Origin of the sequence: Ferrimicrobium sp. (genome assembly GCF_027319265.1) — a bacterium.
GTDB lineage: Bacteria > Actinomycetota > Acidimicrobiia > Acidimicrobiales > Acidimicrobiaceae > Ferrimicrobium.
This window is the reverse complement of record NZ_DAHVNP010000070.1, coordinates 115,344-172,593: the sequence shown is the minus strand read 5'-3', so window position 1 is coordinate 172,593 and position 57,250 is coordinate 115,344. Positions and strand designations below refer to the sequence as shown.

General features: G+C 57.8%; 52 protein-coding genes and 1 pseudogene (1 of these 53 running past the window's edge). 21 read left to right on the top strand and 32 right to left on the bottom strand.

All coding sequences use genetic code 11. The features are described 5' to 3' along the window. Positions 1–139: 139 nt before the first annotated feature. Positions 140–868 (bottom strand): annotated as a pseudogene (locus tag M7439_RS11010) (IS4 family transposase); the annotation flags it as partial. A gap of 233 nt (positions 869–1,101) precedes the next feature. On the opposite strand from M7439_RS11010, the gene M7439_RS11005 reads away from it, so the two are divergent. Both M7439_RS11005 and M7439_RS11000 read left to right on the top strand, forming a co-directional pair. Further along, positions 1,102–1,485 (top strand): hypothetical protein, encoded by a 384-nt coding sequence (locus M7439_RS11005; protein ID WP_298349263.1) that lies wholly within the window; start codon positions 1,102–1,104, stop codon positions 1,483–1,485. After that, positions 1,478–2,026 (top strand): DUF6036 family nucleotidyltransferase, encoded by a 549-nt coding sequence (locus M7439_RS11000; protein ID WP_298342894.1) that lies wholly within the window; start codon positions 1,478–1,480, stop codon positions 2,024–2,026. The genes M7439_RS11005 and M7439_RS11000 overlap by 8 nt, the downstream gene beginning before the upstream one ends. Positions 2,027–2,108: 82 nt before the next feature. On the opposite strand, the gene M7439_RS10995 is transcribed toward M7439_RS11000, so the two are convergent. From M7439_RS10995 to M7439_RS10975, 5 genes are all read right to left on the bottom strand, one after another. After that, on the bottom strand, positions 2,109–3,359 hold the full coding sequence (locus M7439_RS10995; RefSeq protein ID WP_298342890.1) for an FAD-binding oxidoreductase: 1,251 nt from the start codon (positions 3,357–3,359) through the stop codon (positions 2,109–2,111). A 111-nt stretch (positions 3,360–3,470) separates the two neighbouring features. Continuing rightward, positions 3,471–4,991, bottom strand: a complete 1,521-nt coding sequence (locus tag M7439_RS10990; RefSeq protein ID WP_298342887.1) for an APC family permease — start codon at positions 4,989–4,991, stop codon at positions 3,471–3,473. Between the two features lie 197 nt (positions 4,992–5,188). Then, entirely contained in the window at positions 5,189–7,636 is a 2,448-nt protein-coding gene (locus tag M7439_RS10985; RefSeq protein WP_298342884.1) for an FAD-dependent oxidoreductase, read from the bottom strand. A gap of 21 nt (positions 7,637–7,657) precedes the next feature. Beyond that, positions 7,658–8,332 (bottom strand): HAD family phosphatase, encoded by a 675-nt coding sequence (locus tag M7439_RS10980; protein ID WP_308464499.1) that lies wholly within the window; start codon positions 8,330–8,332, stop codon positions 7,658–7,660. 107 nt (positions 8,333–8,439) lie between these two features. Beyond that, on the bottom strand, positions 8,440–9,375 hold the full coding sequence (locus M7439_RS10975; RefSeq protein ID WP_298342879.1) for a choline/ethanolamine kinase family protein: 936 nt from the start codon (positions 9,373–9,375) through the stop codon (positions 8,440–8,442). 32 nt (positions 9,376–9,407) lie between these two features. Here M7439_RS10975 and M7439_RS10970 point away from each other — a divergent pair, with 32 nt between their 5' ends. Next, positions 9,408–10,175 (top strand): GntR family transcriptional regulator, encoded by a 768-nt coding sequence (locus M7439_RS10970; protein ID WP_308464498.1) that lies wholly within the window; start codon positions 9,408–9,410, stop codon positions 10,173–10,175. 31 nt (positions 10,176–10,206) lie between these two features. Here the strand turns inward: M7439_RS10970 and M7439_RS10965 are convergent, their stop codons facing one another. From M7439_RS10965 to M7439_RS10945, 5 genes are all read right to left on the bottom strand, one after another. Continuing rightward, positions 10,207–10,971, bottom strand: a complete 765-nt coding sequence (locus M7439_RS10965) for a 3-oxoacyl-ACP reductase (protein WP_298338690.1) — start codon at positions 10,969–10,971, stop codon at positions 10,207–10,209. Between the two features lie 7 nt (positions 10,972–10,978). Further along, positions 10,979–12,352, bottom strand: coding sequence for an aldehyde dehydrogenase (locus tag M7439_RS10960; protein WP_298342873.1), 1,374 nt, complete (start codon positions 12,350–12,352; stop codon positions 10,979–10,981). Beyond that, on the bottom strand, positions 12,349–13,701 hold the full coding sequence (locus tag M7439_RS10955; RefSeq protein ID WP_298342870.1) for a glutamine synthetase family protein: 1,353 nt from the start codon (positions 13,699–13,701) through the stop codon (positions 12,349–12,351). The genes M7439_RS10960 and M7439_RS10955 overlap by 4 nt, the downstream gene beginning before the upstream one ends. 753 nt (positions 13,702–14,454) lie before the next feature. Further along, positions 14,455–15,402 carry a CHAD domain-containing protein gene (locus M7439_RS10950; protein ID WP_298349260.1) on the bottom strand — a complete coding sequence of 316 codons (948 nt, stop codon included), beginning with the start codon at positions 15,400–15,402 and terminating at the stop codon, positions 14,455–14,457. A 1,266-nt stretch (positions 15,403–16,668) separates the two neighbouring features. Further along, positions 16,669–16,839 (bottom strand): hypothetical protein, encoded by a 171-nt coding sequence (locus tag M7439_RS10945; protein WP_298342865.1) that lies wholly within the window; start codon positions 16,837–16,839, stop codon positions 16,669–16,671. On the opposite strand from M7439_RS10945, the gene M7439_RS10940 reads away from it, so the two are divergent. Beyond that, the gene (locus tag M7439_RS10940; protein ID WP_298342862.1) at positions 16,838–17,437 is read left to right on the top strand and encodes a GNAT family N-acetyltransferase; all 600 of its coding nucleotides are present in this window, start codon (positions 16,838–16,840) and stop codon (positions 17,435–17,437) included. The two genes, M7439_RS10945 and M7439_RS10940, sit on opposite strands and share 2 nt — an antisense overlap. Before the next feature lie 110 nt (positions 17,438–17,547). Here M7439_RS10940 and M7439_RS10935 read toward each other — a convergent pair whose 3' ends face one another. The 4 genes from M7439_RS10935 to M7439_RS10920 form a co-directional block, all read right to left on the bottom strand. After that, complete coding sequence (locus tag M7439_RS10935) at positions 17,548–18,480, bottom strand: succinylglutamate desuccinylase/aspartoacylase family protein (RefSeq protein WP_298342859.1); 933 nt, start codon at positions 18,478–18,480, stop codon at positions 17,548–17,550. Between the two features lie 3 nt (positions 18,481–18,483). Continuing rightward, positions 18,484–19,311: a M55 family metallopeptidase gene (locus tag M7439_RS10930; protein ID WP_298342855.1), complete on the bottom strand. Its 828-nt coding sequence runs from the start codon at positions 19,309–19,311 to the stop codon at positions 18,484–18,486. A 133-nt stretch (positions 19,312–19,444) separates the two neighbouring features. Further along, a complete protein-coding gene (locus M7439_RS10925; RefSeq protein ID WP_298342853.1) occupies positions 19,445–20,350 on the bottom strand; it encodes an isoaspartyl peptidase/L-asparaginase in 906 nt (301 codons plus the stop codon). 101 nt (positions 20,351–20,451) lie between these two features. Next, positions 20,452–22,296: an ABC transporter substrate-binding protein gene (locus M7439_RS10920; RefSeq protein ID WP_298342850.1), complete on the bottom strand. Its 1,845-nt coding sequence runs from the start codon at positions 22,294–22,296 to the stop codon at positions 20,452–20,454. Between the two features lie 313 nt (positions 22,297–22,609). Here M7439_RS10920 and M7439_RS10915 point away from each other — a divergent pair, with 313 nt between their 5' ends. After that, positions 22,610–24,727 carry an amidase family protein gene (locus M7439_RS10915; RefSeq protein ID WP_298342847.1) on the top strand — a complete coding sequence of 706 codons (2,118 nt, stop codon included), beginning with the start codon at positions 22,610–22,612 and terminating at the stop codon, positions 24,725–24,727. A 112-nt stretch (positions 24,728–24,839) separates the two neighbouring features. Here the strand turns inward: M7439_RS10915 and M7439_RS10910 are convergent, their stop codons facing one another. From M7439_RS10910 to M7439_RS10875, 8 genes are all read right to left on the bottom strand, one after another. After that, a complete protein-coding gene (locus M7439_RS10910) occupies positions 24,840–26,564 on the bottom strand; it encodes a DUF885 family protein (protein WP_298342844.1) in 1,725 nt (574 codons plus the stop codon). Positions 26,565–26,817: 253 nt separating this feature from the next. Continuing rightward, entirely contained in the window at positions 26,818–27,516 is a 699-nt protein-coding gene (locus M7439_RS10905; protein WP_298342841.1) for an SDR family NAD(P)-dependent oxidoreductase, read from the bottom strand. Positions 27,517–27,796: 280 nt separating this feature from the next. After that, positions 27,797–28,429 carry a response regulator transcription factor gene (locus M7439_RS10900; protein WP_298342837.1) on the bottom strand — a complete coding sequence of 211 codons (633 nt, stop codon included), beginning with the start codon at positions 28,427–28,429 and terminating at the stop codon, positions 27,797–27,799. Then, positions 28,426–29,601, bottom strand: a complete 1,176-nt coding sequence (locus tag M7439_RS10895) for a sensor histidine kinase (protein WP_298342834.1) — start codon at positions 29,599–29,601, stop codon at positions 28,426–28,428. Before M7439_RS10895 ends, M7439_RS10900 begins: the two co-directional genes overlap by 4 nt. Before the next feature lie 215 nt (positions 29,602–29,816). Continuing rightward, on the bottom strand, positions 29,817–30,755 hold the full coding sequence (locus M7439_RS10890) for an alpha/beta hydrolase (RefSeq protein WP_308464497.1): 939 nt from the start codon (positions 30,753–30,755) through the stop codon (positions 29,817–29,819). A gap of 362 nt (positions 30,756–31,117) precedes the next feature. After that, positions 31,118–31,945, bottom strand: coding sequence for a heavy metal-binding domain-containing protein (locus tag M7439_RS10885; protein ID WP_298338766.1), 828 nt, complete (start codon positions 31,943–31,945; stop codon positions 31,118–31,120). Between the two features lie 4 nt (positions 31,946–31,949). Further along, the gene (locus tag M7439_RS10880) at positions 31,950–32,858 is read right to left on the bottom strand and encodes a heavy metal-binding domain-containing protein (RefSeq protein ID WP_298342826.1); all 909 of its coding nucleotides are present in this window, start codon (positions 32,856–32,858) and stop codon (positions 31,950–31,952) included. Between the two features lie 89 nt (positions 32,859–32,947). Then, on the bottom strand, positions 32,948–33,451 hold the full coding sequence (locus M7439_RS10875) for a GNAT family N-acetyltransferase (RefSeq protein ID WP_298342822.1): 504 nt from the start codon (positions 33,449–33,451) through the stop codon (positions 32,948–32,950). Positions 33,452–33,752: 301 nt separating this feature from the next. Here M7439_RS10875 and M7439_RS10870 point away from each other — a divergent pair, with 301 nt between their 5' ends. Continuing rightward, a complete protein-coding gene (locus M7439_RS10870) occupies positions 33,753–35,093 on the top strand; it encodes a glycosyltransferase 87 family protein (RefSeq protein WP_298342819.1) in 1,341 nt (446 codons plus the stop codon). On the opposite strand, the gene M7439_RS10865 is transcribed toward M7439_RS10870, so the two are convergent. Beyond that, positions 35,075–35,890, bottom strand: a complete 816-nt coding sequence (locus M7439_RS10865) for a tyrosine-protein phosphatase (RefSeq protein ID WP_298342816.1) — start codon at positions 35,888–35,890, stop codon at positions 35,075–35,077. The genes M7439_RS10870 and M7439_RS10865 overlap by 19 nt on opposite strands. Positions 35,891–36,418: 528 nt before the next feature. Between M7439_RS10865 and M7439_RS10860 the strand changes: the two genes are divergently transcribed. Then, positions 36,419–36,943: a methylated-DNA--[protein]-cysteine S-methyltransferase gene (locus M7439_RS10860; protein WP_298342814.1), complete on the top strand. Its 525-nt coding sequence runs from the start codon at positions 36,419–36,421 to the stop codon at positions 36,941–36,943. A 129-nt stretch (positions 36,944–37,072) separates the two neighbouring features. Here the strand turns inward: M7439_RS10860 and M7439_RS10855 are convergent, their stop codons facing one another. Next, positions 37,073–37,993: a DUF5666 domain-containing protein gene (locus M7439_RS10855; protein ID WP_298342811.1), complete on the bottom strand. Its 921-nt coding sequence runs from the start codon at positions 37,991–37,993 to the stop codon at positions 37,073–37,075. A 257-nt stretch (positions 37,994–38,250) separates the two neighbouring features. Here M7439_RS10855 and M7439_RS10850 point away from each other — a divergent pair, with 257 nt between their 5' ends. After that, complete coding sequence (locus M7439_RS10850) at positions 38,251–38,949, top strand: response regulator transcription factor (RefSeq protein WP_298342809.1); 699 nt, start codon at positions 38,251–38,253, stop codon at positions 38,947–38,949. After that, a complete protein-coding gene (locus M7439_RS10845; protein WP_298342805.1) occupies positions 38,946–40,307 on the top strand; it encodes a sensor histidine kinase KdpD in 1,362 nt (453 codons plus the stop codon). The genes M7439_RS10850 and M7439_RS10845 overlap by 4 nt, the downstream gene beginning before the upstream one ends. A 59-nt stretch (positions 40,308–40,366) precedes the next feature. Here M7439_RS10845 and merA read toward each other — a convergent pair whose 3' ends face one another. Continuing rightward, positions 40,367–41,800 carry a mercury(II) reductase gene (gene merA, locus M7439_RS10840; protein WP_298342802.1) on the bottom strand — a complete coding sequence of 478 codons (1,434 nt, stop codon included), beginning with the start codon at positions 41,798–41,800 and terminating at the stop codon, positions 40,367–40,369. A 112-nt stretch (positions 41,801–41,912) separates the two neighbouring features. Between merA and M7439_RS10835 the strand changes: the two genes are divergently transcribed. From M7439_RS10835 to M7439_RS10805, 7 genes are all read left to right on the top strand, one after another. Next, positions 41,913–42,416: a heavy metal-responsive transcriptional regulator gene (locus M7439_RS10835; protein WP_298342799.1), complete on the top strand. Its 504-nt coding sequence runs from the start codon at positions 41,913–41,915 to the stop codon at positions 42,414–42,416. 183 nt (positions 42,417–42,599) lie between these two features. Then, positions 42,600–42,980, top strand: coding sequence for a BlaI/MecI/CopY family transcriptional regulator (locus M7439_RS10830; protein ID WP_298342795.1), 381 nt, complete (start codon positions 42,600–42,602; stop codon positions 42,978–42,980). Next, complete coding sequence (locus M7439_RS10825) at positions 42,977–43,993, top strand: M56 family metallopeptidase (RefSeq protein ID WP_298342792.1); 1,017 nt, start codon at positions 42,977–42,979, stop codon at positions 43,991–43,993. Before M7439_RS10830 ends, M7439_RS10825 begins: the two co-directional genes overlap by 4 nt. A gap of 80 nt (positions 43,994–44,073) precedes the next feature. Beyond that, complete coding sequence (locus M7439_RS10820) at positions 44,074–44,358, top strand: hypothetical protein (protein ID WP_298342787.1); 285 nt, start codon at positions 44,074–44,076, stop codon at positions 44,356–44,358. After that, positions 44,355–44,927, top strand: coding sequence for a hypothetical protein (locus tag M7439_RS10815; protein WP_298342784.1), 573 nt, complete (start codon positions 44,355–44,357; stop codon positions 44,925–44,927). Before M7439_RS10820 ends, M7439_RS10815 begins: the two co-directional genes overlap by 4 nt. A 2-nt stretch (positions 44,928–44,929) precedes the next feature. Continuing rightward, on the top strand, positions 44,930–45,586 hold the full coding sequence (locus M7439_RS10810; RefSeq protein ID WP_298342782.1) for a hypothetical protein: 657 nt from the start codon (positions 44,930–44,932) through the stop codon (positions 45,584–45,586). A 7-nt stretch (positions 45,587–45,593) separates the two neighbouring features. Next, the gene (locus M7439_RS10805) at positions 45,594–46,241 is read left to right on the top strand and encodes a peroxiredoxin (protein WP_298342779.1); all 648 of its coding nucleotides are present in this window, start codon (positions 45,594–45,596) and stop codon (positions 46,239–46,241) included. Between the two features lie 149 nt (positions 46,242–46,390). On the opposite strand, the gene M7439_RS10800 is transcribed toward M7439_RS10805, so the two are convergent. The 3 genes from M7439_RS10800 to M7439_RS10790 form a co-directional block, all read right to left on the bottom strand. After that, positions 46,391–47,383: a class D sortase gene (locus tag M7439_RS10800; RefSeq protein WP_298342776.1), complete on the bottom strand. Its 993-nt coding sequence runs from the start codon at positions 47,381–47,383 to the stop codon at positions 46,391–46,393. A gap of 169 nt (positions 47,384–47,552) precedes the next feature. Then, complete coding sequence (locus tag M7439_RS10795; RefSeq protein WP_308464496.1) at positions 47,553–48,497, bottom strand: ice-binding family protein; 945 nt, start codon at positions 48,495–48,497, stop codon at positions 47,553–47,555. Between the two features lie 398 nt (positions 48,498–48,895). Beyond that, on the bottom strand, positions 48,896–49,141 hold the full coding sequence (locus tag M7439_RS10790; protein WP_298349255.1) for a hypothetical protein: 246 nt from the start codon (positions 49,139–49,141) through the stop codon (positions 48,896–48,898). A gap of 103 nt (positions 49,142–49,244) precedes the next feature. Here M7439_RS10790 and M7439_RS10785 point away from each other — a divergent pair, with 103 nt between their 5' ends. Together M7439_RS10785 and M7439_RS10780 are read left to right on the top strand one after the other, a co-directional pair. Then, complete coding sequence (locus M7439_RS10785) at positions 49,245–49,700, top strand: DinB family protein (protein ID WP_298342770.1); 456 nt, start codon at positions 49,245–49,247, stop codon at positions 49,698–49,700. A gap of 291 nt (positions 49,701–49,991) precedes the next feature. Continuing rightward, entirely contained in the window at positions 49,992–50,378 is a 387-nt protein-coding gene (locus M7439_RS10780; protein ID WP_298342767.1) for a hypothetical protein, read from the top strand. A 105-nt stretch (positions 50,379–50,483) separates the two neighbouring features. On the opposite strand, the gene M7439_RS10775 is transcribed toward M7439_RS10780, so the two are convergent. Both M7439_RS10775 and M7439_RS10770 read right to left on the bottom strand, forming a co-directional pair. Beyond that, complete coding sequence (locus M7439_RS10775; protein ID WP_308464495.1) at positions 50,484–51,320, bottom strand: GNAT family N-acetyltransferase; 837 nt, start codon at positions 51,318–51,320, stop codon at positions 50,484–50,486. Between the two features lie 105 nt (positions 51,321–51,425). Continuing rightward, positions 51,426–53,936 (bottom strand): SEC-C metal-binding domain-containing protein, encoded by a 2,511-nt coding sequence (locus M7439_RS10770; RefSeq protein ID WP_298342762.1) that lies wholly within the window; start codon positions 53,934–53,936, stop codon positions 51,426–51,428. A gap of 365 nt (positions 53,937–54,301) precedes the next feature. Here M7439_RS10770 and M7439_RS10765 point away from each other — a divergent pair, with 365 nt between their 5' ends. Continuing rightward, entirely contained in the window at positions 54,302–54,517 is a 216-nt protein-coding gene (locus M7439_RS10765; RefSeq protein WP_298342759.1) for a hypothetical protein, read from the top strand. Between the two features lie 128 nt (positions 54,518–54,645). On the opposite strand, the gene M7439_RS10760 is transcribed toward M7439_RS10765, so the two are convergent. Then, positions 54,646–56,082, bottom strand: a complete 1,437-nt coding sequence (locus M7439_RS10760) for an amidase (protein WP_298342756.1) — start codon at positions 56,080–56,082, stop codon at positions 54,646–54,648. A gap of 429 nt (positions 56,083–56,511) precedes the next feature. Here M7439_RS10760 and M7439_RS10755 point away from each other — a divergent pair, with 429 nt between their 5' ends. Beyond that, positions 56,512–57,129 carry a PadR family transcriptional regulator gene (locus tag M7439_RS10755; protein WP_298342753.1) on the top strand — a complete coding sequence of 206 codons (618 nt, stop codon included), beginning with the start codon at positions 56,512–56,514 and terminating at the stop codon, positions 57,127–57,129. A gap of 26 nt (positions 57,130–57,155) precedes the next feature. Then, positions 57,156–57,250, top strand: the start of a protein-coding gene (locus tag M7439_RS10750) for an inositol-3-phosphate synthase (RefSeq protein WP_298342749.1). The gene runs 979 nt beyond the window's last position; 95 of the gene's 1,074 nt are visible here — the first part of the coding sequence; its start codon is at positions 57,156–57,158; the stop codon falls past the right edge of the window.

Here is a 57,250-nt window from a genome sequence, read left to right as displayed (position 1 = left end):
CAAACGTGCCCATCAGCGCAATCCTGCTCACCTACAAGTTCATCCACGCGACACAATCGTCATCACTGGTCCCTCACGCACTTCACCACAGAGGCGCCATGCCGCTGGCAGTGGGCTCGGACCTTAACTAAGTGGTATTGGATTTAACCCGAAAGAGCAGATCCGCACCGGTACTTGCTGCCTGTTCCCATAGGTTAAACCCATAGAAGCCCCGATCAGCTAACACTAACATCCCTGGGCGAAGACGGCTGACGAGCTCTCGCGCGAATGCAACCTCAGAGCTGGTGCAGGGGCCGACCTCGGCATCGACGATCGCATGGGTTCCACACTCTGCTAGTCCAACAAGACGTGCCTGAGGGAAGGCAGAGCGATCTCCTCGACTCGAGGGAGGGCGACCAAAGTGGGCCTCGTTAGCCACAGTGTCGGCAACGTCTAAACAGGTGCCATCAATCGCCATCACGCGCCTATTGGCAAACCAGGATCCTGGGGTATCTTGGGTAGCGAAAGGGCGTACAACCCGGCGAAAGAGATTATGCACTGGTTCTGCACCCAACCGGAGTCGAGCCTGGAAGAGTGCAGACTTTGACGGGGGCTTTAACGACTCAGTCCATCCCTTGGACCATGACAGGCCATCGGAGAGCTGAGAGAAGACATCCTCATAGGAACCCTCTGAGTACATCGCCATACATATGGCAAAGTAGACCATCACCCGGGCAGGAAGAACCCGGTTGCGGATCTCCCTCCGGCCAGCATCATCGATCGCTTCATCAATCACATCTGGAGGGAACACCCTCGTAAGCAGACCAATTGAAACGAGATCGGATAATCGACGATCAGTTGCGGGCTTTACCCAACCAGAACGTGGCATATACACACATTACCACAGAGAAACCCTTAACTGAACGGTATTGAGGCTTAGAGTGCTCAATTGCGAGAGGTTGATTTAGGCTTCGGGCGGTGTGTTGTCTCAATCCCAGTAGCTGTCATGGCGATCTCGACGTTGTAGTTTGGGCAACTGGGTGGACAGCTCGGCGTTTCCATCGCGCAACTCGCTGCAAGTTGCATCCCAGATGGAACTCATTGTTTGGTAGATTGTAGATCATGACGATCGATGACCTCGCAACAGCTATCGCCATTGCGTTGGAACGATATGGCTGGCCCGAAGCGGTTCGGGGTGTCAAGGAGTTCTGCATCGAGTTTGAAGCAGCTGATGATGAGTACAGAAAGCAGATGATCGCCCCTGAACCGCGCAGCACGGGTAATAAGGCTTTTGACGCGATGCTGGCAGGTTTAGCCGAACATCTTGCTTTCCACCCTGAGTTACGTATTCCCACATGGGCGCTGGACCCAACGCGATCAGTAGAGGACGAGTGGTGGTTTGCCACCGACTCTCACGGCTTGCGCCCGCTGTGTTTCATGGATACGCCAGCGGCATTTGCAAGCCGGGGAGTGTTTCTTCCCCGATCGGCGCTAGCGCATGTATGAAAAAATATATTTCGATCCAGAGGAAGTTTTAGAACTTCTTCACGAACTATCTGACGGACTTCAAGCACGTGGCACTAAGGCCGAACTATTCCTCGTTGGCGATTCTGCAATGAGTTTGTGTTATTCACCACGGCGTCTAACCCGTGACCTCGATGCTATTTTCGAACCAAAAACAGTCGTCTACGAGGTGGCGATGGATATCGCCATAGCCAGAGGTATTCCAGAGTCATGGTTGAATGATGGTGTGAAAGGATTCCTGCGGGGCAATGATCAAGATGCTAGAGTGCTGTTTGAAACTGAATGGTTAACCGTTCGTGTTGCATCGCCTAGGTACATGTTTCTCCTGAAGGCGTTCGCCAGCAGGCTGGGAGCGGACGAGGATGACTTAAAGGTTCTATGGCCACTTACCGGATTTAAGGACGTTCCGGAGGCTCTCGAAGCACTTGAGAAGGCGTACCCCCATGTAGAGCTACCGCCACGTGCAAAGTTCCTACTACAGGAGTTATTCAGTCCTCCAAATCCTCGCTTCCCAGCACCATGATTGGTTTCCTGTCACTAGCGCACTGAAAGTGCACTTCGTTCTAGTTTCGTAGAGCACAGTGTTATAAGGGGCGCTTTGTGGTTCAAAGCCCGATCGTAGCACCACCCTGTGCAGCCGCAGCGACGGCATAGTAATTCTCGTAGACCCGCTGCGCTTGGAGTTGTGCCTCATCCGGATCGATCGGCCCCTCCATGAAGCGTCCGGGCGACAGAGAGATCACATACGGGGAAGGATCTTCGCTCAGACTCTCCAGCACAAGATCAGCGATACCTGCTGAACCAGACACCCCATGCGCATTACACCCCGCAGCCATCACATAACCGTGCAGCCCTGGAACCCGACCGATCACAAAACGTCCATCTGGCGTGAAGGCAGGAAAGCCACCGACCGTACTGCGTACGCCGGCCTCGCTCACCCCAGCAAACAGAGTCGTGAGTGAGCTAGCGAATTCACCCATCACCTCCCAATCCGCCTCGGGGTTCATCCGAGATCCCTCGTCTACCTCCTTGGGGTTCATACTCAAAGCCTGGGCCTCCCAGCCGCCACAGAGAAGCCCATCGAGTTCCGGACGAACATAGATCCGCTCATCAGGAACCCTGAGAACCGGGACGCCAGAACCATAGCCTGTGGTCGAGCCGGTGATGAAGTACTCATGTCGTACCGGAACGATCGGCAACTCGAGACCGACCATACGCGCCACCCAACCCGCCCATGGGCCTGCCGCGTTGATGACCAGCTCAGTCGCGAACTCGCCATCCGGAGTGATGACTGAGCACACCGCTCCGTCACGCACGCCAAAACCCATGACCTCACAGTTGGTCACGAACCGGACACCGAGTTGGCGTGCACCCGCCACATAGCTCATCGCCAATGAATTCGGTTGCAGATAGCCATCCGTTGGACACCACAGCGCGGCCAACACCGCCTCGGGTTTGGCCAAGGGTATCATCTCCGAGACCTCGTCAACGCTCAGTCGCTGGACCTCCAACCCTGCGATGGCAGCCACCCGAGCCATCTGATCGAACTCTACGACCCTCTCAGGTGTCAGAGCGAGTCGTAGGCTGCCACTCTGCACCCAGTCCGGGGTCACTCCAGTCTTCTCCTCAAGACTCTGGAACATCGCCACCGACGCCATGGCGATCTTGGTGCGCTCAACGCTCGTTCTCACCTGCCCCACCAGCCCGGCGGCTCGACTCGAGGTCTCACCGCAGATCTGCGAACGCTCCAACACCTGGATGTCCCGGTATCCCGCCTGAGCAAGGACGTAAGCGACGGCGCACCCGATGATCCCACCACCGACAATAGTGAGGGCGCTATCCCTGGCCGGTTCCAACTCCTATTCCCCTTCTCCAAGAGATTCGACCGAGGAGGAAGTGATAGCCACACCCGCCGTCATCAACACATCCGCCGTCATCAACACACCCGCCGTCATCAACACACCCGCCTAGTCAACCATCTCGCTGCTCGATTCGGCACGGTGATCGGCGACGATTCCATGGGCCTCGTACTTACGCTTCTGCACGGTCTGATAGTAGAGATAACCCAGGACCACGACGACACCGATGACGATGACTCCACCCCATGCATCGACACCAGGGCCGTAGATGGCGGTACGGGGCCAGATCAGGTTGATGCTCATCAGCACTCCATAGAAGAACGCTACCCCATTGACGACCGGGCCCCACTTACCCATCGAGAAAAGACCGTCCTTGTCCTTCTGGTTCATTCCGCGCTTGCCCCGTTTGAACAACAGCGAGCCGGTAACCATGAAGTAGGCGACGTAGACGAAGATAATAGCGACGCTCGTCACGATCGTAAAGATCTGTGGCTTGCCGATATTGACTATCAGAATCAGTGCTGCCACCACACCGGAAATAATGGAGGGCACGATTGGCGAGTTCACCTTCTTCGAGACCCTCGAGAGTACGTTGCCAAAGGGGAGATTGTTGTCTCTGGCCATCGAGAAGGTGAGACGAATGGTGGCCGTTTGGATAGCGAGGGTACAGACAAAGATCGCCACCGCCACGTCTGCCAGCATGATCTTGCCAAGGGTGGCGCCGAGAGCGGCCTCGATGATGTAGGGGAGGCCACCGATACCCAACTTGGCTGGGTTCAGCGTTGGAGAAGCCATGATTGCGAACAGAAGGAGAAGCGCTCCGCCAAGCCCCGAGGCGGCCAGGGCCGTCAGAATCGCCTTTGGACCCTTGCGACGGGGATCCTTTGTCTCCTCGGCTAACGTGCAGGCGGTATCAAAGCCATACATGACATAGGCCGGCATGATTACCGCAAGCAGGAGGGCGACACTGCCTCCAAAGATTGAGTAGCCAGGGATGCCGGGGCCAGTCCCTTCTGCATGCAAGACGACGGCTGGGCCTCTCTGAAAGTGGAAAGCCAGAAGCACCACAAAGACCGCTACACCAACCAGCTCGGCGACGACGCCAATGTTGTTGACGATCGACATGATCTGGACACCGGACATATTCAACAGCGTGGTGATCACCAGGACGACAACCCCAAGAAACACGGCGTTCTGGGTCGTGTTCTTGAAGACCTCGAAGCCTGACCAGATCGATGGGAGGACGATCTGCTCGGCGATCGCCACCGCAGCGACCGTCACTACGTCGCCAACGAGCATCACCCAACCGGTCATCCAGGAGGCGATCGCCCCGTTGAGCTGCTTTGACCATTGATAGACCGAACCCGCGATGGGATAACGCGAGGCGAGTTCAGCAAAACAGAAGGCCACCGCCATCTGGCCCACCCAGACGAGCAGCCACATCCAGAACATCCTCGGACCACCGAACGCGTAGCCAAACCCGAACAGCTCGAACATACCGGTGAGAACGGAGATGTAGCTGTAGCCTGCCGCAAAGGACGAGAACGTTCCCAGACTCCGGTGTAGATGCTGTTTATAGCCAAAGGACGCCAAATCGTGAGAATCGGCGATGTGCTGTTGGTCGGCCATACGGATTATCCCCCTACTCCTACGAACACCTCTGAAGGACCAAGAAGGAAAGGTACCCCCGTTCACCTCACGTTGATCCCACAGGTGTTACTCGCTCCATACGCGATGCCACCGATCGTAGCACGAAAACTTATATGGTAAAGACCATTTATGTTAAATCTTTCTCACTTCAGGCTTCATCGTGGAAGTCTCCGACACTAGCTGCGAATTCTCTTCATCTGAGGGTCGACGAGAGGCGCCTCGACGATAAGCGCACCGATCCACTCGCCGAAGATGAAGACCTCGCAGGCCTTCCCTGGCTCCGCCAACTCGACTGGGACATAACCATAGGCGATCGACTTGCCGACGCTATAACCTATTCCACCTGAGGTCACCCTCCCGATGATAGCTCCCGACATTCGAATCGGTTCATTGCCCAGTGCAACCGACCTCGAGTCCTCGAGCACCAGGCAGACAAGTCGCCGAGAGGACTCCCTCTTGGCGAGCCCCTCGGACCCAAAAAATCCCCCAGGTTTGTCGGGACGGAGGCAAAACTCGAGTCCAGCCTCAATTGGGTCATCATCAGGAGTCACGTCAGAGCCCCACACACGGTAGGCCTTTTCGAGGCGCAGCGAATCGATGGCGCGATAACCCCCCACCATCATTGCATGAGGTTCGCCCGCTTCGACAAGCGTCTCAAAGAGGCTCATCCCATACTCGCTGGTACAGTACAGCTCCCAGCCTAGCTCACCAACGAAGGTAACCCGTAACGCAAGGACGGGCACATGACCAACGGTGATCTCCTGTGCTCGTAGGTAGGGAAATCCGGCATTCGAAAGGTCAGCATCAGTCAACGGTGCGAGGATCTCCCGCGACTTCGGACCCCAGAGCGCGTAACAGGCGTAGCTGCCGGTGACGTCGGTGAGCCTGACACTGCCATCGTCTGGCAGATGGCTTCGCAACCAACTAAAGTCGTGATTCCCGAACGCCGTTCCTGTGATCAGGAGAAAGCTTTCGCCGGTGAGTTGGGTGATGGTCAGATCCGCCTCAATGCCTCCGTGGGAGTTGAGCAGCTGGGTGTAGGTAATGCGGCCTGGCCCCTTGGCTACATCGTTATCGGCGAGGTAATTGAGATACCGCGCGGCACCAGGTCCATCGATGCGTAACTTCGAGAAGGAGGACTCGTCAAAGAGGGTTGCACCCTCCCTCGTTCCAAGGTGTTCACGAGCGATCGCCGTCGACCAGTTCATGCCGGCCCAACCCTTCGGACGGAGGTACTCCAGACTGGGATCCTCGTTCGTGGAGTAGTAGTTCACCCGCTCCCAACCAGACTTCTCGCCAAAGACCGCTCCATGCTCTCGATGCCATGAGTAGGCGGGCGAGCGCTTCAGACCCCTCGCTGAGGTGCGCTCATGGTTGGGATAACGGATGTCATAGTAGGTCTCGTAGTTCTCCCTCGTTCTTGCCAGCGTGTAGTCATAGGATCGCCAGTGACGACCGAACCGCCGAATGTCCATCTCCCATAGGTCAAGACTCGGTTCGCCGTCGACGATCCATTCCGCCATCACCTTCCCGATGCCTCCCGCACCGGCGATTCCATGGGCACAGAAGCCAGCGGCTACGAAGAATCCACCGACCTCGGTTTCGCCAAGACAGAACTCATTATCAGGGGTAAAACCCTCTGGGCCGTTGATGAGCTTTCGAATCTGGAGCTCGGACATGATCGGGACACGCTTAGCTGAATTGGTGGTGATCTCCTCGAATCGGTCCCAATCCTCATCCAGGAGGCGGCCGTTAAAGTCACCCGGGATCGAATCGCGTAGGTGCTCATCCAAGAAGGCGGCCCTGGAGTGGCGTTCGTAACCACCCATGACCAGTCCTCTTGCATCCTCACGGAAATAGACGAGAAGATCGGGGTCTCGCAACGTGGGTAGTCTCACTCGATCATCCTCGGATCGGAATCCGGTCGTCACAAGATACTGATGCGAGAACGGAATCACGGGTATCCTGACCCCTGCCATCCGCCCTATCTCTGCAGCATACATCCCGGCCGCGTTGACCACCTTGTCCGCTCGGATCACCCCACGATCCGTCTCGACTCCTCGTATCCTTCCCTCCTCGACCAACAAACCTGTCACTCGGGTCTTGGTATGGATCTGAACTCCGTTCTCTCGTGCTACCCGCGCGAGCGACTGCGTCAACTGCGAAGGGTCAAGGTACCCATCCGTGGGAAGAAAGGTGGCTCCAACCACTTCGTCGCTCGACATGAGGGGAAAGAGGCGGTTCGCCTCAGCGACCGAGATCTCCTCGAGGGGGAGTCCGAAGGTCTGCGCCCAGCCCACCTGACGCTGGAGCTCCTCCTGTCGCTCCTTGGTACAGGCGAGTCGAATGCCACCACTTTCGACCCAACCGGGATCCGTCTCCGGATCCTTGGCCAGTTCACGGTAGAGCTGGGCAGAGTACATCATCATCTTGGTCAGCGTCACCGAGCCTCGCAGCTGACCTACCAATCCTGCCGAGTGAAAGGTCGACCCATTGGTTAGCTCATCACGATCGACGAGCACCACATCTGTCATGCCTAGCTGCGCAAGGTGATAGGCGATACTAGCGCCGCCGACACCACCTCCGATGATCACAACCCTCGCCGATTCGGGCAAATCCTGCATCTCTCTTCCCTTCTGACTCGGTCAAACACACTTCTCAAGATCATCGATGAACCATGCTCCCGCCACGAGCGAGAGTCGGTCCATCGAATGTTGATAGAGGCCCCTTGCGGCCTCGACCTGATTCAGACCCACTTTGACGGTCCACATTCCAAGGGTCTTGGCAGCCGTGAGCCCCGCCACCGAGTCCTCAAAAACCACCACCCGGCTCGGATCGTCAACCCCGAGAGCGACCAAGGCGATCTCGAACCCCTCGGGATCAGGCTTGCCACGTACGACGTCGTCACCACAGACGACGGTGTGGAAAAGGTGATCCAATCCCGCACCCATGAGGGCAGCATCAACCTCCTCGTGGACGGCCCCGCTGACAAGAACTATCGGCACCAACTCCCCGATTCGCTTGACAAAAGCGATCGCATTGGGAGTAATGCGAGGGGAGCGGCGAACCTCTTGGCAGTAGCGCTCCACCTTCGCAGCGAGGAGCGATTCGAATGCCACCTCCCTGTCGTCGATCACATTCGCCCGTTGCATCAATCGATCGACAATCTCGGGGTCTGAGAGTCCAACAAGCTCCTCGAAGTACCAGTCTCGCGTGATCGAGAGGCCGAGTTGCTCCTCGGCTAGAGCTACAAACAGATCTGCAAGGAGCGGTTCATCCTCTGAAAGTGTCCCGTTGAAATCAAAGGCCACTGCCTCCACTGGAGCGCCTAGCAGCACTGAACCCCCCTTGGTATAATGTCTAGACCATTCTAGGCGATCTCTTGGAGGTTGTCAATCAACCTGCGCACCCGGGAGTCCCAACTGGTTCATGCGCGAGACACCCGTTGGAGAAGTTTGGAGAACTCCTCCGATTCGAACTCCGCAACCACTCGCTCGTACTTCTCCAGGCCCCACTCGATGAAGTCAAACTCCAGCTCCCCCGCACCATCCTGGATAGAGGCCCAAAGCGTCCATCCATACTTGGCCGCCATTGCCCAGAGACGAGCCCGAGCAACCTTGACCTCGTCCTCGACCATCCAGTAGGAGGAGCAGAGCTGAGCGAGCTGCGCCTCGGTGAGATCGGATTCGCTCGCGATATTACCAAGCTCAAAGCTCGCCTCGTTATTGCCGGAGTACTCGTAGTCGATGATACGGATTATCCCCCCTGACTCAATAAAGTTCTCCGCCAAAAGATCGTTGTTACACGGCACCAACGGCTCCGCTGTCACCAATAATGCCTCTTGCAACTTGGCAAAGGCGGGAGCATAACGCAGATAGTCCTTCGGCAGCCAATAGTGATGCTCTTTGACGATCCGGAGATAGCGAGCCTGTATATCGAACATGTCAAACCTCGACACAAAGGGTCGTGTGCAATGAAGACGACGTAGACTCTGCGCGATGCCCTCCAGGTAGACCCCGCTCTGGATGTCTTTCTTGGAGAGCGTCTTTCCCTCAAGATAGCCAATCACGAGAATGGAGGGCTCCTCACGATGGGCGAGGACTGGAGCACCGACACCAGCTTCAGCTGCGCAGATCGAGTTCGCTCGCTCATTCGCTCGATCGATGGCAAGCAATCCGGCGTTCTTGGCTCCAACGCGCACGACCACCCTGCCCTGTGTTCCGGCGACTAGATAGTTGACATTGGTGAGTCCGCCGGAGAGAATCTCCAAAGTCAGGAACTGACCGACTGAGGCCTGGACCTCAGTCATGTCGAGAACTCGGCGAATCTCATCTGGTACTTCGTTGTTGCAATCTCGATCCATTTTCCCCCGAAATTTTGATAAGATGGATGCACATGGGAACGAACCTAACCGACTTTCCGACGCTCAAACAGGAGTCATCGGTTCCTCCCTACCAACAGATCGAACTCCTGCTCCTTGAGGCTATCTCGAGCGGACAGCTCAAGGGCGGCGACCGTCTGCCAGCCGAGCGAGAGCTCGCCCTGCACTTTGGTGTCTCTCGCATGACGCTCAGGCATGCTCTGGTTCGCCTTGAGAACAGAGGCCTGGTTGCCAAGGTAATCGGCAGGAGCGGAGGCACTTTTGTTCAGGGTCCAAAGATCGCCTGCGATCTGAGTAGAATCGCTGGCTTCACCGAGCAGCTGAAAAACAATGGCTTGCGCCCTGGAGCTCGGGTGCTCGCTGCGGTGGAGCAGCCAGCCGACGACGAACTTGCGAAAACCCTTGAGATCGCCCCTAATACGGGCTGCTACCGCATCGATCGACTCCGTCTTGCGGATGAAAAGCCGGTGGCGATCGAGCAGTCCTGGTTTCCAGCCGAGCGATTTCCGGGCCTTATCGAACACGACCTTCGCGGCTCGCTCTACCTTATTCTTGAAGAGACCTACGGTGAGCGGCCCACCCGTGCTCTCGAGACTCTTGAGTCGGTCCGCCTGAGCAGAGCCCAAGCGGAGCTGCTTGGACTGAGAGGTGCACAACCCGGGCTCCAGATCGAACGGATCGCCTATTCGCTTGGTGGACGGGTTGTCGAGTATGCGCGTGATATCTTTCGAGGAGATCGTACGAAGGTCACACTCTGGAGCGGCTTGGACTCCAACCTCTAAGCAAGTGACTGGCTCATCCAGGACTGGCTCTCTAGAGAGGAGTAACGTAGGCTGCATGGACTCCACCATCCACAATAAAGGCCGTAGCGGTGATAAAGGATGCCTCGTCTGAGGCCAAGAAACAGACGGCGTTGGCGATCTCTTCGGGTTCGGCGAAGCGACCTGTGGGAACGTGAATGAGACGGCGAGCGGCGCGTTCTGGGTCTTTGGCAAAGAGCTCCTGGAGCAACGGTGTATTCACCGGTCCAGGACACAGCGAATTGACTCTGACTCCACTGCGAGCAAACTGTACACCCAATTCTCTCGACATCGTGAGAACTCCACCCTTTGAGGCGGTATAGGAGATCTGGGAGGTCGCCGCACCGACAAGGGCCACGAAGGAGGCGGTGTTGATAACCGATCCTCCTCCATGCGCGAGCAGGGTCTCGATACCATACTTTGAACACAGGTAGACACTGGTGAGATTGACGTCCTGGACACGGCGCCACGCTTGCAGATCCGTCTCAAGGATCGAGTCATCCTCAGGAGGCGAGATCCCAGCGTTGTTAAAACACACATCCAACGTGCCAAAATGGGCAACCGTTGTCTCGTACATCGCCTTCACCTCCTCCTCGGAGGTAACGTCAGCGCGGATAAAGAGACCGCCGATCTCTGACGCGATCGCAGCGCCCTTCTCCTCATCCAAGTCAACCACCACGACTTTGGCACCCTCAACAGCAAACTTTCTTGCGCTCGCCGCTCCTATTCCGCTCGCCGCTCCGGTGATCACCGCGACCTTGTTCTCCAAACGTAACACTCTTTCCCTATCCCTTCTCTTCCTCGATGGCTATGAAGACATTTTTTACCTCAGTGAAGGCATCCAGTGCATCTGGACCGAGCTCTCTTCCGATCCCTGATCCCTTAAACCCACCAAAGGGCGTTGAGTACCGTACCGACGAGTTGGAGTTCACCGAGAGGTTCCCACTCTCGAGTTGGCGGACCACCCGAAGTGCCCGTGACAGATCTCTCGTCCAGACCGAACCGGAGAGTCCATAGATCGAGTCATTCGCGATCTGGAGCGCCTCGGCCTCGGTGTCAAAGGGGACCACAGAGACGACTGGTCCGAAGATCTCCTCACGACACGAAGGAGCGCTGGCATCGGCACCCGAGAGAACGGTCGGTGCGAAGTAGTAACCCTTCGTGAGAACGTTCGGCACCTGGTAGATAACCTCAGCTTCGGCGACATACCCCTGCACGCGGGCGAGTTGCTGCGCCGAGATCAGCGGCCCCATCTGTGTGCGATCGTCGTGGGGATCGCCGACGATGATCGACGCCGTGGCCTCAAGAAAAATGGGTAGAAAGTCGTCGTAGATAGCGCGATCGACGAGCAGTCTTGATCGTGCACAGCAATCCTGTCCCGCGTTGTCAAAGACGGCGAAGGGGGCAGCCTTGGCCGCAGCCTCCACGTCGGCGTCACCGAAGATGATATTGGCGCTTTTGCCACCCAGTTCAAGGGTGACTCGCTTCATCTGATCGGCACAACCCGCCATAATCTGCTTGCCCACTCGCGTCGATCCCGTGAAACATACCTTCCTCACGAGCTCATTGGTCGCCAGCCGCCAACCTGCACTATCCCCACGTCCCGGCGCTACTTGAAAGACCCCTTCGGGGAATCCAGCGTTGAGGGCCAGGCGCTCCAGGATGAGCGCGCTCAATGGAGTAGCCTCGGCCGGTTTGAGAACTACGGTATTGCCAGCGGCGAGTGCTGGGGCGAATCCCCATGACGCAATCAGCATCGGGAAGTTCCATGGCACAATCACGCCAACGACACCCAACGGCTCGCGAAATGTAACGTCGATGCCTCCAGCGACCGGAATCTGACGACCCGAAGGGTGCTCTGGAAACCCGGCAAAATACTCGATCACATCAGCGACCCCAAGGGCCTCACCTCTAGCCGAGGTGATCGGGTGGCCAGCTGAGCGCATCTCAGCCTCAGCCAACTCCTCGCAGTGATCACGAACCTCGCGCGCAAAGGCGAGCAACAGTTGTCTCCGATCATGTGGGGTCATTGCCCGCCAACTCGGATACCGGTGATGTGCCCGGTGAATGAGTTCATCAACCTCCTCGACCTCAAGGAACTCGACTGTCGCACAGACGCTCAAGTCGGCTGGATTGACGATGTTCTGCGTGGTGCTCATAGTCGCTCAAAACTCCTCTGTAACTCCCAATCGGTCACCGCACGCCCAAATGCGTCGAGCTCAACCTGGGCCATGTTGGTGTAGTGCTCAACAACCCCATCAGAGAACGCGGAGCGGGCAATGGCTGATTGTGTAAAGAGCTCCATCGCCTCACCAAGACTGGTGGGCATTCGCTCCACATCCGCCACATAGGCGTTCCCTTGCATCGGCGGATCGAGTTCAAGCTCGTTGTCGATCCCATAGAGTACTCCAGCCACCATCGCGCCGATAGCCAGATACGGGTTGACGTCCCCACCTGGCACTCGATTCTCGACCCGCAGCGATTGACCATGACCAACGACACGGAGGGCACAGGTCCGATTGTCCATTCCCCACGCGATCGCCGTTGGGGCGAAGGATCCCTCGACATAGCGCTTGTAGCTATTGATATTTGGTGCATAGAGCAGTGCAAAATCGCGCATCGTCGCCGACAAACCAGCGATGGCGTGTTCGAACAGCACCGATGCTCCATGGATTCGTTTGCCATCATCACCCGCGAAGAGTGAACGACCCTCCTCATCGGTGGCTGAGAGATGGATGTGACACGAGTTGCCCTCACGCTCATTGAACTTGGCCATGAACGACAGACTCATCCCCTCCTGGCCAGCGATCTCCTTCGCACCCAACTTGTAGAGAGCATGTTCATCGGCTTTGGAAAGTGCCTCCGAATAACGGAAGGCGATCTCGTGTTGGCCATAGTTGCACTCGCCCTTGACGGACTCCACCACCATGCCAGCAGCCTTCATCTGTCTTCGAATTCGACCGAGAATCGGTTCAACTCGCGAAGTTCCGAGTATCGAGTAGTCCACGTTATATTGATTCGCTGGAGTAAGACCACGATAGGACTGCGAGCGGGCATCCTCGAAGCTCTCCTGAAAGAGAAGAAACTCAAGCTCGGTGCCCACTTGTAGCCAGAGACCATGTTCTTGTGCACGCGCCAACTGGCCTTTCAAGATATTGCGAGGCCCCTCAACAACGCTCGATCCATCAACCCAGGACAAATCCGCATGACAGAACACCGTCTTATCGACCCAAGGAGTAGGAACGAGCGTGGAGAGGTCAGGAGTGAGGACAAAGTCACCATACCCCTTTTCCCAAGAGGTGATCTCGTAACCAGGAACGGTATTCATATCCACATCGACGCCGAGAAGATAACTGCACCCTTCGGTGCCAGCCTGGAGTGTCTCATCGAGGAAGAAGTCCGCATCCAAACGCTTCCCCTGCAGACGACCCTGCATATCGGTCATAGCGACAACGACGGTGTCGATCTCACCCGCATCGACAAGGCGCCTGAGATCCTCTATGTGCATGCCCCTCCCCCCTCGCATTGGCCACCCATTGGTCAGATAGGGCAGATGCGTTCAGAGAGTACATGACCCTCTCTTGCCTGTGAACGACGTACAACTCGATGCTCAGCGTCATGCATCCCCCTAAATGATCTAGACCATAGATTACCCTCTCACGCCTCGACTCGTCAAGCTACACTTCGAAATTATTGACACACTGAAGCCCTCGATCTTCGCCTTCCCCTACAGCGAAAGCCAATGAGCGGTTGAAAAGTAATCCAGAATCCATCGTTAACCCTTGCGGCAGGGTCGAACATGAAGGTACATCAAAATGAAAACAGGCGGTTTACGGTTTCACAGATATTTGGGCAATGGACAGGTTCGCCCAAGAACACAACGCAAACAAAGGGCGGCATTCCCCGTCTTCGCCCAAGTCAACTATGCGTTCTAGCAGTGATGCAGTCGACGATTTCCGAAGGATAATCAAGGCCTGCGCCTTTTCCACCTCGTCTTGATGCTGCGCATCAAACTCATTGACTATTTCGATCAAATAATGGCAACAAGCTCAGGCCACCACACCCATCCTTTGACGTTTCGATTTTCTAGCGGGCCATGCGGCTGGTTTCCTAGCCAGTGAACTACATGCATCCAGTCAACGGAGCATCTCAAGGTTCGCAGGAGTCTGCACTCGGACTGATACTGCGGCCGAGAAAACGTTGATCAGGCAGCAACGACTCATCGATTCTTGACGGGCATGGTCACCAGAATTCGTCCCTATCAGGAGGTCGAATCGATGATCTGGCTGCGCAGCTGGAGAAGTTCTGGGACGATGTCGACCTTTGCCAGATCTCGGCTCGCACCAATTTCTGCGAACTCCGGCCAGGCCTTCTTCATGTATGCCCGTATCGTTGAGAGGTCGGACAGCTGACCAAGTTTGGACAACGTCTGCTTCACAACGATATCGGCAAGTCGATATTCCGGAAAGATTTGCACAAAATCCGAATATTGCCGAAGGTGTCGCCGAAACCGATGAATAGTGGCGAAGCTTGGATGAGAAAGATCTATCGCCACCAGCGCCCTTGTCAGTTGGGCTCGGCTATTGGTGGCCCATGAATACAGTGTCAGACCGGATTCGAGCGGCCCCGTACTTACACTGCCGAGGAGTCGTCTGTGGGAGCGCAGTGGATGACTTTTCTGGAATACATTGAATTTGGTCGTTCGCAGGCCTAGGGCCTGGTCGACTCGCGATTGATCTACCGCGTTCTCTCTCATCCATGCCACCACGATATCCAGGTTTCGGATATCCCCAAGAGCGTGGAACACCTGCGAAACACTCTTTGTCTCCAGTTTCGTAGAGCTAAGCCCTGCAAGCAGCTGTAGCCGTCGGAGCGAGGTCCTAGCCTGATGGACTGACTCGGGTCCATCTCCTCTGTAGAGAGAAGTGATCTCAGCGAGATAACTCTCTTTGAGAGCGGCGACAACGTGTTTCAGAGCCCGGGCAGCTGGCAAAGTGTTCATGGAGGTGCCGAGTACGACTGGTACTCGAGGTCTGAGTCCACAACCAGCCAACAACACGTCGAGGAGTCCAGGTTGAGGTGCAACCACCACGAACGAAGTCGGCAATAAGGAGTGGGCATACTCCAGGCCAACCAACGAGTAGTCGTAACCAGTTGCTCCGAAACAAAGAGTCGTCAGCCACGACCCGTCTCCCTCAAGGTTTGCCACCGAGTGGACTTCTGGGGCGACACAACGGAGAGGGAGACGGCCCTGCAAAACGTTCATCAGGTTGTACCGGTTCTGCGAATTAAAAGATGCGATCAGGACGCTTGGCGAAGGATGGCCTCGCAGTTGGATGGACTGCAAGAGTCGCCAACTACGTTTTTTGTGAAGGAGGAGCATCACGTTAGTTGACGAGGCATCTGAATACTCGAGAAGCAGCAGCCCTTTGCCTGCTAGAGCCAGGTCGATGCTTTCGTAAATCGCAACCGAGTATCGACAGGAGGATTTGGTAGGGATACGGAGAAGCCCGGGAGTCAGCCAGTGTGGACTCGCCACCAACTCCAATGGCCGAGAGCCTGGCACAGCAACGCATCCGTTGCGATCAACGACGGACTTGTCCACGGAGTCTCACGGATCTTGACATCGACAACCACCGGCCCTTGTATCGATTGTATCGGAACCAGCCGAAATCCGCACCAACGTTTTGGTCTCAGTCTCGAAGTATGTAGTTATCTCCGAAGAGCTCATCGCACGTCTACGCCACCCCAGAGATACGGCAGGATGAACCGGATTCGAAGTGGAGAACTCCCGAGGGTGTTCACCAATCGGTTATTGCAACACTATCCAGACTTACTTTCGTTTCACTCAGATCGTTGCGTCGCCTCGTCGCATGGACCGATCGGTCCGAGAACCTTTGCACCACGGCAAAGGTTGTTCTTGTGGGCCAACTCCGATCAACGCAGGCACCCTGACGACTGGCGCAATACTTGCGGTACGTTCGATCCATCTAGCTGTGGCATGGCTGGCCGTCACGCCTACGTATGCATGGGCTTTGAATGTCGGGTAAAGCTCCGTCTTCACTACTCTGCGGTGGTTCTGCGAGCAACAACGCTCGCTTCGGAGATACGGGGCTCCCAACGCCGATCCGCGCACCGTGGACCCGCCATTGGTTCCCGCAACGATCGCTGGCCACCCGTTGCACATGACGTCTTTCGCCCTCTGTCGGCAGTGCATCCAAGATTTACGCCGTGCAAGTGCGGGTGGGGGTGGGGGTGGGGGTCAAGAATAGCCAGCTTTTACCCAGGTGCAAGGCCTTTGTGCAACCTAGAGGCAGGACGATCCCTGGTGATCACACGCTCTGATCAGCATTCCTGTTGCGGAGGGACAGGGTCACATCTGAAGACACACGTCCGGCGAACGCGTGGACCGCACCACCATCAGCTGCTATCGATCTGGACCTCTTAGCCGCAGCGACGTCAGAAGTGTCACCGATTACCAGAGCATCGCCTGCATCAAGCCGGCCATCCTCAAGCTCTCCCCATGAGCGCCTGGGCTAATAGCGCCAACGCTGGTTGCGATCAAAACCCCCGCACGCAGCCGATCACATCCCTCGCCACCGTCGATCCCAACGAGATCGTCCTGACCACCCGATACTCGACCCATGCGCCTTGCACTGACCCAACCATTCTCGACTAACCGGCTCCGTCTTCACCCCCTCACCTCCCAGGACCACGAGGCGCTCTATGCGCATCGCTCGCTGGCCTCGGTCTGTCTCTTCTTCCCCTTCGAACCGATGGCCAGAGAGCAGATCGCCGAGCGTCTCGCCACACGATGGGCCACGCACTCCCTCGAACACGACGGGGACGGCGTGTTGATCGGTGTCGAGGAGATCGCTTCGGGAGCACTCATCGGTCACATCAGTTTCCAGATCAGGAACCTCCGCGACGGCAACGACGAGATCGGCTGGGTCCTCAATCCGGCGTTTGGAGGCAAGGTCCTCACCACCGAGGCCGCCCATGGCGTCCTCCATCTCGCCTTTGAGGAGATCGGTATCCGCCGGGTAACTGCCAGCGTCGATACGAGAAACACTGCATCAATCCGTCTTTGTGAGCGACTCGGAATGCGCAAAGAGGCACATCTAGTCGAAAATGAACGCTTCAAGGGTGATTACACCGACGAGTTCGACTTCACGATCCTTGACCGCGAGTTCACCAGCGCCCACGAACAAGGTCCATTCTCGGGCTGCGCCTTCTGGCAATGATCATCGCAAACCCGATGCCATCACTTCGGAAAAGGACGGACTCCCCTGCCATAATGAAGGCGTTCATTGCTCTGGGGAGGACGAGGGACGTCACACGATGGTACGCGATCTCAGTCCTCCTCGTCAGCACCGATTCCGATAACCAAACCATCAGCCTTCATCGCTGGAGAGGAGGTCAAAAAGACCGCCACACCCTCGACCGGGCTCTGGATCTCCTCTACGACCTCACCAAAGAGATCGCTGACCGTACCAATCACCTGGCCCGCATGGAGATCCTCGCCGACGCTGACCGTTGGCTCCCACCATCCCTCGTGCTTGGATCGCAGCCAGACAAACCGGTGAAAATGACGAACCTCGAGGTCTGGTTCGATCGGCTCGGTGGGCTCGTACATGCCGAGGTAGGCGGCGGTGCGCGCCAAACCCCGAAGGTGATGCCCGACCGCCTCATTCTCGACCAGACCTCGCCCACCAGACTCGGCGATGATCGAGGGGATCCCGAGGCCGCCAGCGATCTGCGAGGTCGCCCCAGTCACCGCTGGGTCGAGCATCGGCTGATGGATAGAGAAGGGAAACCCATAGGCCTCGGCGAGGAGTCGGGATGCATCCTGCACCGGTGAATCATCGTAGATCGTGAAACGAAAGAGGTCCTCAACCATATCCCCCGCGTGGAGATCGATGAAGAAATCCGATCCCTTGATCAGCTCCTCCGTCACGAAGTAGGCCAACGCATCCGAATAGGTGCCCTCGGGATCACCAGGGAAGCAACGATTCAGGTTCTTCTGATCACGGGGTGAGACAAAAGGGCTCCGCTCGTAGAACGCATCGACGTTCAGCGTCGGCACCGCTCGAATCCGGCCGCCGAGACGGGAGGGTTCAAGACTGCGCATGAAGGTCCGGACCGCTTGTTGGGAGGTGTACTCGCAGCCATGTACACCAGCCACCAGCGTCAACGTCGGTCCATCATGGGCGCCATGAATCTCAAAATAGGGGATCTGCAGATGAGAGATCGGGGCGAGGTCGCTATGGAGAAAGCGCTGTTGCACGCGCTATCTTCCTTGTGCCTGACGGGTGAGATAACACACACCGACAAAAGCGCGGTAGAGGGCGAGTGGATCAGGGCCGGTGATCGTGCAGGATCGGAGATCGGCCCGTTCAACACCGGCGATCCAGCTGGCCAACTCCGCCTGATCAGAGGTCTGAAAGGACATCGTGATCGTCGCGGGGAGGTCAATCGCGGGGAGGTCAATCGACTTGGCGGCCTCCACCGCTCGTTCTGCAGCCTCACTGAGGCGCTTGTGCGCAAGATGTGGATGCAGATTCGATGCCGCATACCTGGTGATCGACTCCTTCACCTGCACCATGATCGCCTGTTTCATGAGTGGTTCGGCCTGGAGGGCTGTCGCGCGATCACCGCTGATCAGGCCGATGGGAACACGTTGGCCGAGTGCGACGAGCGCGTTGACGCCACTCTCACCGACTTCGACATCGTTCACCCGAAGCTCCGTAAAGACTGACGGGCTATAGCTATGGGACATGACCGAAGGAACACCGGAGATGCTGCCGTGGTAGCCGATGAAGAAAATGACGTCGAAATCACTGGTGAGACCCTCCATCATGTACCCCGGCTTGTGGGCTCCCGAGATGTAGGTCGCATCGCCATGGAGCAGTCTTGGATCGAGATTTTGCATCCGGTAATGGGCGTCGTTGACGACAAACTCCGTGGCTCCCGCCATGAGCGCTCCGTCGATCGCCGCATTGATCTCGGCAAGGGTGAGCTCTTGGCCCATCGCAACGGCGGGGCCATTGCCAGTGCACTGATCCCAATCGACGATCCCCGAGATCCCTTCCATGTCAAAGCTGATATAGACCTTCATCGTTGGTGCTCCTTTGTTACTCTCGTAATCGACTTCTCTCTCATTCGAACGGGCCCCCATTGGTCACAAGATGGCGACGTGCTGGGTTCGCAATCCGCGGTCGGCGCCGGTGTGGCGCCTGCGCGCAACCGACCTAGCCCTCGATGGGGACATAGGTACGCGGCACAAGTTTGGTGCTATCCCAATCAGCCTCTCGAATCGCATACATCGCCTCCGCCTTGGTCGAGACCGCAGCGTGACGCCCATCCGCAGCGAGGATAACGATGTGCATAATGAAGTTATTCGACGAGTCGACGAGATTGTCGAGGTCGCGAATAGCCGTAATCCCTGCCTCCTCTGGGCTCATGCCCTCCCCAAGATAGCGAACGACCATGCGCGCGGTGGACGCTCGAAGCGAGAGTTCACCAAAACCGGTACAGGCCGCTGCCCCATAGCGCGAATCACAGTAGTTACCTGCTCCAATCACTGGGGAATCTCCGGCTCGACCTGGCCACTTCCACGCCCAGCCACTGGTTGAGACGGCCGAGGCCATGGAACCATCATCGGCAAGGTACAAAAAGTTGACCGTACCAGCTGCCTTCTCCGGATCGGTAGTAAGCGCCATCACCCGCGTCAGCGGATCCGCGGCTTGGCCAGGGTCCAGTTGATCGACTGCATGCTGCCAGGTGGCCTGCGCCGAGTCGGTGAGCAGTTGGGCGCCCTCGGCACCGACCTCGTGGGCAAACTTCGCTGCGCCCTCCCCAACCAGCAGCACATGGGGGGAACGCTCCATCACCGCTCGGGCGACGGAGATGGGATGACGGTAGCCCGCCAGCGCTGCCACACAGCCAGCTCGACGGGTATTGCCGTCCATGATCGAAGCATCGAGCTCAACGACCCCCTCAAGGTTTGGTAGCCCACCGGTGCCAACACTATGGTCATCGAGATTATCCTCAACGAACCACGCCGCTCGCTCTACCGCAGTGACTGGATCGAGTCCACCCTCAAGGTCAGCCCAAACACCGTCAATCCCTATAGCGCCGTTGGCGCTTGCAATCATCAACACGACTCCATCAGCCCTTTCGCTACGCCCAGACGCCTCCAGACCTGTAGGGTCTAGAGGCGTCTGGGCCTTGTACTCATCTCAAACTCTAACCAGCCCTACTTGGTAAAGTACCAATCCTCCGGAGTGATGTACTCGTAGGGGCTCTGGGGCGTCGCACCATGGAGATTCGATGCGATCTCCGAGAGCTGGACATCCCCCTCAGGCTGATAAATTACCGGCAGTTGCTTGGCCATATCGTTCTGATAGGCGTCAAGAGCGCTTTGTGCCTGCGCCCCCGACGAGGTCAGAGTAGCCGCTATCAAGGTATTGCCCGTGGAAGACTCGTAGCTTCCCATGTTGGAGGCAGCGCCAGTGGCAAAGAGCGACTCGCCCGATGGGTAATAGTCGGGTGAGTAGCTCCACCCACCTCCCCAGTTGGCCATCTCCCATGCACAAGCCGCCTGTGAGGGAGTACAAGCCGACGCATAACTGATCACACCGGCGAAGGGAGCTTCGCTGAGGTTGATCTTCACCCCGGCCTGTGAAGCTGCCGACTGGAAGGCGGTCATCTCTTCGGTGGCTGAGTTCAGGCCCGAGATGTACTTGAGATTAAAGTTCATCGTCTGTCCGCTCTTGACGCCGGTCCCGCAAGCACTCGCTCCACTCCCTGGTGTGACACAGGTCATGACACCGTTGACCATCTTCCAACCGTGCGAAGTCAACAGCTTTCTGGCATTCGTTGGTGAATAGGGGTACTGGATCGTCCGAGAAACGTTATCATCGAACGCATTTGGAGGAACGGTTGGTACCGGCGAATTGGTTGGGGTACCATAACCCTTTAAGAAGGTATCTATCCACTGAGGCTGATCAACAAGCTCCTGGAGTGCCTGGCGAACATAGAGCTGTTTAAAGATCGGCCCAACCGTGGGGTTGTTGTAGTTGATCGGCATGAAGTTGAAGCCAAAGATCTGCCAGGGGGCAAAGGTATAACCCTCGCTAGCGACTCGTGACTTCTGCGGGAGGTCAGAGACCGGCAGATAGCCGTAGCTGATACTTTTACCCGAGCTCAACACATTGAACTCCGCCGAGTCAGAGGTAAAGGGCAACTCGACAAACTCCGACAGGGTCGGCTTCGGTGATCCCGAATACTTCGTATTGGGGACAAAGATTGCCTTGCCCTCGGTCGTAAAACTCGTCAACCTCCACGGACCGTCGACCACTTGCCAAAGCGGATTGGTCGCATACGTCGACAGGGAAGTCGATGCAGCGTTCAAGAGCTTATAGACCGCCTGTGCTCCAGCGGTGGTCAAGTCTGGTGCGTTGGGGTCCGTGGCGCTTGGTGTCGGTGCCGAGGCCGAGGTCTTGTCCCAGGCCAACGGCAGCGGGACGAGCTGGGAGAGTTCATTGTAGGTAAACCATGCCGGGCTGTAGGCCTTATTGAGGTGCATCACAAAGGTGAGCGGCCCGGTCGCCTTATACGAGACGACGTTATCTGGGAAGTAGCCAGGGACGTAGTCGAACCATTGGGTCTTGTTGGCCTCCAACAAGTTCATCCAAAACACGAGGTCTCGCGCATCGACCGTCTCCCCGTTGGACCACTTCCAACCCTTGAGTTGGATAGTGACGGTCTTATCCCCGTTCGAGTAGACCGGTGCATCAGCGAGCGACTGGGTGTAGTTGATCTCGGCTTTGCCGTTCTTGCCAAAGAAATACAGGTTCCGAAACATCAGATTGTCGAACTCATAGAGGTTCACATTCGACTCATTCGCCCCGTTCATCAGTGGGAAGATGTAGGTCGGTGGCGACAACGGCTGTTCAGCGAAGTACGCAACTCCACCTTTTACCCTGGTGGTCGATGACGAGGTCGACGACGACGAAGACGATGCGGTCGAGCCACAGGCAGCGAGCAACATGACGCTCGTTGCAGAGATTGCCGCAAATTTGATCCAACTAGAACGCATTACCCGGTTCCCCCTTTTGCTAGGCACCCCGCCCAGTGTTTGCAATACTAGCGGACCCCGGGCAATGTTGTAATCATCTTTACATTTTGAATTGACAAATTTACTTTCCTTTCATAAACTGGAAACAGGATTCTCACGCCTTCGGGAGTGAGCACCGCTCAGTGAAGACCGTTCGAAGAATCGATGTGAAAAGTCAACGCTTGCCGTCAGGCACCTGTGTCTACCTGCCAAGGAAGCACTCGGGCCCTTGCGCAGCTGTTTGTGGGTAAACGATGGATACCCAAAAGTCCAGCATCAAGAGAGGAGTCGGTCCATGCAGATGACGATTGTGGGAGCAGGCGCGATCGGAGGAATGATTGGGGCGCATATGGCCGCCGCCGGTCATGAGATCACCCTGTGCGATGTCGATCATGCCCACATCGATGCCATCCGATCGCATGGTCTCACCATCGAGGGTCCCATCGCAAACTTCACCGTCCATCCCGGGGCGATCTATGCCGAAGCGCTCGATGGTCTCCATGACTGCATCGCCGTGGCAGTCAAGAGTCACCACACCGGGTCTGCTAGCGCACTCGTCGCCGAGCACCTCAGCCCGGATGGAGTCCTCTTGACGGTACAGAATGGTCTGACCCTCGATACCGTTGCCCAATTCGTTGACCCCACACAGATCGTCACGGCCTTCATCAACATCGGTGCTGACCTCATGGAGCCAGGTCGCATCCGACAGGGCAACATCGGGGCCTTCTACGTCGGCGAGCCCTTTGCCAACGAGGTGACCGATCGTGTACGCCGTCTGGTCGAGGCACTCCCGTACGCGAAGAGTACCGACAACATCCTGGGTTATCTCTGGGGCAAAGAAGCCTATGGAGCGATGCTCTGGGCGGGTGCCGTCTCCGACCTCTCCATCGCTCAGTCGCTCTCCGATCCTCGCTACCACGACCTCATGATCGCCATCGCACGCGAGGTACTCGATCAGGCGCCGGTCAAGCCAGAGGGTTTTGATGGCTTTGAACCCATGGATCTCGAAGGTTCCCTCGTACGGCTCGCCGCATTTAACGCCAACAGCGCCAAATCACACAGCGGCATCTATCGCGATCTCATGGTGCGCCGGAGGCCAACCGAGGTGAACGAATTTCTGAGCGACCTTGCGGGACCACTCACTACCCACGTCGGTCGAATCATCCAGGCCATCGAACGAGGTGAACGAACGTGTGAGGTGGCCAACCTCGACCTCGTCAACGCCTACTATCGAGCTCATCGTTTCGCCGAACCTCTCCACGCGATTGTCCACTACCTTGACGCCCCTCGACGCGCGGAGTCAGGACCTCTCCACGGCTATCAGATCGGCGTCAAAGATCTCATCGCTGTCGCTGGCACTCCTCTTGGCAATGGAAATCCTATCGATATGAGCGGCCCGCCCTCCAAAGTGGAGGCACCGGTCATCACCAAGCTTCGTGAGGCAGGTGCCGATATCTTCGCTACCACATCCCTCCTCGAGTATGCCTTGGGATCTCCCCATCCAGATCTGCCAGACGCTCGCAATCCAGTCGCCCCTTCGCTCACCGCTGGAGGTTCAAGCGGTGGCTCCGCGGTTATCGTTGCGGTCGGAGCTGCCCAGATCGCGCTCGGCACTGACAGCGGCGGCTCGGTACGGATTCCCGCCCATTACTGCGGTGTGGTTGGCTTCAAGCCAACCTATCAGCAGCTCTCACTGCACGGCGTTACTCCCCTCTCACCGACCCTAGACCACCTTGGCATCCTCACCCGAGACGTCGCCACCGCCAACCGGTGTTATCGCATCCTCACCGATACCAACGAGACACGGTCCGTGCTCCCACGGCCTCATCTCGGCTTTATCGCTGGACACCTCGATAGCGATCTTCTCGATGCAACCGTAGCGAACGCAATGCATCGCGTTCTGGCGCTGTTGGGTGAGGCCGGGTATGAACTCGACGAAATGAACCCTGAGCCCTTCGAACAACTCGATCACTGCTTCGAGACCATCATCTCCTACGAGGCGTACCAGATCCATGCCCCCCAGCTCTTAGCTGACCGCGCGCACTTTGGGGAGGAGACCGCGAGGGTGCTCGCCCTCGGGGGCGACATCACACCAGCGCACTACGAGGCTGCGCTCCAAGAGAGAACAGCGGGAATCGCAGCACTCACTGCAGCCTCAAGGGGTGTCGACATGTTCATCGGCCCGACCGCCCCGATGGTGGCTCCGGGCCAGAACCCATCGATGGATACTCCAGAGGGATACCTTGAGGGAGTGATGACCCGTATCTATAACCTGACTGGGCAACCAGCCATCTCGATCCCGATAGCGGGCTCACGCCTTCCAGTCGGCCTGCAACTCGGTGCTGCCTTCGGAGAAGACCTTGCGCTGCTTCACTGGGCAGCCGAAATCGAAGAACTCCTCCAACGAGCCTAACCGAGATCCTCTTTCACGGCTTTGCCCCCCATCAGAGCTCCTGCATCGGTTCACCCGCCAGCGTGCAAACGCCATCTGCGACGCTGAGGCTCATAGTCCGTGACGCTGGGTCTCATGGCCTGCGACGGTCTGCTGTGTTGTTCACCCATGCATCGACCACTGAGGCCGCCACGCCGAGTGGAATCGCTCCTTGGCCGAGTATCACACCATGAAAGTCCCGAATATCGAAGTCACTACTCAACCGTCGCTCGGCCTCCTTTCGAAGGCGCCCGATCTCTCGACGTCCCACCAAGTACGCGGTGGCCTGCCCTGGCCAACCGATATAGCGATCGATCTCGTTGGTGATGTTGGCCATATTGGTGGCGCTATTTTCCCACATGAACTCGATGGCTCGCTGTCTGGACCATCCATAATGATGCATGCCAGTGTCGACGACGCACCGGCTGGCACGCAGCGCCTCAAATGACAGCATGCCAAGGCGAGCGAGATCACCGCTGTAGAGCCCCATCTCGTCGGCGAGACGCTCGGCGTAGAGCCCCCATCCCTCGACAAAGGCGCTCACCTCTGCGTCAAGGTAACGCCTAAACGCTGGCAACTCAGTGAGCGTCTGCGCGGTAGCGATCTGGAGATGATGCCCCGGCACACTTTCATGGAAGGCCAAGGCCTCGTATTCATAGCGGAAGCGTTCAGTGGGTACCGTCGTCAAGACGCAGTGAGCACCGGGGCGAGTCCCGTCGTCTGAGGGACCTCGATAGTACGCAAGGGCGGCGTTCTCTGCCTCGGCCGTCGAGATCTCCTCCACGACACAGCGAGCAATCGGTCGGTCTGGGAACCACTGCGGCTGCGCTCGTTCGGCCGTCGCCAATGCCCTCGTCACCACCTCGATGATCTGGGAACTATTCTCGAATCGCAGGCTCTGGTCTCCCCGCAACCGATCGAACAGACTTCGCCGATCGCTGATACCAAAGACACGGTCACCCACCTCGGCCCACTCCTCGTCAAGTCGGGCAAGCGTCTCAAGGCCCAAACGATGAATCTCTTCGGGGGTCATTGCCGTCGTGGTATGGCGAAGGAGCGCACGGGTGTAGAGTTCCTGCCCGTCACCGAGCACACAAAGACCTACCTCCTCATCGCCGCGAGCATGGGTCGTCGGATCGCCAACAAGATAGTCACGAACTACTGCGATCGCCGGCCGGATTTCTCGATGGACGAGGTCACGAATCCGTTCGCGTTCACCCTCAAAGCCAGTGGGCAACGAGACGTTGATGAACAAGTCATGCGCATCATCGAGCCCAAGATGCCCGTCGAGCTGGGCTATCGCTTGGTGGACACCGGCTGCAGTGGAGAAGTGTCCTTGGCGATCCGCCTGCTGGTAGCGATCACGGATGGTCAAAAAGAGTGCCGGTAGTTGGCTCAATCGCTCGAGATAGCTTTCGACCCCCGCTGCATCGGCGAGCACTGCAGCTGGGACCGTCTGAAAGATCCTCGCCTGTGGGGATACATACCCGCCAGCCGAGATGTTCCGGGCCCAGAGCTCGTCTTCGAGTTCCGTAACGGAGCCATAAGCAAGAGCATCCATCACCTCAAGATTGATTCGTTCCGTGAAGGTCAGTCCTTCGCCGCTGGGCTCGGCGTCACCGAGGAGTGTCTCGATACGCCTCTGGATGGCACGATACCCTTGGGCCGTCGTACGCTCACCCTCTCGTGTCAGATCGGGTAGCTCACCATCGAAGGCATGGAGGCCGAGTTCCGTCGCGGTTAACGGGTCACGGCCATGCTTGTGCGCAAAAAACTCATCGTTCAGGTTGGCGAGTTCTTGGTGGATGTTCTCGGTCATGGATCCTCCTCAATGCTAACCCTAGGCGACAGCTGACAATAACCAACCAGACAACATCATTTCTGTATCATTATGTTCAACTAGCAACTGTTCCCGCAACTCGATCACGTGCACCGTTCTCTAGGCACGTTGTCATCCGCCGTAATACCAGGCATATACCATCTCCTTCTTCCTCTCAACCGGCGATGCGCAAGGGTCCGGAGGTATCGGAGACGACTGCCAGGCTGTCTCAACTTCACGGGTAAACCATCCTTCAAAACAGTGCACTCCCACCATCGATCGAAAGCGTCTGACCCGTGATCCAACTGGCGCGTTCTGAGACAAAGAAGGAGACGCCATGGGCGATATCCGCTGCTTGACCCAATCGTCGGAGCGCAATACCCTCGACCAACCGACGCTGACCCTCCTCTCCATAGGACTCCCACTGTGCGATCGTGGTGGGGTTAGAGAGGACAAAGCCTGGCGCAATGGCGTTCACCGTGATGGAGTAGGGACCGAGTTCATGGGCCATCTGCCGGGTGAAGCTGATCTGGGCGGCCTTGGCGCTGGCATAGGCTTGAATTCCCGTCAGCGAGACACTCCTCCCTGCCCCCGAGGAGATTGTGACGATCCTTCCCCAGCCACGATGCTTCATTCCCCCAACAACCGCGCGCACGCAGTGGAATGTACCGGTTAAGTTCACGTCGATGATCGCCTGCCAATCGACATCAGTCACCGCCTCAAGTGGCTGGTGGACCTGACCAAGCACGCCGCCAGCACTGTTGACTAGGATGTCAATGGGAGGAGCGGTAGCGACAAATTGCTCGACAGACGCTACGTCCGTGACGTCCATCTCATCGCGATCCGTTCTGAGCACCTCGAGCCCATCTGCCTCCAGTTGGTCCGCAATCGCACGCCCGATTCCCTGGGCGGTGCCGGTCACTAGAGCGACCGGCTTCGTTGGTCGAGACATCTACTCCTCCTTCACTTCCATCGATGGTCCCCGTAGCTAGCACCCTAGCCACGGCCTGGATGGCCAGCGGTCGTCTCGGCCGGTTACGATCACAACCAGAGACACCTGCGGGACCAGCCCGTGCCCCCGAGAGGGTGCGCGAGGACCCCACACGTCCGTGCTACTCCACCACCTTCTCTGCACCACGTCCTGCCCGCCAGGGGCCCCACGAGGAGCACCCTTTGCATGCCACGCGTCCGGGTGCGAGGCATGGCCGGCGTCAGCGCACCCGAGGAGTCAGCTACGCGCGGTAGACCGCACTTCGGTCAAGATACCCACGGTCGATAGCGACGACGACCGCTTGCGTTCTTGTGCTCACACCCAGTTTTGTGAAGATACGTGAAAAGTAGGTCTTCACCGTTGGCTCACCGATACCCAACGCAACCCCGATCACCGTGTTGGTAGCGCCGGAGGCAGCAAGCCGGAGCACCTCTAGCTCACGCTGGGTGAGAAGCGCGTCATGGTGCAGGTCACGAGAGATTCTCATACTCAGCGCAGTGGCATAGTAGGTCTGTCCACGTGCAACTCGACGAATCGCATCAAAGAGAATCGACTCCTCCACGTCCTTCAACAGATAGCCCTTGGCACCCGCCGCCAGCGCCGAACGGACAAGTGCTGGCTCATCATAGGTGGTCAGCACCAGTGCGTTGGCTTGGGTCCGGTCACGCACCCAAGCGACAAGGCTCGAACCGTCTCCATCCTGGAGTTTGAGATCACAACACACGACATCGGGTTGTGAAGAGGTGACCACCTGCTTCGCCTGGCTCACCCCAGAAGCTTCGCCGACGATCGAGCAGTCTGGCGCCTTGGCCAAGATGCCGAGCAATCCACGGCGAACGATCGGGTGGTCATCGACGATGACGACTTTGATCATCGCGGCAACCTGACCTTGATGCGAGTCCCTGCCTCCGGATGACTCTCGAGGGAGAAGTCACCAAAGACCTGCTCCACTCGTCGGCGCATCAGCTCTAGCCCGAAGTGCTCATCGTTGTCGGTACGTGCGGTATCGAAACCAACCCCATCATCCTCCACCACCACGATAAGCGAACCTTCTTCTTCGATAAAATCAAGATGCGCGGTCCGTGCTCGCGAATGACGAATAATATTGTTACCCACTTCACGAAGGATCAGTGTCATGCATTCGGTCGTCGTCGAGTCAAGCAAAAACTCAGTCGACGGAAAGTGCTCAACGATCAAGGTTACCCCGCTGGACTGGAGCTTATCCTTCAGGAGCTCGACCTCGTCAGCGACCGAGGCGAGAGTGGTCGCTGGTAGCTGCCCCTCGCGAATTACCGCACGCGCCGCTTCGAGGGCGGTCTGTGCCGCCTCCGCAATGAGTTCGGCGTCGATGGCGCCATCCTTGGCCCCCCGCGCGAGCAGCAGAATCCCAATGAGCTGTTGGGCAATCGTCTCGTGGATGCGTGCCGCCAGCCGCTCACGCTCATTGTTCTCGCCGATCTGGCGGTAGAGCTCGGAGAGCCTGCTCTGGGTAATCCGCAACTCATCCAGACTTTGGGAGAGATCGGCCTGTTGGTCCAACAGTCGAGAGATAAAGACGGCGACGAAGGAACCAGCAAGGAAGGTTGGCACGAACCAGTCAGCGATCACCACATAGGGGACCGATGGTTGTGCCAGGAAGTGGGAGAGGACACCCACCATCGCCTCGATCGCCGCAACACTTGGCAGGGAGAGCTGCAAAGGCAGCGCGGCATAGACCAGTGCTGAGACCGGCATCAATAGATAGCCAGCGTTTGGATTGAGCGACGAGCCAATCGCAAGCAAGACGACCTGCGATCCAATGAGGACACCGAGTCGACTCTTTGAGCGATGCAGCTGGTCAAAGACGGGTCGACCAATCGCAAACCAGCCAACGGCCGTCACCAACTCCACGATCACCGCACCCACCTCGCGGCGTGAAGAGACCGAGGGGTAGACGAAGGTCATGGCAACTGCAGCGAGCAATGAGCCTAAGAAGAGCAGGCTCCAAACCTGCAAACCGCCACCGAGAATCGTGCGCCGCTGTTCATTGCGATCGAACCGTGCCATACCTGACTTGATGCTAGTTGTTTTCGACAGATTAACCACAGTCATCGACACGAACGCAACGGAGACATCATCCTGGGTCGCACACCAAGTTGAGCACACCGATCCAACGGGACGTACGACCCAACGCTCAACGATGCGCCCTTGATGAACAGAGTTCGTCAATACAGCCCATCAATAGCAAGGGCTCTTCATCACATCCTCCCTACAACCAGTGATTATCCGTTGGGTAGCTCTCCCGTCGACAGGAGCTGTGCAAACCTCTGGAAGAGATCGGTGGTAGCCTCACGGACGGCTGGGACGATATCGCCAAGCGAGAGAAAACCATGGACGAGCGTCTCGTAGTCACGCACGCTGACCCGAACACCTCCCGCACGAAGATGCTCGCCGTACTGGACCCCAAAGTCCCGAAGTGGATCGTATCCTGCGAGTGCAATGATGGCGGGTCCAACACCAGTAGCGTCCTCAAGGACCGGTCGAGCGCGCCAGTCTTCGAGCGCATGTTCATCCTGATAGTACTGCTCGCCGAACCAGATGACCTCCTGTCGCTCCAGAAAGTAGCCCGTCGCAAACCGATGCATCGACGGCGTATCCACATTGCTATCGGTGGCGGGATAGGCAAGTAACTGCCCCACAAGGTCGATCGCACGGTTCCGCGCCTCAAGCGCAACAACTGCCGCCAGATTACCCCCGGCCGAATCACCGGCGACAGCCAGACGGCGAAGATCCAGACCGAAGCCGTCACTCAGCGCCTCTTGCGCCCACGCCAACGCGCTCAACGCGTCCTCAGCTGCGGCCGGGAACGGGTGTTCCGGGGCAAGGCGATAACCGACTGAGGCGACGACGCTTTTGGTCAATGTCGCGAATCGTCGCACGAGTCGATCGTAGGAGGCAATACTTCCAAGGACGAACCCCCCTCCATGGAAGAACAACGTCAGCACCTCCCCAGCCTCAGGGGGGACATAGACGCGGATCGGCAGCTGGCCAACCGTGATATCGCGAACGCTCTTCATCTCGTCGGCGGTCGTGAAGGCTAACGGAGCCATCGCCTCTCCGAGTGCACGAGCCTCGCCGAGATCCATCTCATAGGTTGGTTTCGAGCCACCGTCACGCAGACTCTGCAGTAGCTGTCCGAGTATTGGATCTAGCGCCATCATCTATTCCTTACTGTGTGCTCATGGTTGACTGTGTGCTCATGGTCGCTGCAATTTGCTCTTTGATGCCCTGCTTGCCGAGACAGAAACGCTCACGACAAGGAGCAGAACCCGTCGAGGTCCAGTGCAACCACTCTACCAACACTGTGCCGCACCATCTCGCTCGCCATCATTGCCAGGCTCGCTCGTCATCGTGTTGGACTCGAGACCGTACCATCTCGTCGAGGCTCGCTGTGGTGAGGACGGCCCTGGCGGCGTTGGTCGAAGGTCTCGACATGACACACCCAGGGGCGCATCGGAACCAGCATAGATCAAGGCTCTCGTCCAGTGCAGCGTGGACAGCACTGGTGGTCGGCCCCGCACGACTAAAAGTCAGTGAGCGGCAACACCATTTGGGGCTTCGCAATGATATGATCCTCCCTCAGTGGGCGAACGGCGGTCCCGATCGAGAAGAACTCGGTCGTATGCCCGCCCCACTGATGGGGAAGTGAGAGCAATTTAACCCCGACAATACCCTCAGCGTGCACCGCCTCCGCCTCCGCCTGCATACGGCTCATCGCGAGCTCACGGGCGTCGTAGAGCGCTTCGGTATAGACCGGAATCTCCGTGTTCTGACCAAAATTGCCCATCGACTTCAGCATCCCTTGATGCGCGATGTGATAGACACAGGTACCCATGACCATGCCAAGCGGAGCATATCCAGACTGGAGCAGCGTCCAGAAATCCTGCCCGCTCAGGTCAGAGGTGAAGGGACGGCCGTTACTCTGCCAATTGATGGAGGTGTCATCGGCCTTCACCGCGGTACCAACTGCGATAAATTCAGCGATGTCGTTGCCGAACTCTTTGAACTCGACGTCCAATCGTACTCCGACGATGCCATCGGCACCCAGAACCTCGGCCTCGGACTGCATGCGCTCCATAGCGAGCTCACGAGCATGGTACATCGCCGAGGTCAGCTTGTCGAGCTCTTGGTTGCTACTCCAACGACCCACCTGGATACCCACATGGTAAATGGATGAACCAAAGACCAGGCCCAATGGTCGAAACCCAGCTTCACGCACGAGTAAGAACTCGTTGACGGACAGATCGGAGGTAAACAGGGAAGTAGCCTGTCCCGGCCTCATCTCCTGTAAACGTCGAATTGCGTCTTCTGGTACGCCTAGCTGCTGTGGATCGAGGGTCTCTTCAGCCATGTCGTTATGCTCCTGTCTTTCTTGACTTCAGATAGATAATAGGAAGTGGCTCCATGCGAGTCTCTGATCTCCCGGATTGTGCAATCGTGGTTCCCACCACCCGCACTTCGGCAAGATGGTCCGAGTGCCCCTGACCGAGTTCGTTACGGAAAATATTCGAGTCGAGAGAGTCGATGATCACACCAACCTCAGCATTTGGCTTGAGGTGGCGCCGAAGACTTTGTCGTGCAGAGGAGCGAGCCGAATTCGCCAAGTCGCTAAAACCGGTCAACTCCGCATTGGGCGCGAACATCGAACCTTGGCTCAAGGTGTTGTAATCGTCGTGACGCACCGCTACCGTCACCTCAACGATCAGCCGGACCGGCATCCAACCATGATGGAGCAGCTTGGAGACGTCCTGGCCATCGAGATGGGTCGTAAAGATGTCGCGACCATGATGATCTTTGACCACCGTCGACCGGACCGCAGTACCCATCGCCATAAATTCGATCGCACCACCCTCAAAGCGCCGCTGAGTCAGCTGCACCCCGACAACACCGTGCGCGTGCACGGCGCTGGATTCGGTGAGCATCCGGTTCATCGCGACCGTCCATCCACGGTTTATCACATCGACATAGGGCTCATAGCCCCCGTAGAACTGTTGACCCCCACCCATGCGGACACCCGACATGCCGGAGTTCATCCCGAACGGTGCTCCATATCCTTGGTTATAGACCCCACATGATGGCATGACCGCTCCGTAGGTGCTCAAAACCACGCTGCCCATCACCTCACTCACCGGGCGGTAACCAACGGATTCGATTCCGGTGTTTGACGTTATCGACAGGAGCGAGGATCGAAGTGATGAGGCAGCCGCCGACTCTACACGGCGCTGCGCGGCTGGCGGTAAACCCTTGCCATCCCAATCTGCCACGTTGTTCGGACCTCCCCTACTCTAGGGTTACCTTATCACACAACGAGGGGTAGAACCAACGATGTTTCAGCAAACGGTCAGGTTCACCGTCACATACCGCCACCCGTTGACCCAGAGTCTCCGAGCAGATAGGTTGCGATCGAGTAGCCTCGACTCGCAAGCGGACCGTGCGTCGCAAGCCGGGTGGAGTGGAGTCGCCAACCAAGACGCTCATACCAAGAGGCCACATCTCGGGCCTCTGGCAGCAGCACCCGTAGCATTGGGAGCAGTCCATGCGCATGTGACCGTGCAACCCCCAGAGCCAACAACAAGCGCCCAATGCCCGTCCCTTGCGCATCTGGAACGACAAAGAGACGAAAGATCTCACCGACTTGGCGCCCGTCATCGAGCAACGAGTGCTTGAGTCCAATGTGGCCTTGCACCACTGTTGCGTCAGTGGCCACCCAAGCTCCGAGAAAACCCTCTCCCGTCAGCCACTCCGAGGGGTCGGTTGGCCAGATCACTGGATAACCAACGGCCGCGTGCACCACCGCCAACGCCTCGACGCACTGCGGTAGGTGCTCTTGGCTACGAGGAAGGATCAGCCGTGTCATGAACGATCATGCTAACCGCACATCGTGCCGGCTCCAGAGAGCGTGGATGGCCTGACGCGCCGATCATCGAGCTCCATCCACGGCACGGCGAGGGCGCCGGAGGCAGGACCTTCCCCCTTCGTTGTGCGACAGAGTCAACCCCCCCCCAGAAGAACGACAGCAGCGACACCAAGTTATCAACCTGCGTTATCAACCTGCGTTATCAACCTGCGCCATTAGCTTGCGCCATCATCGATCTCCTGACACAGCGACGTTATCGCCTTTGCACCTATAGCGTCCCCTGGCGCACTAGAATACCGGCGTGCTATCCTCGCCTCAAACGGGCAAAAAACTCTGGCGCATCTTCGCCCAACTCACCCCCCTCGAACAGGACTCGTTGCTCTATCTGGCCTCTGCTATTTTTGCCATCGGTCAACTCCTCATCTCTACGCATGCTGATTATCGACAGTGGGCGGCGTTAGCCGTCATTCCCTATGCCCTCGTCGGGCTCATCGCGCTTCTGTTATCCCGCCACAAGAGAGCCCAAGAAAGTCGGTTCACTCGTCGCGGCCTCGTCGTCTCACTATTTCTTTTCTGTCTCGTGGTGCCGTTGAGTATCTCGATCGCTCAACGCGTCAACAACGTTCCAGGGATTCACGCACAGGACGAGGTGGCGGTCATCGAACGCTGCGGCGACCGCGTTGTCCACAACCAGAACTGTTACCTAAACGCGCCAAACACGGTTGGCACCGGCGCACAAAACCTCTCCAAAAAGACCGACGCTACCGCTTTTGTACCGTATTTGCCTGGGATGATTATCTTTGGTGTTCCCAATGGACTCACGATTCCCAAAGCCTTGCGCGATGCCAGAGTGAGTCTCACACTCTTTACCTTGGTGATTACCGTCGTCGCACTCGCGCTGAGCCGCCTCTCAGCCGACGATCGCGTTCGCCTCTTCCAGTTCGTTCTTATCCTCCCCACGGGTGCACTGCCACTTGTCACCGGCGGTGACGATCTACCGATCGTCGCTCTCTTGCTCCTCGCCCTTGTTCTGAGCTACCGCCGACAACCAGTACTCGCAGGCATTGCCAGCGCGGTCGCAGCCGCGATCAAACTCACGGCATGGCCGCTCGCTTTTGCTTTGATCTTCGTCCAACCGCCCAACACCAATCGACACGTGCGATTTCGTTACGGCGGCGCACTGGTCGCGATCCTGGCACCCATCATCGCCATCGCGAGCCTCATCAACCCAAGGGCCTTTTTCGTCAACGAGATTCTCTTCCCGCTTGGGTTGACCAAGATCAAATCACCAGCGGAGTCGCCGCTCATCGGCCAGAAATTGGTCGGTATCTTCGGGAGCCAGCTCCACGCTCTCGTCATTCTCGCCCTTGTGCTGGTCGGCGGCGAACTGGCACTCTTACTGTATCGACGTCTTCGTCCAGGATCACCCGCGGCAATGACCGCCTACGTCGCACTCGTCTTTTTTATCGCCATCATGCTCGCACCAGCGACCCGTTTTGGCTATCTCCTCTACCCCGCCAATATGGTGGTGTGGGCGATCATCTTCCACAAGTTCGACCTCCGTCTCGGAGCCCGCAGCTCGCAGGTCGAGACGCTCGACGCGGACCTCACCAGCCCCGGAACTCAACAGAATTTCGGTTGATAGGCCGGCTCGAGTAGTCCACTACGCAAACTCATGACCTCCGAGGCGGTCAGTCCATGCGCGCGTAACAGTTCTTCGACCGAACCGTAATACTCCCGGATTCCGGCCAAGAGCGACAGCATGGTATCGACTTGGCTGCGGCGCTCGGCCGTCACCTCCACCTCGCGCACGACCGCTCCCACGTGATAAAGAAAGTGAGTGAATGCCTCCTGCGTCAACGCGTAGTCGCTGGCGATCCAGGCATCTGGAACCCCGAGTAACGAGAGTATGAGGGCGATGACCACGCCGGTACGATCCTTGCCTGCATGGCAATGAATGAAGACGGGGTGGTGCCGTGGATCAGCGACGAAGGAGATGACCTCAACCAACTCCTCGGTGTCATAGCTTACATAGTGGCGATAGAGCGCGACCAGGTTATCGGTGTCAAGGGGGTCTACTGGCCGCGAGGCTTGTCGCAACGGTACGTGCAGGATCACCTGCACTAAATCAGCCAACGGACCAGATCCAAAGTGTGCAACCTCCTCCGGTCGGCGAAGGTCAACGATGCTGTGAATATTCAGTGGAGCAAGTATCGCCAGATCGTCAGCGGTTAAACGGTGCGGAGAGTCCCCGCGTAGCAGCACGCCGCTTCTTAGCACGCTCCCGAATTTTGAGGGGTACCCACCGAGATCGCGAACATTCCACGCTCCCTCAAGTGGCAACCACCGAACTCTCGCGATCGAGGGAGCGTCACCTGGTACGGTCTCGTCTGGGTGACTCTCTTCCACCACCACAGCATGCCGGGGCTGGGTGAACACCAGTGAAACCCTACACAGCCATCCGGTTAATTCTTCGCATATGGATCGCCCCGATACCGATGCGCTCACGATAACCACCGCTGCCTTCAGTGCTCCTGGGGCGTGCCCTCGTGCCACGCAGCGCTGGAGAAGGACAGACTCGTGGCCTCTTGCGAAGCATGCAAGGTCAGGCCATTCCCTTCGACTGGTTCCCCGCAGATGTCTCAAGCCATGCGCTACTCCGGCACTGCTGCCATATTTTCACTACTGCGATACTCTCATTATGGGTGAAGAGAGGATTTTTGTAACGGTCCAGAGCCGATGGGTCATCGCACATTGCTGCGTCACTCTTTCGTTCCACCAAGAACCGACTGTCCTAGAAAGCAATGCTGACCGGGGTCGCTAGCACCGGATAGTCGGGCCGATTCTTGATCGGTACGATCGGAACCTGCGGAATGCAACGACCCATCGATTGCTAAGATCTCGAACTGGTGCACCAGTCACGACAACCATTGCCGTTGCCTGCCAAGATCCAAGGAGGAAATCGTCATGTCAATCTCACCAACTGCCAGGTTCCATCGAATGACCATCGAGTCACCGCTCGGACCAATCACCCTCGTTGGTGATGAGAAGCACCTTCACGCCATCCATCTCATCGAACCAACCTCCCTAGACGCCCTCTCGACAAGCCCTTCGCGACCACTTTCACAGGCTGTTGAGCAGCTCGGTGCCTACTTCGCGGGGACCTCGATGGACTTTGACCTCGACCTCCTGGCTCAAGGCACGAGCTTCCAACACCAAGTTTGGGACGCCTTAGGCACGATCCCATTTGGGACAACGACGAACTATGGATCCATCGCGGCCATGATCGGTCGTCCGCGTGCGGTTCGGGCGGTTGGGCTCGCCATCGGTGCAAATCCCTTACCGATCGTGGTGCCGTGCCATCGCGTGATCGGAGCCAACGGATCGCTCACCGGTTATGCCAGCGGGCTGGAGCACAAACGCTTTCTGCTGGACCATGAACAGCGAGTCCTGCACGACCACCGATCACCTCGCGAGCGACCAGCACACTGACACAGAAGGATCGCCTATCGGACACAAGAGAGGGCATATCCATCCCTTTGTTGCCCACCACAATATAGCGTGGCTCGCACAAACTCGGTGTTACAAGGGCCTGCTCTAGGTTCAGGCGGCACCTACCGCCTAAGCGATAGCCAATGGTGTGGAGAGCGAGGATGCGGAGCTCGAAGGCGTCTTCCGCGTGATCACCACCTTCTCGGCGGTCATGGCGTTGGTGCCGGTGATCGTGCCAACTGCCACCACGCGTTGGCCATCAGTGAGTGTTGACTCCGAGACTGTGGCGCCTGCTTGGCGATAGGTGGTCGACCCGTTCAGCGTCACCGTCGCCGTTGTCCCTCCAGCAAGTCCTAACGTCACGACCGAGCCGTTGATCCCGGTGATCGTGCCACGAAAGTGCCCGAGCGCTATCACGATCGCAGTGGCATCCAACTCCGCTCCGTTCGACGCAGGGGTGCCTCGCGCGGTGATCAACTCTCCCACTCGCAACGCGGTTGGCGTCACGACCGAACCCGCCTCGCGATAGGTGGTGGCACTGGAGGTGACCAATGTCCGGGTGAGGCCATGATCATTCGTGATGGTGATCGACCCGCCAGAGATGTTGATGACCACACCGACTGTTCTGGCCTCAAGGATCCGTACGACCGTCGCGGAGGATTGGTGAGTCTTGACACGCACGAACGCGCCAACGCTGATTAACCCAGGGCTGACCGTGGCCGCACCCTGGAGATACCGGGTGGAGGTGTTCAGTTGGAGACTCCTCGTGACGCCACCACGGGTCTGCACCGTCAAGGTGCTCGACGTTACCGCAATGACCCGTCCGACAAGGCCACGGGCCCTTCTATGGTGGGCAGTGGTGTCGTGAGTCGTGCTGGCCGTGGGAGCAGCTAGCAACTGCGCAGAGGTCGGCGTGGTATGCGTGGCAAAAGTGTCGGCAGAGGCGAACCCGAGGGCTATCAGGGCCACCGACCCGCCGGCGAGGGCCCCAACCATAACCCCTTTTGTCCTGCGCGATCCTTGATTTTGTAGGAATTTCACCCGTTTCATCTCTCTCCTCCTTCTTGCCATAACGACCCAAACGCCTGCTTCAGCACACCGCAGGGCTCAACCTGTTCACGACGCGCACAACGCTTGCACCGTCGCCACTGGTTCATGCGTCCACGGCGCACACCCCATAGTCTCATTGCCAAAGGCAAGAGAAGGGTAAGGGCGAGGTAAAACGGAGGTAAAAACTTCAGCTGCGGCCACTGCTCTTCGAGTCGGGTTCTCCTTCGGGACCAACTTTGGACTACTATCCAAAGACAGTGGCTACCAACCAAGAACCGTCCACCTCCATTGTGCTCGCAGAGGACGACCGTGCAACCCGTGACTCCACCCGGCTTGCTCTTGAACTCGAGCGCTACCAGGTGATCGCCGTATCCAATGGCCACGAAGCGCTCACAGCCATCGCAAAACACCGACCAGAACTCATCATTCTCGATCTGATGATGCCGCACGTGGACGGATTGAGTGTCTGTCGCCAACTACGCAACGCCGGAGACAACACGCCGATCCTTCTCCTGACCGCTCGCACCCAAGTCACCGATCGGGTACTGGGGCTCGATGCCGGAGCCGATGACTACCTTACCAAGCCCTTCGCGCTCGATGAGCTCTTCGCCCGGGTACGAGCCCTGCTACGCCGATCATCGTATGGATCCAACGGCGAGTGGATCATCCTTGGTGACCTGCGCATCGACGAGCGCGGACGTCGCGCCTACCGGAAGGACCGAGAATTGATCCTGTCAAAAACCGAGTTTGACCTTCTGCAGCTACTCGCCTTCAACGCCGGAACGGTCCTCGAACACCATCTCATCTACGATCGTATCTGGGGCTATGACTTTGGTCCTGACTCGAAGAATTTGGCGGTCTACATTGGATATCTCCGCAAAAAGCTTGAGCTCCCCGGCGAAGAAAAGCTGCTTCGAACCGTACGAGGGGTTGGCTACGTCCTGATGCGACCGTGAAACTGCGCGCCCGACTCGCGCTTGTCCTCGCAGTTTTTGCATCCGTCACTGGCCTGATTGTGGCGACACTTTCCTATACCACCACCTCACACCAGCTGATGGCATCGGTTGATACTTCGCTCCGTTCGACCGCCACCACCCTGCGGGCTCCCACGATCACGGTGGCGCGATCGGCATCCGCGGCCCGATTGCACCCTCTCCGCCATCGACCAGGAGGGCTCTTTGCCCTCGCCATTGCAGAGGCGATCACCCGTAGCGGGAAGGTGATCCCCCTCGCTGGCGCTCGGATGTTACCGGTGACGAACCGCGATCGAGCGATCGCAAGGGATCTCGCTCCTCGTTGGCTCCGCACCCAACGGGTAGGGGGCATCACGTATCGAATCCTCACGATCCAATATCGGCATCGTGGTGCCCTGCTGATCGGTCGCAACATCGATGATGTAGTGCACTCCTTGGCGGTCCTTCGGACGCGCTTTCTCCTTCTCGTCCTCGGTGCCGCCGCCGTAGCAGCGATCATCGGTTACCTCGTGGCTTCCACGCTCAGCCGACCAATCCTCGCCCTCGCCAACACCCTCACCACCAGCGACCGACCAGATCTCGCACGCGCCGTGGAGCGATCCGATGAGGTGGGCGTCCTCGCACGCTCCTTCCGGGACACCTTGGAGGACCTGTACCAGTCTGAGGAGGCCCAGCGCAGACTGGTACAAAATGCCTCACATGAACTGCGAACTCCGCTCACCTCGCTGCGAACCAACATCGACCTGCTTCGGCGTTATGACACTCTCGGATCGAGTGATCGGGAACGTATCCTCGCCGACCTTCAGAGCGAGACCGCTGAGCTCACGAGCCTCCTTGACGAGCTCGTCACGCTCACTATTGAGGGCCAAACGAACGATACTGAGGAGACCGTCGACCTTTGCACGATCGTACCCGCTCTAATCGCGCGCTTCGAAGCCAGAACGCACCGATCATTCGCAACGACGTTGCCACCAGGATCGATCACTCTACGCGTCACGCAACTGGCCATCGAACGCGTGATCTCGAATCTCCTCGATAACGCGGTGAAGTTCTCCCCGTCCGACACGACGATCGCTGTCGTGCTCACTCCCACCTCGCTGGAGGTCACCAATGTGGCCGACCCCCTCGATGAGAACGACCAAGAGCATCTTTTTGAACGCTTCTATCGGGCACCAACGGCCCGTGCCGTTCAAGGTTCAGGGCTCGGCCTTGCCATCGTCCGCGAGATCATCACGGCGCTCGAGGGAACAACCTATGTGCATAACACCCCTAGCGAACCCGGCAATGACGAACCGGGGAACAGGGTCACCGTCGGCTTTACCTTCCAGGCACGCCGTTAGGATGCGACATTGCCATCACGTGGACCGCGCAACCAAGACTGGCGGACGACACCGACGGGTTAAGAGGCACAGCACGAGAGCATGCCGACATCGCGCGTGAAGGACTGCGCGCCAAGGCGAATCGCCTCGGACATCGTCAGATACGGCGCCCAGATAGATGCCAACTGGTCGACGGTGAAGTTCGCTTCAAGCGCATAGACACCCGCGAGAATGCTGTCAGCGGCTCCATTTGCGAGAAGGTGTATTCCCAATACGACGCCGGTGTCACCATCGGCGACGATCTTGACCAATCCTCGTGTATCCCGGTTGACCAGCGCACGTGGCACCGAACTGAGTTCAAGAACCCGACAATCGCACCGATAGCCCGCAGCTATCGCACCCTCATCGGTCAGGCCCACCGAGGCCACCTGCGGAGTGGTGAAGGTCACTCGAGGCAGGGTCCGATAGTCCACCCTCCGTCCGGCATTGCTCAACGCGTTGTCGGCCACGATGGTACCATGCTGTCCAGCTACGTAGACGAACTGGGGAGCGCCCGTCACGTCACCGGCCGCAAAAATCTTCGGGTTCGTCGTGCGCAGCTGGTCATCGACGACGACCTCACCGCGAGGACCAAGCGCAACGCCAACATGCTCGAGACCAAGTGCGGCAGTGTTGGGCATGCGACCCGTGGCGACGAGCAGTGCATCGCCCTCAAGGCTGCGGCTCTGGCCGAGGTGAGTGAGCTCGATGCGGATCTGGTCTCCAATCTGTGAGACACCTCCGATCATTGCACCCGTGAGTACCTCAACACCCTCCTCAACAAGCACGCGCTCGAGCATTGCTGAGATCTCCGGCTCCTCAAAGGGGGCGATGCGATCGCGCACTTCGACGATGGTGACCGTTGCACCAAGGTGGCTAAAGAGTTGAGCCTGTTCGAGTCCGACCGCATTCGCCCCGATGACGATCAACCTGCCTGGAAGCTCCTCGAGCTCCATCGCGGTGGTCGAGGTGAGGTACTTGACCGAGGCGAGACCGGGAATCGCGGGAATCGACGGCATCGCCCCTGTCGCGATGACATACTGATCCGCTCGGATCTCCTCGCCACCATCGACTCCACCCTGATGGTGAACACGCAAGGCGCCATCGACGCCAAAGGTGGCGACTCCCTGGATCACCGGAAAACCGTAGGCTTGCGCAAGGTCTTCATACTTGTCACGGCGCAACCCCGCAACGAGGTCGCTCTTACCCCCGATGAGCGCGCCCATATCCACCGGTCCTGCTTTGGTGCTGATGCCCGGGAATGGCTGCGTGAGTGCCTCGTGTCGCGCTTCGGCCCCAGCCAGCAGCGCCTTGGAGGGCACACAGCCGACGTTCACACAGGTTCCTCCAATCGTTCCTTGCTCGATCAGGACCACCTGAGCACCAAGGCCTACGGCATGAATAGCCGTCGAAAAGGCGGCACTTCCTGATCCGATGATGGCGAGATCGTACTGCTTGGTTGGATTCTTACTCATCTCTTCGTCTCCTTCTCGTCAACGAGCGCAGAGGTCTAGCTTCTGACGCTTTGTGTTCTTCATATGCTAAAAACCCTCCAGTTGACTGGACGGTTCAACTAGCATGAGAAAAGTGCGAATCGGTGAAATCTCCACAGCAACCCAGGTCTCAGTCAAGACCCTTCGGTACTACGAAGCAATCGGCGTCCTCGGCGCACCCCTTCGTACCCCAGAGGGGTACCGCGACTACTCCAGTGACGCCATCGATCAGGTGCGTTTTGTGAAGGCAAGCCAATCGGTAGGGCTCGCACTCAAGGAGATCAAGGAGATCATGGCCTATCGCGAAGCAGGGATCGTGCCCTGCCAACATGTCCTCACCCTCCTGCAGCAACGAGCAGCGGAGTATCAAAACAAAATCGATGAGTTAACGCAGGCCCGTGCTACTCTCGATCAACTCATCGATCGTGCGCAGAACCTCGATGCCCAAGATTGTCTACCTGGCAACGTCTGTCACCTCATCCCTAACCACCTCAACGGCGCCACCACGAACCCAGATTCCGAGATCACATCGTCAATTCATACGGTATCGCCACGCACCATCGGCCATCGACCTCGACCCGCTCGCACCCACCAGTAGCACCACCGCCATGTGGTTGCGCGGGCTCCGCTGCTTGCATGCCATCGATACCGAACTCATTTTCGGCGGTCCCTAGTACCTCATCGAAGATCGGTCGCCCAGATCGAAGGTGGCTATACTACAAAACGATAGTGACACGGTCCCCGTGGACGGAGACGAGGAAGGGATGGTGGCGAACGCATCATGAAACGAATCTCCATTGCCGGCACCAAAGTTGGACACCTCGAGGGGCGCGTGGTCGAGATCCTCGTCGCCAGCGACCATGCGCTGACTGGCCGCGAGGTCTACGAGGCACTCGACGAGCCTAAACGCGCCTACACAACCATCATGACCGTGCTGGGCAGGCTGGTCGACAAAGGACTCGTGGAGCGTACCGATAGCGCTGGGGCTAATCGGTTCTCCATCAATGGTGGCCTCGACCGCCTCGCCGCCAAGAAGATCGACCGTCTGCTCGCAGCGTCCGAAGATCCGCGCCGGGTACTGACCTATTTCGTCGACGAGATCCACGATGAGGCCCTCCTGGAGGAGCTCGCAGCCATCATTGAGAGGCAACGCGAGTCATGACCCTCCTACTCCTCGGGTCAATGGCGATACTGATTCTCGCCTTTTTGCCATACGGCCTGGAGCGTCTCAGTCGCCTGGTTAACGCCCCACAGGCGATCAGCGGTGGCTATCTATTGGCACTGATCGGCTGGGTCATCGTGCCTACCGCGTGGATTATGTGCACCACAGGATCCCTCGTCGATCTACTCTTTGGCCACCAACTGAGTACCTTTGGCTGCGATCTCGGGCTTGGATCAGCACCCTGGAATCTGAGTGGTTATCTTTTTGGCCTACTGCTCCTTGTGCCGCTTGGGATTCACTTCTTTCGAGGCGCGCGCGCTATGTGTCATACCCAACGCGACCTCTGCACACCAACGACGACCGACTCCTACCGATCAGCCCTGGGCGGTACCGTCACGATCGTCGCCTCCGATGAAGTAGCGGCGGCCTCAATCGGGTTTTTTCAAGCCGTTGCCGTCGTCACCACCGGCACACTCGACCTGCTCACCGTCGACGAACGGTATGCGGTCCTTGAGCATGAAGCGGCTCACCTCCGGCTCGGCCATACGCGACTACTCCTTCTCGCCACCAGCGTCGTCGGTGGCTATGCGTTTTTGCCTCCTGTTCGTGCTGCTTGGCGTGGTCTCACGCGAGAGCTTGAGGTGGCTGCCGATAATGAGGCCCGTAAAGTCGTCAGCCCCCAGATCATCCTGTCAGCCGTCGCCAAAGTAGCCACCCGACGTGCCAACGGACCAGCCGTGGCGTCGTTCAATGGATCCGACGACCTTCGCTATCGCATCCGACGACTGCAAGGACCGATGCCCTCATCACCGCAACAACTCGCTGGAGTCATCCTTGCGCTGATAGCACCGGCCATCCTTGTCGTCGTCAGCTCCTGTCTAATGACAACCCACAGCCTCATCTCCCCGGGCCTGAGTCTCTGTGGGCTAACGATCTCGTTGCTCATCTTCGTGGTGAGCAACCACCTACTCCGCCATCGTCCACCTATCCTCGGCTTTGTGAAACGATCCTGAGGATTTCATCGATTGGGCAGTGTTACTACGTTTTTGTAGTAGTATGAAGGTGTCCTAGTCATTCGAAACAAGGAGGTACCGTGTCTCGTACTGTACCAACCGCACAATCAGAGAAATCTGGTTGGGGATTCGTCGGGCTGATCGCACTGGCTCCTTTGCTGTGCTGTGGAGGCCCTTTGCTGGTGGGCACGCTTGGTGTCCTTGGGGCAGCCTGGATTGGAGGCATTGGCCTCGGACTCGTGGCGCTCGGCGTGTTCGTCGCGTGGCGCCTACGCCGGGCCCACCTGCTCCGATCCCATCATCAGCAGGGCTTTGGATCGTTTGGCTGCTGTGATTCGCCTACCGATGGAGCCGCGATCAAATGACCCGTTTGAGCGAAGAACTCGACCATCTCCGCGAGACCTTCCTCCTCGTCGCTCGGTCACCCTATCGACGCCTTGGCTGGATCGGACTCGCGACGCTGTTCGCACTCATCTACTCATTGCTGTTACCCTTTGACTTCACTCAGCAGATCGCCTTCTCCAACTGGTCCTATGTTGATCCCTATATCGTGCTCTGGAGTATCGTCCTCGGCACCGCGATGGGGCTTGTTCTGGTAATACAAGTCATGGCCATGCGTGAGGTGGTCTCCGCAGGATCGACCTCGCTCACTGGACTCGCCTTTGTGGCCAGTCTTGTACCGAGTTTCCTCTGCTGTACGCCAATCGTACCGACCTTGCTCGCCTTCGTGGGCTTCTCCTCCCTTGGTCTCTACACCGCAACGGGGAGCATCCAGCACTTCTTCGCAACCCAGCAGACACTCTTTCTCTCGGCCAGCCTGGTCATCTTGCTTGGGTCGATCTGGTGGTCGAGTTCTCGCCTCTGCCGCGCTCGTTGTCGCCTCCCCCAAAATTCCGTGTTGACCACCGCACAAACTGACAGAACCGAGGTATAGTCGTGACCCAGACACCAAATCCCAATTCCCGAAGAGCCCAACGTTATCAAGAGCGACAGCACAACCGGCAGCGTCGCCTCTTCATTGGACTCGCCGCTGCGGTGATCGCCATCGTTCTCGCAGCGGTTGGGCTGACCAATCTTCACCGCGGCTCCTCCGCTGCCCCCACCTCTTCGAGTGGATCTACGACAACCCCCGCCGCCGATCCACTCCCTCCGGTCGGCTCTGCCACCCCAAACGGCACCTTTGCCACCCTGACCGGCCAACGCGAGACGATCGCATCCTTCAAGGGCACCCCCACTCTTGTCTGGTTCGTCTCAACCTGGTGCTCATCCTGTCAGGCGGGTACCAAGGTGATGGCACAGAACCTTGCCACCATCGCTCATGCCGGCGTCCATGTCAAAGAGATCGAACTTTATCACGATTTGGGGTCTACAGGTCCGAGCATGACAAGCTTTGCAAAGGACTTAGCCGGCAACCAATACAACAACCCGGATTGGACTTTTGGAATCTCATCATTGGGGCTCACCAAGAGTTACGATCCTGTTGGCTATCTCGACATCTATTACTTGATCAACAGCGCTGGCAAGATAACGTACATCAACAGCTCTCCTTCAGCGACGATGCCCGAGTTACTCAAGGCTATCAAGCAGATCTGAGGTACCCATGACCAGGCAACCACCGCGTCATCACAACAATCACCCCCGCCGCCGACTCATTGAGAGCGTAGCCGTGCTACTCATCATCGGTCTGATCGGCTATGGCGTGCTGCACTTTGCAAAGGGTTCGCAAGCCCAAGCGTTGAACACCACGTCTACCGCCAACAACAGGACGGTGACCGTTAGCGACGGGTACCAACCTCCGGCGAAAGGTCCAACCATCAAGGGTTCCTTCGAGACACTCAACGGCCAAAAACAGACGCTGTCGAGTTATCGGGGACACGCTCTCATGGTTTGGTTCATCGCCGGCGGATGCGCGAGCTGTGCGGTCAGCATTCCCGCCGTCGCAAACCAGCTCCATGTCCTTGCCAACGATGGTATCACCGTCTTGCCAATGGGACTCTCTGGCGATTTTGGACCTAGCAATCACGCCTTGGGTAAGCTCGAGGCCTTCGCCAAGAGTGCCGCAGGGAAAGCATTTCATGATACCGAATGGAAGTGGGGGATGGCGAGTGCGGGGCTGAGCCATCGCTACGATGCGGCGGGGATCCCCGACTACTACCTGCTAGTCGACTCCCATGGCGTCATCACCTATCAGAACACGGCCCCAGTAGCGACGATCAAACCGCTCCTACGGGCGGCGGCCAAAATCTAGCACCTCTGCGTAGCCCAATCGGACACTCCTTTTAGCCCAGCTGGACAACCTTTGGGCGGCGTCCCTTGCCGCCACGCAGCACGACCAATTTTGCTTTCTTGTCCCTGGGATCGGTGCTTCTCCTGATCGACGGTCCCGTACATCGCAACCTAGGGCTCTATGGCCGTAACACGAAGCTTCCCAGCAACCGGGGTCGCGGTAACCGAGACCTGCACCCCTTGGATTTGCGTGGTGATGGTCACCGAATGTACCGAAGTGCCTTGCACCTCCTCGGCGACGTCCACCGGCGTCCCGCTGGAATAGTCTCCACCGAGGACGAGAGGGGGCGTCATTCCAGGCGCGAGCAAGGAGAGCCATGATGCCCTGGTCTGTTCACCCATTCGCAATGCCGAAAACGCTCGAAGGCCAACGCGCTCCCAGGCCAGAGGCGCCGGTCCATCCTTCCATGCGAGTGCGGGTGTGCCAGTAAAGGTCAAGGTTCCGGCCAACCAGCCCTCATCAAAGAGGTTGGGGGGCGTTGGGATGCCTCGGGGCAGGAGTGGCACGAACACCGTTGGGACCACGCTCGTAGCCACACGCTTGTCGCTACGCACCCCGGTGAGCACCGCAGTCACGATAAGACGACTCGGGGTGAACCACAGCGCATCAGTTGGCCAGCATGAATCCAGCACAAGCCCACTTGCTCCTGGCGAAGGGATGGTATCGCCTGGATGAAGGATATAGTGTCCGACCACTCGATAGCGATAGGTTCGACAGGCGCGGGTGTAGGTGACGATATCACCTGGGCGAAGTAACTGGTTACTCGCAAAGTAACCCACGTCATGTGCCTCAAGGACCGATGTGCCGCGCTCACCCGGCCAGGGGCTCGATGACTCATGGCCAACGCTGATGGCTAACACGGCCTCCGAGGTGCCCTCCACAACGGGAGCGACCACCGCCACCGCGGGAATACGCAGTACACCAGGGCCAGTTGACGACACACCAGTGCAACTAGCTGCCGCCATACCCACAAGCCGATGAATCTCTCGGCTACCTTCAATGGTTTGGCGATGCTGCCACCACAATGGGTAGGCCACGCCAACAATCGCCCCGAGGAGTAGCAGCACGCCCACAACGCGGACCAGTCGCCGTCGATATCTCACGCGCACCACCACCTAGACGTTGAGTCAGCACCGACACCCGCTATCAAGTCGTGGGCCAGCCTGGTGCGTACTGGCCTCAGCCAACCAAAACGATCAGGGCGATCAAGATCCTCCGAGGTAAATGGACACCCGTCACCTTCATGAAAATGCACAGCAATGACGGAGATCGTTACCGAATCTGGTGAGCTCTGGCAAGCCTCGGCCGCAGAAGGAGGAGACCCGCAGACCCCATGATTCCCACTCCAAGCCACCATGGCCACCCCGACCATGGCTCACCAGTGTGCGACGCTGGCACAACCGTCGCCCCAGTTGGAGTTGCTGTCGGCGGTGTGGTGGTCTTGGTCGGCGGTGTGGTGGTCGTCGTTGCAGAACAAACGGGATTAGCGATCGTATTCGAATCCAAGGTGACGGCACCATTTCGAGCCAACAGACGCCCAGTAATTGTTGCGCCTGTGTCCGCTGTGATTGAGGTGAGGGCTATGATCGTACCCTGAAATGATGAACCCGTACCGAGTGTTGCCGAACTCGTCACTTGCCAAAAAATATTGCATGCGTTTGCATCGTTTTCTAGCACGATATCGCTTGCACTGCTCGTAATCAACGTTGATGGCATCTGGAAGATGAACACTGCATCTGGGTTGCCCTGCCCATTAAGGGTTAAGGTACCCGTCAGGTTCGAAATACCAGCTGGCACAGAATAGACTCCAGGTGAAAGCGTCAGGCCGATCAGATCAGCCGGTTGGGTCGTGGAAGGGGAAGCATCGACAGCCTGCGTATACGCCGTCGTTGTATCGACCTGTGCCTGTTCGGCATTGGCATTACCGACATTGGTGGCACCACTGACCAGCCCAGGCGGAAACCCCGTTACCGCAGTTCCAGGCGAGAGCCCGAGATCCCCTTGCAGGGTCGAATTGCCCGTATTCGTGATGGTAGAGCCGGCCAGCACCGAGTAGGCACCCGCCGTCCCCAGGTCAATGCTGGGCACAGAGGCGGCTACGGCAACCAGCGGGGTAAAGGCAACAACACCTCCGACCAGAACGACACTTCCACTGACAGAAAGCGCCGCCAACCATACTTTTTGATTGGAACCCAACAGAATATTTTTTAATCTCACAGAGATAATAATACTCCTCGCTGAGTGACTTTTCCCGAATTCCTCGATATTGCAACAGTGGGTGTGAAGCCCAAAGAAATCACTTTGAACAAGTCGAAGATCTACGTTCGCTATCACTGCTCGCTCTGAGCTCAGCAGGAGTGAGTGTGATCTCAATAAAACGGCGACAACTTCTCTTTTTATCGGAGCTAATGGGGCACAATATTCGGACACAAACTGGAACCGCAATCTATTCCGCGTTTCAAGAACCCGCCACCAGCTGGGCCTTGGCCTGCGGGCACCCGGATCAACCCACCTGGTCCCGAGTTAGAACATCGAGCCGCCTCCATGAGTTGAGGAGGTGAAAGCCGAGACTATCGATGTTGGGTCGCCCTCCTGCCATCATGGGATCCTCTTCATCATTGCCGCTCTTTGTGCTTGGCGGAGCTCGTGGGGCCACCGCCAACCAGCCCGAGCCCTTGACGGCTGTTGGAACGACGCACCTGCTTGGTCGTCTCGCCAACGGGGGCCTCAAGCAGCTCAATCGCTCTAGTCGGTGGACGATCTATGATAACGTAGGCTTGACGTGCGATCACCACAGGGGCACGCGCTCGATCTGCCCGACGCCGGACCACGCGATAACCCCAAAAAGTGAAACTACTCACGACACGAGACACGGCTGGCCCGAGATCCGAGGGAGAACCATTGAGCAACGACTTGATTGATCCGCGCCGCAGCGAGCCAGCACCAAGCGCGAACGAGCGCGAGATGCTCGAAGGATGGCTCAACTATCACCGCGTGACGTTGCTCCTCAAATGTGAAGGACTCGATGAGGAACGGCTGAATGACCGGCCCATCCCCACCTCTTCCCTGTCACTGCACGGATTGGTTCGGCATCTGACCGAAGTAGAGTTTTACTGGACGAGCACCGTGCTCCATGGCATCACCACCGCGACGCGTTACTACTGCAGCGACTCCTCCCCTGACGCAGACTTCAACGATCTTGAGACGAGTTCGTTCGCTCACGACCGCGACGCATGGGAAGAGGAACAACGCCGGAGCGATCAATTGATGGCAGCCTTCACGCTTGATCAGCTCAGTATTGGTGGCAATGAGCCAGTCAGCCTCCGCTGGATCCTCACCCATCTCGTCGAGGAGTACGCCCGCCATAATGGACACGCAGATCTCCTTCGAGAACTCCTTGATGGGGCGGTTGGTTGTTGACCTGAAGACTGGAATCACAATTTCTCACGGCCGATCACGACCGTGTCGATCACGCGATCACCTCGCTCGTTGTCAACTGCTCGCCTGAGATGGACCTTGAAACAGAGGGTGCGTGATACCTCAGTTCCTCGCGCCCTGGAGCCACGGATCTGGTGATCGCGCAGAACCTGAAAGAATCGGTTTGCATCACGCCCATATCCGTGGCAGGCTACTGTTGACTATCCCCAACATCGATATCCCCGATAAAATAACTATCCCAATAATGACTATCCCAATAAAGGAGTACACCTTATGGCTGGAAAGAAGTCCGTATCATTCAAGGGCAAGCAGGTTGATCTCGATACTTTCGCAAACAAGATCGAAGAGTATCTCAAGAGTGATGGGTTTACCGTTGAGAGCGCAGGTGATGCAGACAAGGGTTATGTCGTGCAAGCCAAGAAGGGCGGCTTCCTCAGTGAAGTCATCTCGGCTCAACGTGCACTCATAATCTCGCTTTCAGGTCCATCTGATGATGTAACGCTTACCATTGGGGTGGGGAACTGGAAGAAGGAACTCGCGGTCACCGCCATCGAGACCCTTCTGGTCTCCGACCTCTTTCTCCCCGTTGACATCGCTGAGATGGCTTGGACGGCAGAAGTGGAAAACAAGATCCTCAAGCAGATCGAGACGATGGTCTAGGGCGCTGAGCGCAACCACACCAGAGAGGCAGACTCACGAGAGATCGCCAAGATCCTCATGAGTCTGTCGTCTCAAACCCGTGTCACTGGATCCAGTCATACTTCTTCAGGATCGGCCACCGCGATCCACCTTTGGCCCTTGTTCCTCGGCACCCATGTAGGTTCCAATGCGACGGAAGCCAAGGCGCTGATAGATCTGAGCGACCTGCTCATCCTCAGCGGTAAGGAGAACAAGTTGAATACCATTTGCGAAGGCGTTCTCACATAAGAGCTGCACGACTGCTGATCCAAAGCCACGTCGGCGGTAGGCGGGCAGGGTTCCAACGCCAACGATCTCAGCGGTATCACCCACCCGGTTGTAGGAGCCAACGGCGACCGCTCCGCTCCCCTCCTGGACAGCTATCCCCGTGACGGTTCGCCCCGAGCGTGCCCGCGCGAAAACATGTCGGATCTCGTCGGCATCGAGTTGGGCAAACCGAGCCTCCCGCTGTACGACCCCAGCCTGTGTGCCCACCGTCTGATCGAAGGCGACATGGGCGACAGCGCGAGCCTTGAGCAGCCCCAAGTCCTCTGGATCGAGAACGACGGTGCGCACTGACCTCCTTTGCACCTCGAGCATCTCCTGTGTCATCACAAGGAGTGGATGTTCCGAGATTATCAGTCCAAATTTGCGGACCACCGCCTCCAGCGATGGGTGTAGGTCGCAGATCCACTCGAGCTGGAGTGGTTGTCGCCAGTTCTTGCAGGCACGCCGCAACCGCACGAGATCTCGTGGGCGAACCGCTCTACCACTCCGATCAGGACGGGCATAATAGGCCCATGGCGTGCGGCTTACGAACAGCGTCAGCGCACCGACGGAGATCGCCTCGCTATCTGCGCGCGGAGCCTCATCGAGGTACTGGTCAGCCCGTGTGCGCAGCAACGCAACTTCGGTCGTCATCATCGACGCTTTAGACCCCTGCAACCGTGTGAGCCTCACCGCGGCTGATGCGCCGCAACGCCGATCCTCCCTTTCACCGCCTTCTGCGCCTGATAACGAGAAATCGACTTAGCCATCGCGTCCAATCCCAAGGAGTGCACGCAGTCGGTCCACATCAAAGGTGACCGCACCAGCCCCAGGGGTGGGGTAATGATCGAATTCGTTCAGGAGGGCAACAAGTTCCTCTCGACGAGTTAGATCCTGTGCCGCTTGCCGTGGAGTGAGCCCATGCAATGCCGGAATCGATTCGTCAAGCCAGGCCATCTCTCGTTCCCGAATAAATTTTTCTAGCGCTGCCTGCACCTCCTTCGAGGCGATCTGCTCCTCTGTCAACTGTCGGCTTCTCGAAGTCGGTGACAAAGACACGTCCTCTCGGTCCTCTTGTACCTCCTCAAAATCCCTTCGTGTTGCCTCAACGATCTCAAGGTCGTCGATGGCTCCCATTAGCATTCCTAAGATACTCTCCTCACGTTCCACGGCATTCGTCGTGACCACCAACTGGTCATCAACACGCTCTAGCCAACCACGCACCATCCCGTGTGACGCGCTTCGATCGATGACCTTCCAACGCTCTCCCTGGTCACGCTCGAACAGCTTGTCGAGGACTGGCGTCATCTCTTCCCAACTGGTGGTCTGCGAGACAAGCACGCTCTCGCAGAACACGACTTCCTCATCATCAAAAGTCCTCATCTCGACAGGAGTCGACATCGACCTGATCCAAGCAGCGAGTTCAGTCGGACCACCCCCTGCGCTAAGGGTAACCAACAGAGTCTCTCTCTGTACCGCTGACAACCGTAGCGGAATGCCGATGACCTGAAACCCTGTCCCCGCCGGAACCACGCGGACATAGAGGTAGTCACCCACACTGATCTCACTCGCCATCGACCGCTCTTGCACCACTCGCGAGAGACCACCGATGGTATCGAACATCGTGATGGAGGTGCCAGGATCGATCGCAACGACTTGCCACAGTGATGGACCAAGATCGACCCACTCGCGGACCAATTGGAGCTCGTCAGCTGGCAAAAGCGTGCCCCGGACGTTGAGAAAACGTTCCAACATCTCACGGCTCATTGCTATGAGATCGATAAGGAATGGGAGCGTTGCACCTTGGAGCGCCTCCACCTCGCTATCTTCCATGGTCTCCATGATGGGCCGCACGAGATCTTGATTTTGGGACCGGAGCGCAAAGGTGACGATCTTTTGGTAGAGCAGGCCAATTCGCCTCTCGATCGGTCGAGTCCTGTCGCCCAGACAACAGAGTTTGTATTTACGACCTGATCCGCAAGGACATGGGTCATTGCGTCCGACCCCTGGTGCTGGCTGGGACAAAAGATCCTGCAGGTAGGCACGCTCGGGCTCGTCCTCATCGACCCCGGCCCTTGCGTAGAGTCCATCAGCACGTCGTAGGTCGCCACTATCGCTCACATACCAGGCCAACTCCTCCAAGGCTGGACGATACCAAGGGTCCAACCTGATTGCCAACTCAAGCTCTTGTTTGGCCTCTACCACTGCACCATCACGCTCTAGATTCAACGCCTGCAAGTAGTGGGTTTGCGCCGACTCAAGCCCAGCAGCGCTCAGCCTTGCAAGAAATGCGTCTAGAACGGTACTGGGTTCACCACTGTCCTCGAGAATGGTTTCGCCCAGTGCTGGTGTCACACTACCATGAGCAAGATGCCCCAAGATAACCCGGCCCAGCTGCTCTTCATCATCGTCATCAACAGGGTCGTCATCACTCAACGCTCCCAGCAAGTAGACGAGCACCTCAGTAAAGGCTGTCTCACAACAACGGTCAAAACCAAACTGCTTTGCGATGGCATCCCTGACCATCCCGCCCGCGCTGAGCTCATCGCCAGCAACATAGACAACTGAACCGACCGCCTTCAAGCCGACACGTTCGCACAGATCGGTGAAGGGTGGCACCGGACTGCGAAAAAGAGTTGCGTCACGAGCCAGCACCTCAAGGAGCAGCTCGATGGCGTCGAGTGGCTCTCCAGCTTCACTGAGCTCATCGAATGCCTCCCGGATCGCCTCCTCCTCGCGGACACCGTCGCCGATGTGTTCACCTAACTCCACAGCGATCACGCCATCACGGCGCGCTAGCACCGCCAACGAGGGTTCCTCGATACTTCGCAACCAATCCCGACTTCCTTTGTAGAAGAACTTTGATTCTGCATCCTCTTGTTCCGCGAAGCCAAGATCAGAGCCAACCTCGAAGGCAAGCTCACCGCCATCAGCTAATGGGATGGCCTCGACTAAATCGCAGTCAATGAGAGCTAAATCAGGGAAGGCTTCGAGCACCTCATGCTCAAGCTCGAATGACGTCACCCAATGAGCGAGCTTGACACCATCGAGCATGTTGTCGATTGCGATCACCATCTCGTTCCGGGTCAGCCAGAACTCGCCCGTTGAGGGAAGTTCCTCTCGGAGTATCTCTGCAAGCTCTTCACTAGGGACCCCTACCAGCGAGGTGAGATCCTCTCGTTCACGCAGGCGAGTGGCGAGGATCCCGATGGGCAGCGCATCGCGACCAAGTTCCTCATGGACGGCGTTCAGCAATTCATCATCAAACTCCATCTCATTCACGCTACCAAAGATCTGCGTACGTGTTGCGAGTAGCGCGGCATATCATCCCTGATGATTCCCACGACGTTACCCTGCTTACATTGCGTGAAGCTTCTAGAAAACGACTCGCGCAGATTTGCCCTTCATCCACTGCTTCGTTGGGACCCGTTACACCTCCCATAAGGCATTGGCGGACATCCAAAACTGCACAGTGACGGCCAAATAATTGCACGCTGGCGGACACCAAAACTGCATGGCATTGGAGGGGACCTAGAGGCCTAGGTACAGGCGGGTGCACATCTACAACAACAAGGCAGGCTCCCTATGGGCATACTGGTGATAGTTGTAGTCGCCAAACCCATAGGGAGCCCTCAACCATGACGGATAGTAACCAAGCCATGAACATACTCGAGGCCTATGACCTCTACCAGTCCTACAATCAAGCAGCCAGAGAGTGTCACTGCTCTCCCAATACCGTGCGTTCCCTCGTCGCCGCAAGGCGGGAGGGGACCTTGGCAATGCGGGGTGAGCGTGAACCACGATCATCTCTCTTTGAACCTGAAACATCTGGTTCTCGTCACCTCTCTCGTTGAGACGTTCAGATCCCCGACGCAGTCCACCTCAAGAGTCGATCAGGGTGCCCCTGACCGATCAAAGCTCTGGCTTATGACCAGCCTCAGATTTGCAAAACGACATCTGGACACCAGATCTACGTGAGTCGTTACTCCTGCGATGCAGGGAACGGGAGTCGACGTTCACGCCAGCCAAATGCCCGCTCGAGTTGCGCCGCTAAACCGAGCAACGTGTACTCATCCCAAGGACCCGCCACCAACTGGATACCCACAGGTATGCCAGTCGCAGTCACGTGAACCGGCAATGAGATTGCGGGCTGTCCCGTCATGTTGAACGCAGAGGTGAATACCGCCATCTGCAGAACGGTGAGCGAAGAGCTCGACGTCTCACCAGATGCGTGCAGCTCCTCGAGTACCGCACCAGCGCGAGGAGGAAGAATCGCCATCGTCGGGCTGAGCAGGATATCGAAGTCACTCCCCCATCGACTGAGGAATCCGCGCGTCCAGCGCTGGAGATCGGCGACGGATTGCACGTAGTCAAGGCTCGAGACCCCTAGGGCGGCCTCGCGGTTCCGCTGGATGTGCAGATCCGTCTTTGTCCAATCCACATCGCGATAGCCCGCGAGGCCTGTGTTCACGATGTTCAGAAATGGACCCAGGAAGTCATCGATATTGGGCAGTTCGAACGACTCGATTACGTGGCCGAGGGATTCAAGTGTCTGAGCCGTAGCCTCGACAGCCCCTAGACATGCGGGATCGACTGGCAGGCCAAAGGGAGCGGTCGTCACCATGCCGATTCGTAGTCGTGCTGGCTCCCCAGCAAGGGCGTTCGCAAAGGGTTGTTCAGGCGCAGGAGCGTTGTACCACTGCAGCGGATCGGGTCCGGCAATCTGATCGAGCACCGTCGCCACGTCCGCGACGTCGCGACCGAGGACACCCTCGACCGAGCCACCCTCCCACGAGAAGTTACGGGACGGGACCCTTCCGCGAGCCACCTTCAGACCTACAAGTCCACAACAGGAGGCGGGAATCCGGATCGAACCTCCACCGTCATTGCCGTGGGCGATGGAGAACATCCCGGCCGCTACTGCCGCAGCCGCCCCTCCGCTCGATCCCCCGGGCGTGCGATCAAGATCCCATGGGTTTCGAGTGACCCCATAACGGAGATTCTCCGTCACTGGGATCGGGCCAAACTCAGGAGCGTTGGTGCGTCCAAAGAGCAGAAACCCCGCCCGTTCGAAGGCGCGCACCACCAACTCGCTCTCGAGTTTGGGCTCGTCTGAGACCGCTAGGGACCCGTAGGTCGCCGGCCAACCCGCCACCTCGGTGAGATCCTTGATCGGGAGTGGCACCCCAAAAAAGGGCGGGAGTTCCTCATCACTCGTATGAACGAGCACATCCGTCATCGCCGATGCGCGCCGTTTCGCCTCCTCGTCATCGGACCAGACAATAGCATTCACCTGTGGGTTGAGCGCGTGAATCCGTTCGGCGGTATAGGTCAACACCTCCACTGGGCTGATCTGGCGCGACCGGATCAACCCTGCAAGTTCGATGGCCGTCGGCATCTGATTGAAGAGTTCGGGCATGCACCAAGGCTACCACTTGGCACACCAGCCAACAGGACACCCGCCAAGCACAGCCTCACGTTGACGGGTGCTCCCGACACACGACGACATTCGTGCCAAAGATCGTTCACCGTCGAGATCGTGTTCGCCAGAGGGTATCGGTGGGCCCCATGATGATACACCGTCGCACCTTGTCACCAAGAACCTTGCAGCGGCGCACCCCCACTGCGACGAAGAACCTGCTCCAACCGCGACCACACCATGGTCAGCGGTGTCCCACGCTATTGGACAACCGAGCTCGGTGGGCCCAGAGTTCCACCTTCCAAGACGGTTTGACGTTGTGCGCTGGCGATCGCTCCAATCAAGGAGACCAGCTGACGAGATTGTTCGCGCGGTGATATAACACTTCGCTATATTGCATTGGTACTACGACCGGCTATACTACCTCTTATGCGCACGAGTACTCATTCCAGTGGCTCAGCCACAGAGCTGCTCCTACTCGGCCTTCTCGCGGACGAAGGTATGCACGGTTACGAACTCAAACGGCGCATCGACACCGCTTTTGGCGCCCTGATGACTATGTCCTGGGGATCGCTGTATCCGGCACTGGCCAAGTTGGAGCGTCGCGGGCTCATTCGCTCGGAGACAACCAACACTCCTGCATTCGATTCGCGTCAACTCTCTGGGGCTCTCGCAGCAGAACTCGCATTGCTCCAGCGTGGCGAACAACCCGCCAATGGGCGTCGCAATCGGAAGGTCTACACCATCACCACCGCCGGCCAGACCGCGCTACTCGAGCTCTTGCGTGGCATCGCCCTTGACGACGATCGCACCTTCTGGTTCGCATTAGCGTTTTCGGACCATCTCACCGAGGCTGAACGCATCCGCCTCTTCGAGCGACGGGTTGGCCTCATCAATGAACGCATGCGTGCCCTTGGTGAACTGTCGGCACGTTCTAACGGTCTCGGCCAGGTCAAGCATGGTCTCGAGTATCGTCTCGACGCTGAACTCCAGTGGATCGAGCGTGAACTCAAGGATCTTCGAGAGCAACCTACGCTCTCGCGGTAAGCAGAAGAAAGGAAACGGGGAAACCGATGTCAAAAGTACGCGTAGCAATCGCCGGCGTGGGAAACTGCGCTAGCTCACTCATCCAAGGGGTGCATTACTATCGAGGAGCGAACCCAGAGGA

Bases quoted from the DNA above. Each gene is read 5' to 3' on its own strand.
- M7439_RS10780 (WP_298342767.1), top strand. From the start codon at position 49,992: ATGGCTGGAAAGAAGTCCGTATCATTCAAGGGCAAGCAGGTTGATCTC.
- M7439_RS10815 (WP_298342784.1), top strand. From the start codon at position 44,355: ATGACCCGTTTGAGCGAAGAACTCGACCATCTCCGCGAGACCTTCCTC.
- M7439_RS10945 (WP_298342865.1), bottom strand. From the start codon at position 16,839: ATGGGTCGAGTATCGGGTGGTCAGGACGATCTCGTTGGGATCGACGGT.
- M7439_RS10960 (WP_298342873.1), bottom strand. From the start codon at position 12,352: ATGAGCACCACGCAGAACATCGTCAATCCAGCCGACTTGAGCGTCTGT.
- M7439_RS10915 (WP_298342847.1), top strand. From the start codon at position 22,610: ATGCAGATGACGATTGTGGGAGCAGGCGCGATCGGAGGAATGATTGGG.
- M7439_RS10765 (WP_298342759.1), top strand. From the start codon at position 54,302: ATGACGGATAGTAACCAAGCCATGAACATACTCGAGGCCTATGACCTC.
- M7439_RS10905 (WP_298342841.1), bottom strand. From the start codon at position 27,516: ATGTCTCGACCAACGAAGCCGGTCGCTCTAGTGACCGGCACCGCCCAG.
- M7439_RS11000 (WP_298342894.1), top strand. From the start codon at position 1,478: ATGTATGAAAAAATATATTTCGATCCAGAGGAAGTTTTAGAACTTCTT.
- M7439_RS10760 (WP_298342756.1), bottom strand. From the start codon at position 56,082: ATGCCCGAACTCTTCAATCAGATGCCGACGGCCATCGAACTTGCAGGG.
- M7439_RS10885 (WP_298338766.1), bottom strand. From the start codon at position 31,945: ATGGCTGAAGAGACCCTCGATCCACAGCAGCTAGGCGTACCAGAAGAC.
- M7439_RS10900 (WP_298342837.1), bottom strand. From the start codon at position 28,429: ATGATCAAAGTCGTCATCGTCGATGACCACCCGATCGTTCGCCGTGGA.
- M7439_RS10775 (WP_308464495.1), bottom strand. From the start codon at position 51,320: ATGATGACGACCGAAGTTGCGTTGCTGCGCACACGGGCTGACCAGTAC.
- M7439_RS10940 (WP_298342862.1), top strand. From the start codon at position 16,838: ATGCGCCTTGCACTGACCCAACCATTCTCGACTAACCGGCTCCGTCTT.
- M7439_RS10890 (WP_308464497.1), bottom strand. From the start codon at position 30,755: ATGATGGCGCTAGATCCAATACTCGGACAGCTACTGCAGAGTCTGCGT.
- M7439_RS10755 (WP_298342753.1), top strand. From the start codon at position 56,512: ATGCGCACGAGTACTCATTCCAGTGGCTCAGCCACAGAGCTGCTCCTA.
- M7439_RS10875 (WP_298342822.1), bottom strand. From the start codon at position 33,451: ATGACACGGCTGATCCTTCCTCGTAGCCAAGAGCACCTACCGCAGTGC.
- M7439_RS10925 (WP_298342853.1), bottom strand. From the start codon at position 20,350: ATGATTGCAAGCGCCAACGGCGCTATAGGGATTGACGGTGTTTGGGCT.
- M7439_RS10985 (WP_298342884.1), bottom strand. From the start codon at position 7,636: ATGCAGGATTTGCCCGAATCGGCGAGGGTTGTGATCATCGGAGGTGGT.
- M7439_RS10805 (WP_298342779.1), top strand. From the start codon at position 45,594: ATGACCAGGCAACCACCGCGTCATCACAACAATCACCCCCGCCGCCGA.
- M7439_RS10855 (WP_298342811.1), bottom strand. From the start codon at position 37,993: ATGAAACGGGTGAAATTCCTACAAAATCAAGGATCGCGCAGGACAAAA.
- M7439_RS10860 (WP_298342814.1), top strand. From the start codon at position 36,419: ATGTCAATCTCACCAACTGCCAGGTTCCATCGAATGACCATCGAGTCA.
- M7439_RS10990 (WP_298342887.1), bottom strand. From the start codon at position 4,991: ATGGCCGACCAACAGCACATCGCCGATTCTCACGATTTGGCGTCCTTT.
- M7439_RS11005 (WP_298349263.1), top strand. From the start codon at position 1,102: ATGACGATCGATGACCTCGCAACAGCTATCGCCATTGCGTTGGAACGA.
- merA (WP_298342802.1), bottom strand. From the start codon at position 41,800: ATGAGTAAGAATCCAACCAAGCAGTACGATCTCGCCATCATCGGATCA.
- M7439_RS10975 (WP_298342879.1), bottom strand. From the start codon at position 9,375: ATGGATCGAGATTGCAACAACGAAGTACCAGATGAGATTCGCCGAGTT.
- M7439_RS10970 (WP_308464498.1), top strand. From the start codon at position 9,408: ATGGGAACGAACCTAACCGACTTTCCGACGCTCAAACAGGAGTCATCG.
- M7439_RS10930 (WP_298342855.1), bottom strand. From the start codon at position 19,311: ATGAAGGTCTATATCAGCTTTGACATGGAAGGGATCTCGGGGATCGTC.
- M7439_RS10770 (WP_298342762.1), bottom strand. From the start codon at position 53,936: ATGGAGTTTGATGATGAATTGCTGAACGCCGTCCATGAGGAACTTGGT.
- M7439_RS10910 (WP_298342844.1), bottom strand. From the start codon at position 26,564: ATGACCGAGAACATCCACCAAGAACTCGCCAACCTGAACGATGAGTTT.
- M7439_RS10830 (WP_298342795.1), top strand. From the start codon at position 42,600: ATGAAACGAATCTCCATTGCCGGCACCAAAGTTGGACACCTCGAGGGG.
- M7439_RS10895 (WP_298342834.1), bottom strand. From the start codon at position 29,601: ATGGCACGGTTCGATCGCAATGAACAGCGGCGCACGATTCTCGGTGGC.
- M7439_RS10785 (WP_298342770.1), top strand. From the start codon at position 49,245: ATGCTCGAAGGATGGCTCAACTATCACCGCGTGACGTTGCTCCTCAAA.
- M7439_RS10920 (WP_298342850.1), bottom strand. From the start codon at position 22,296: ATGCGTTCTAGTTGGATCAAATTTGCGGCAATCTCTGCAACGAGCGTC.
- M7439_RS10825 (WP_298342792.1), top strand. From the start codon at position 42,977: ATGACCCTCCTACTCCTCGGGTCAATGGCGATACTGATTCTCGCCTTT.
- M7439_RS10955 (WP_298342870.1), bottom strand. From the start codon at position 13,701: ATGCACATAGAGGATCTCAGGCGCCTTGTCGATGCGGGTGAGATCGAC.